At 65.8% G+C, this 42,032-nt stretch carries 35 protein-coding genes (1 of these 35 cut by a window edge); 20 read left to right on the plus strand and 15 right to left on the minus strand.

Translation table 11 applies throughout. From position 1 onward, the window contains the following. The 4 genes from F3N42_RS06080 to F3N42_RS06095 all read right to left on the minus strand — a co-directional run. A protein-coding gene (locus F3N42_RS06080) for a hypothetical protein (protein WP_150863497.1) crosses the window boundary here: on the minus strand, positions 1-528 show its 5' portion. 57 nt of this gene lie to the left of the window's left edge; the window shows 528 of its 585 coding nt (coding positions 1-528); its start codon is at positions 526-528; its stop codon lies off the left edge, out of view. Positions 529-606: 78 nt separating this feature from the next. Further along, the gene (nagE, locus tag F3N42_RS06085; RefSeq protein WP_150863498.1) at positions 607-2,376 is read right to left on the minus strand and encodes an N-acetylglucosamine-specific PTS transporter subunit IIBC; all 1,770 of its coding nucleotides are present in this window, start codon (positions 2,374-2,376) and stop codon (positions 607-609) included. A 13-nt stretch (positions 2,377-2,389) separates the two neighbouring features. Then, entirely contained in the window at positions 2,390-4,951 is a 2,562-nt protein-coding gene (gene ptsP, locus F3N42_RS06090; RefSeq protein ID WP_191621259.1) for a phosphoenolpyruvate--protein phosphotransferase, read from the minus strand. 141 nt (positions 4,952-5,092) lie between these two features. Continuing rightward, positions 5,093-7,861: a TonB-dependent receptor gene (locus F3N42_RS06095; protein ID WP_150863500.1), complete on the minus strand. Its 2,769-nt coding sequence runs from the start codon at positions 7,859-7,861 to the stop codon at positions 5,093-5,095. A 235-nt stretch (positions 7,862-8,096) separates the two neighbouring features. Between F3N42_RS06095 and F3N42_RS06100 the strand changes: the two genes are divergently transcribed. The 13 genes from F3N42_RS06100 to F3N42_RS15895 all read left to right on the plus strand — a co-directional run bounded on the left by F3N42_RS06100 (position 8,097) and on the right by F3N42_RS15895 (position 20,011). Further along, complete coding sequence (locus F3N42_RS06100) at positions 8,097-8,867, plus strand: GntR family transcriptional regulator (RefSeq protein WP_150863501.1); 771 nt, start codon at positions 8,097-8,099, stop codon at positions 8,865-8,867. Positions 8,868-8,869: 2 nt separating this feature from the next. After that, on the plus strand, positions 8,870-9,925 hold the full coding sequence (locus F3N42_RS06105; RefSeq protein ID WP_224784765.1) for an SIS domain-containing protein: 1,056 nt from the start codon (positions 8,870-8,872) through the stop codon (positions 9,923-9,925). Between the two features lie 2 nt (positions 9,926-9,927). Next, positions 9,928-11,106: an N-acetylglucosamine-6-phosphate deacetylase gene (gene nagA, locus F3N42_RS06110; RefSeq protein ID WP_150863503.1), complete on the plus strand. Its 1,179-nt coding sequence runs from the start codon at positions 9,928-9,930 to the stop codon at positions 11,104-11,106. 6 nt (positions 11,107-11,112) lie between these two features. Then, the gene (locus F3N42_RS06115; protein ID WP_150863504.1) at positions 11,113-11,574 is read left to right on the plus strand and encodes a DUF2721 domain-containing protein; all 462 of its coding nucleotides are present in this window, start codon (positions 11,113-11,115) and stop codon (positions 11,572-11,574) included. Between the two features lie 81 nt (positions 11,575-11,655). Beyond that, a complete protein-coding gene (locus F3N42_RS06120) occupies positions 11,656-12,495 on the plus strand; it encodes a MurR/RpiR family transcriptional regulator (RefSeq protein ID WP_150863505.1) in 840 nt (279 codons plus the stop codon). A gap of 25 nt (positions 12,496-12,520) precedes the next feature. After that, positions 12,521-14,152: a serine hydrolase gene (locus F3N42_RS06125; protein WP_191621260.1), complete on the plus strand. Its 1,632-nt coding sequence runs from the start codon at positions 12,521-12,523 to the stop codon at positions 14,150-14,152. Next, a complete protein-coding gene (gene mpaA / locus F3N42_RS06130; protein ID WP_150863507.1) occupies positions 14,149-14,871 on the plus strand; it encodes a murein tripeptide amidase MpaA in 723 nt (240 codons plus the stop codon). The genes F3N42_RS06125 and mpaA overlap by 4 nt, the downstream gene beginning before the upstream one ends. Continuing rightward, entirely contained in the window at positions 14,872-15,783 is a 912-nt protein-coding gene (locus F3N42_RS06135; protein WP_150863508.1) for an aspartate/glutamate racemase family protein, read from the plus strand. Beyond that, positions 15,780-17,210 (plus strand): APC family permease, encoded by a 1,431-nt coding sequence (locus tag F3N42_RS06140; RefSeq protein WP_150863509.1) that lies wholly within the window; start codon positions 15,780-15,782, stop codon positions 17,208-17,210. The genes F3N42_RS06135 and F3N42_RS06140 overlap by 4 nt, the downstream gene beginning before the upstream one ends. Positions 17,211-17,220: 10 nt before the next feature. Next, positions 17,221-18,300, plus strand: coding sequence for an alanine racemase (gene alr, locus F3N42_RS06145; RefSeq protein WP_150863510.1), 1,080 nt, complete (start codon positions 17,221-17,223; stop codon positions 18,298-18,300). Then, positions 18,297-19,373, plus strand: a complete 1,077-nt coding sequence (locus F3N42_RS06150) for an alanine racemase (RefSeq protein WP_150863511.1) — start codon at positions 18,297-18,299, stop codon at positions 19,371-19,373. Before alr ends, F3N42_RS06150 begins: the two co-directional genes overlap by 4 nt. Positions 19,374-19,465: 92 nt before the next feature. Beyond that, complete coding sequence (locus tag F3N42_RS06155; protein WP_150863512.1) at positions 19,466-19,705, plus strand: addiction module protein; 240 nt, start codon at positions 19,466-19,468, stop codon at positions 19,703-19,705. A gap of 51 nt (positions 19,706-19,756) precedes the next feature. Beyond that, entirely contained in the window at positions 19,757-20,011 is a 255-nt protein-coding gene (locus F3N42_RS15895) for a type II toxin-antitoxin system RelE/ParE family toxin (RefSeq protein ID WP_406600458.1), read from the plus strand. Positions 20,012-20,014: 3 nt separating this feature from the next. Here F3N42_RS15895 and F3N42_RS06165 read toward each other — a convergent pair whose 3' ends face one another. The 6 genes from F3N42_RS06165 to F3N42_RS06190 all read right to left on the minus strand — a co-directional run bounded on the left by F3N42_RS06165 (position 20,015) and on the right by F3N42_RS06190 (position 25,685). Further along, entirely contained in the window at positions 20,015-20,563 is a 549-nt protein-coding gene (locus tag F3N42_RS06165; protein ID WP_150863514.1) for a spore maturation protein, read from the minus strand. Beyond that, entirely contained in the window at positions 20,560-21,210 is a 651-nt protein-coding gene (locus F3N42_RS06170) for a nucleoside recognition domain-containing protein (RefSeq protein ID WP_150863515.1), read from the minus strand. The genes F3N42_RS06165 and F3N42_RS06170 overlap by 4 nt, the downstream gene beginning before the upstream one ends. Positions 21,211-21,237: 27 nt before the next feature. Then, complete coding sequence (locus F3N42_RS06175; RefSeq protein WP_150863516.1) at positions 21,238-22,173, minus strand: S66 peptidase family protein; 936 nt, start codon at positions 22,171-22,173, stop codon at positions 21,238-21,240. An 18-nt stretch (positions 22,174-22,191) separates the two neighbouring features. Next, positions 22,192-23,313 carry a dipeptide epimerase gene (locus F3N42_RS06180; RefSeq protein ID WP_150863517.1) on the minus strand — a complete coding sequence of 374 codons (1,122 nt, stop codon included), beginning with the start codon at positions 23,311-23,313 and terminating at the stop codon, positions 22,192-22,194. Further along, positions 23,310-24,581 carry an SH3 domain-containing protein gene (locus F3N42_RS06185; protein WP_191621261.1) on the minus strand — a complete coding sequence of 424 codons (1,272 nt, stop codon included), beginning with the start codon at positions 24,579-24,581 and terminating at the stop codon, positions 23,310-23,312. The genes F3N42_RS06180 and F3N42_RS06185 overlap by 4 nt, the downstream gene beginning before the upstream one ends. Before the next feature lie 114 nt (positions 24,582-24,695). After that, positions 24,696-25,685 (minus strand): N-acetylmuramoyl-L-alanine amidase, encoded by a 990-nt coding sequence (locus F3N42_RS06190; protein WP_150863519.1) that lies wholly within the window; start codon positions 25,683-25,685, stop codon positions 24,696-24,698. A gap of 174 nt (positions 25,686-25,859) precedes the next feature. Between F3N42_RS06190 and F3N42_RS06195 the strand changes: the two genes are divergently transcribed. The 3 genes from F3N42_RS06195 (at position 25,860) to nagA (F3N42_RS06205) (ending at position 31,552) form a co-directional block, all read left to right on the plus strand. Further along, on the plus strand, positions 25,860-28,832 hold the full coding sequence (locus tag F3N42_RS06195; RefSeq protein ID WP_191621262.1) for a TonB-dependent receptor: 2,973 nt from the start codon (positions 25,860-25,862) through the stop codon (positions 28,830-28,832). Between the two features lie 105 nt (positions 28,833-28,937). Further along, positions 28,938-30,395 carry a sodium:solute symporter gene (locus F3N42_RS06200; RefSeq protein ID WP_150863521.1) on the plus strand — a complete coding sequence of 486 codons (1,458 nt, stop codon included), beginning with the start codon at positions 28,938-28,940 and terminating at the stop codon, positions 30,393-30,395. Further along, positions 30,392-31,552, plus strand: a complete 1,161-nt coding sequence (gene nagA / locus F3N42_RS06205; protein ID WP_150863522.1) for an N-acetylglucosamine-6-phosphate deacetylase — start codon at positions 30,392-30,394, stop codon at positions 31,550-31,552. Before F3N42_RS06200 ends, nagA (F3N42_RS06205) begins: the two co-directional genes overlap by 4 nt. A 4-nt stretch (positions 31,553-31,556) precedes the next feature. On the opposite strand, the gene F3N42_RS06210 is transcribed toward nagA (F3N42_RS06205), so the two are convergent. Further along, positions 31,557-32,771 (minus strand): exo-beta-N-acetylmuramidase NamZ family protein, encoded by a 1,215-nt coding sequence (locus tag F3N42_RS06210; protein ID WP_150863523.1) that lies wholly within the window; start codon positions 32,769-32,771, stop codon positions 31,557-31,559. Between the two features lie 54 nt (positions 32,772-32,825). Between F3N42_RS06210 and murQ the strand changes: the two genes are divergently transcribed. The 3 genes from murQ to F3N42_RS06225 are packed head-to-tail and all read left to right on the plus strand — an operon-like array spanning position 32,826 to position 35,788. Further along, positions 32,826-33,761 carry an N-acetylmuramic acid 6-phosphate etherase gene (gene murQ, locus F3N42_RS06215; RefSeq protein WP_150863524.1) on the plus strand — a complete coding sequence of 312 codons (936 nt, stop codon included), beginning with the start codon at positions 32,826-32,828 and terminating at the stop codon, positions 33,759-33,761. Between the two features lie 10 nt (positions 33,762-33,771). Continuing rightward, the gene (locus tag F3N42_RS06220; RefSeq protein ID WP_191621263.1) at positions 33,772-34,740 is read left to right on the plus strand and encodes an N-acetylglucosamine kinase; all 969 of its coding nucleotides are present in this window, start codon (positions 33,772-33,774) and stop codon (positions 34,738-34,740) included. Continuing rightward, positions 34,733-35,788 carry a S66 peptidase family protein gene (locus F3N42_RS06225; protein WP_150863526.1) on the plus strand — a complete coding sequence of 352 codons (1,056 nt, stop codon included), beginning with the start codon at positions 34,733-34,735 and terminating at the stop codon, positions 35,786-35,788. Before F3N42_RS06220 ends, F3N42_RS06225 begins: the two co-directional genes overlap by 8 nt. A gap of 79 nt (positions 35,789-35,867) precedes the next feature. Here F3N42_RS06225 and F3N42_RS06230 read toward each other — a convergent pair whose 3' ends face one another. From F3N42_RS06230 to murA, 4 genes are read right to left on the minus strand one after another with little or no spacing between them, the layout of a single operon-like run. Then, positions 35,868-37,106: an exo-beta-N-acetylmuramidase NamZ family protein gene (locus F3N42_RS06230; RefSeq protein ID WP_191621264.1), complete on the minus strand. Its 1,239-nt coding sequence runs from the start codon at positions 37,104-37,106 to the stop codon at positions 35,868-35,870. Then, positions 37,106-38,005, minus strand: coding sequence for a GNAT family N-acetyltransferase (locus tag F3N42_RS06235; RefSeq protein ID WP_150863528.1), 900 nt, complete (start codon positions 38,003-38,005; stop codon positions 37,106-37,108). The genes F3N42_RS06230 and F3N42_RS06235 overlap by 1 nt, the downstream gene beginning before the upstream one ends. Beyond that, a complete protein-coding gene (locus F3N42_RS06240; protein WP_224784766.1) occupies positions 38,002-39,333 on the minus strand; it encodes an AmpG family muropeptide MFS transporter in 1,332 nt (443 codons plus the stop codon). The genes F3N42_RS06235 and F3N42_RS06240 overlap by 4 nt, the downstream gene beginning before the upstream one ends. A gap of 6 nt (positions 39,334-39,339) precedes the next feature. Next, positions 39,340-40,596 carry a UDP-N-acetylglucosamine 1-carboxyvinyltransferase gene (murA, locus tag F3N42_RS06245; RefSeq protein WP_150863529.1) on the minus strand — a complete coding sequence of 419 codons (1,257 nt, stop codon included), beginning with the start codon at positions 40,594-40,596 and terminating at the stop codon, positions 39,340-39,342. Between the two features lie 109 nt (positions 40,597-40,705). Here murA and F3N42_RS06250 point away from each other — a divergent pair, with 109 nt between their 5' ends. Further along, positions 40,706-41,992 carry a hypothetical protein gene (locus F3N42_RS06250; protein ID WP_150863530.1) on the plus strand — a complete coding sequence of 429 codons (1,287 nt, stop codon included), beginning with the start codon at positions 40,706-40,708 and terminating at the stop codon, positions 41,990-41,992. The last annotated feature ends 40 nt before the right edge of the window (positions 41,993-42,032 follow it).

The raw sequence follows: 42,032 nt of genomic DNA on the forward strand, positions 1-42,032 counted from the left end.
GACCAGGTCACCGACCTCGGCACGCTCAAGGTTGGCCGGGTCGGCCGCCTCGAAAGTGCCGACGTTGCCCTCGGGGCCACGCAGTGAATAGGTGCCGGCTTCCAGATCGATATCCTCGACCACGGCGGTAATCACGGTGGTACCAACGGACATACCGCCGGGTGCCTCGCCCTCCTCGGCGCGGCCCTCCACCGTCATGTCACCGTATCCCGGCTCCAGGCCATCGGGGTTGGGGAACACCTCGATGGAGATTTCTTCGTACATCTGGGCCACCACCACGTCGCCGACGTGCACCTGGTCCAGGTTCCGGACATCATCACTGGCGACAAAGCTGAAGCTTTCGCCGGCCTCACCCGTCAGCGTGACCTCACGGGTGTCGTGATCAATGGCCGCGACCTCGGCCTCCAGCGTCACGGTGCGCGAGCCGCTCATCGACGGCCGGTCCATTTTCTCCGCCGGGTCGCCGGCCAGGACAGTGAGAGGCAGTGCCAGCGTCAGCGCGGCGGCGGCATTCAGGAATCGGTTCACTTTGAACTCCCCATGGTTGGTTGAGCCCAAAGTGTAGTCTCTGCACAGCGTGCCGTCAGCATTCGGACGGCGATCGATTCAATCCGCCCGTGCGTCGATCCATTGCGCCGCGTCTCCTTCGCACAGCACGTGCGCGAGCCCGCCCGGCAAGGTGGCCAGGCCGCGGAAGCCGGCGGACTGAACGCTGGCGGCATCAGCCCGTGCCGGATCCGCCAGGCGCACCGCCAGGCGGGTGCCCAGTGCCTCGGCCTGGTCCACGTTACCGGCGCCGCCCAGGGCGGCGAGCAAGGCCTCGTGATTGAGCTGACCGGAAACCGCTGCAACCGCAGGGGCCGGTAAGCGCGCGGTGGTGGCGGTCTGCCCGGGGCCGGCACTCGCCGCACAGCGCAGGTTATCCGCGATCTCGTCCGCGCGCAGGCCCATGATCACCTGCAGGGTGTCGGCCGTCGGCCGCAACACGCCGGCGGCGCCCAGCCGTTTCAGGCCGGCTTCGTTGACGGCGCCCTGGTCCGCCACGCGCAGCCGCAGCCGCGTGGTGCAGGCATCGATATCGGCCAGGTTGCCGGCGCCACCCAATGCCGCCAGGATCGCGGCGGTCTCCTCATTTGTATCCAGTGGCGCGGCGGCCTCATCACCGGCGACGGCGTCGGTGACCGGCCCGCGCCCGGGCGTCGGGATGTTGAAGCGCAGGATCGCCCAGCGAAAGGTGACGTAGTACATGGCAAACCAGACGGCACCGATCACCGGGACCATCCACGGTCGGGTCGCCAGGCCGAAGTTCAGGACATAGTCGAACAGGCCGGCCGAGAAACCGAAGCCATGGCGGACACCGAGCAGGTCCATCAGCGTCATGCTGATGCCCGTCAGCACCGCGTGCACGGCGTACAGCACCGGCGCGACGAACATGAAGGTGAACTCGATGGGCTCGGTGATCCCGGTCAGGAAAGAGGTCAGGCCCATGGACAGCAGCAGGCCGCCGACGGCCTTGCGGCGCGCCGGCTCGGCGCAGTGGTACATGGCCAGGCAGGCTGCCGGCAGGCCAAACATCATGACCGGGAAGAAACCGGCCATGAAGGCCCCGGCGGACGGGTCGCCGGCGAAGAAGCGGCGCAGGTCACCGGTCACACCTTCGAAATCACCGACGATGAACCAGGCGATGTTGTTCAGGATGTGATGCAGGCCGGTGATGATCAGCAGGCGATTGAGCAGACCAAAGATGAACAGCCCCACCCCGCCCGCGCCGACCACGGCCTCGCTGAGCGCGTTCATGCCCGTTTCCACCGCCGGCCAGCCGAAGCCGAACAGCAAGGCCAGCCCCAGGCCGGCGACACCGGAAACGATCGGTACGAAACGGCGCCCGGCAAAGAACGCCAGGTAATCCGGCAGGCGGATTTCGGCATAGCGGTTGTACAGCCAACCGGCGACGATGCCGCAGATCAGGCCCACCGGCACGCTCATCTTGCCAATCGCGCCATCAAGAAAATCAGCCTTCAGCAGCGCCTCGTACTCTGACGCGTTGAGCGCCGTGGCGGCGGCGAAGGCCTCCGGCGGCACCGGGATCAGGGTGCGCGCGCCTTCGGTGGTGACGAAATAGGCCACGGCCGCCGCCAGGCCGGCCGCACCGTTATTGCCACGCGCCAGTCCGACGGCCACGCCGATGGCAAACAGCAGGCCCAGGTGCGAGAACACGGCATCGCCAGCGGCGGCCATGAATGGCAGGTTCAGCAGGTCGTCCTGGCCCAGGCGCAGCAGCAGGCCGGCCACTGGCAGCACCGCGATCGGCAGCATCAGCGAGCGGCCGAGTTTCTGGGCGGCGGGGAACAGCGTTCCGGTAACGAATGATTTCATGTCAATTCCTTGTTCAGCGGTTGCCGCCGGTGGAAGCCTGCCAGGCACGAACCTGCCCGCGAACCGCCGCGGCCGATTCGCAGGCCAGTGCCGCCGTCGCCAGCTGCTCACAATCCGGGATCGAAACACCGCGCAAGGCCGCCTTGACCCGCGCGACCCTGGCCTGTGGCACCGATAGCTTGCGCACGCCCAGGCCCACCAGCACCGGCACCGCCTGCAGGTCGGCCGCGGCGGCGCCGCAGACGCTGACCTCAATGCCGGCATCACGGCCGGCCTGCGCCGTCATAGCCACCATGGCCAGCACCGCCGGGTGCAGCGCGTCGAGTTGCTTCGCCAGCCCCGGGGACAGGCGGTCCATGCACAGGGTGTACTGGGCCAGGTCGTTGGTGCCGATGGAGAAGAAGTCCACGTGCCGGGCGAGCCGCTGCGCGGTCACCGCCGCGGCCGGGGTCTCGACCATGATGCCCAGGCGCAGCTCGGCCGCCAGGCCCAGCCGCTCACGCAGGGCCACCACGCGCTCGCGCACCGCCGCCACTTCGTCCGCACCGGTCACCATGGGCAGCATCACGCGCAACGGCTGTGGGCTCTCGACCCGCAGCAGGGCTTCGAGCTGCGCGTCCAGCAGCGCCGGCCGTGCCAGTTGCAGGCGAATACCGCGCTCGCCCAGCGCCGGGTTGTCTTCGGCGGCCTGGTCCAGGTAGTCGATGGGCTTATCGGCGCCCGCATCCAGGGTGCGCACCACCAGCGGCCGGTCGCCAAGGGCATCGACAATAGCCTGCAGTTCGTGACGCTGCTGTTCCACCGAGGGTGCGGTGCCACGAGACATAAACAGGAACTCCGTTCGCAACAGGCCGCAGCCTTCTGCGCCGGCCTCAACCGCGGCAGCAGCCTCGCCGACACCGGCCAGGTTGGCCTGTACCGCCACGGCCACACCGTCCGCCGTCATGCCGGGCAAGTGCGCCTGCGCCAGGGCGTCCCGCGCCACGCGCTGTTCCGAACGGACATGCCCGGCGAAGGCCGCGAGCGCGTCTTCGGGCGGCGCCACCAGGATCTCGCCGTTCTCGGCGTCAACACAAAGCGGCGTGCCGTCCGCGATCGCCAACAGCCGCGGACCGGCGCCGACCAGCATGGGCAGGCCGCGCGCCGAGGCCAGCAGCGCCACGTGCGAGGTCACCCCGCCTTCGGCCAGGCAGATGGCGACCGGGGCAGCAGGTTCGATGGCCATCAGCTGCGAAGGCAGCAGGTTGTCGGCCAGCACCACCGCCCCCTCGGGCAGCGACAGCGCGGCGCCGGGCGCCTTGCCGGCGAGGATGTCGACGGCCTGCAGGCCGATATCGCGAAGGTCATCGACGCGCTCGCGCAGGCGGGCGTCGTCGAGCGCCGCCAAGCGTGCGGCGGCGTCCTGCGTGGCCTGCCACCAGGCCTCGGCCGCAGAATGACCGGCCTCGATGGCGGACCGTGCGTCGGCCAGCAGGCCGGGATCGCGGACCAGCGCGTGGTGGGCGCCCGCCACCTCGGCGGCCTCACCTTCGGCCGTGGTGGATTGCCTTTGCAGATGCTCCGCCAGCGCGGCGATGGCCGTGTCCAGCGCCGCACGCTCCTGCTCCGGCGTGCCTTCCGGCCCTGCCAGTGCGGGCTCACCACCGAAGTCCAGTACCGCGGCCACACCCGTGGCCAGGCCGGCGCTCGCCACCAGGGCGGGCAGGCGCGACCCGGGTTCCGGCGCGTGCAGTTCCGGCTCCGGCGTCAATTCAAAGTCTGCCTGCGAATGCGATTCATCCGATGACGCATCCAGCGGCTCCAGGAACGCGGCAACAGCCTCGATCGCCGCAGCGGCATCGGCGCCGCTGGCCTCGATGCGCACGACATCACCGCGGCGAATGCCCAGGCCCATCAGGGCCACCGGGCTGGTGACATCGGCTCCCCGCCCCGCTGCCGAAACCAGGCGAACGCGGGCATCCATCGCGTCCAGGGTGCCGCCCAGCAGGCCCGCCGGGCGGGCATGGATGCCGTGCTCGAGCCCGGTGCGCAGTTCCAGGACTTCGTCTGGCTCAACCGCAGAGCCATTGGCCTGGCTCACCGCCGGATCGATGACAGCGTCTTCACCCATGACCACTTCGAACAGCGCATCGCCCTCGCTCACCGGGCCGGGATCGCGCACCGCCCTGAGCCCCACGCCCGGCGCATTCAGCACGAGCACCGGCGTACGCAGGCTGGGGGCGGAACGCGCCAGCAGGTCCGGATCAAACGTCAGCAACACCTGGCCCGTCGTCACGCGGTCACCGGCCACAACCAGCGCCTCGAAACCGCGCCCGGCCAGGCTCACCGTATCGATACCGACATGCACCAGGCACTCGACACCGTTGTCGGCGCGCAGGCTGACCGCGTGGCGGCTGTCCGGCACGGCGACCACCTGGCCGTCGAACGGCGCCACCACGCGCCCGCCGGTGGGGTCAATCGAGACGCCCTGGCCCAGCGTGCCGCCGCTGAACACGGGATCGGGGTTGTCGTCCAGCCCGGCACACCAGCCGGACAGGGGGGATTTGAAGGTGATGACATTCATGATGGGGGACATGCTAACTCCATTCCCGGGAAAGGGGTTTCCCGGCAAGGACATGGGCCAATAAAAAGGCCCGGTGAACCGGGCCCGACATACGCTTGTCGTGACCCCCGCCGCCTTGCCGGCGGCGGGGACTCACGGACCAGGGGGACCCGCTCAGAAGTTGAACCGCAGGTTCAGGTAGTACTGGCGGCCGTTCTCGTAGATGGAACGCGGACGCTCCTTGCTCTCGGCGTAGTACTTGTAGGCCTCGTCGGTCAGGTTACGACCATCCAGTGACACGGTGAAGTTGTCGCTGATGATGTAGCCGATGGAGCCGTCGACGCTCTGGATGTCATCCTGGTAGAACGCGGATGCACGGTCCAGGCCGCTGTAGAACGCGGAGCGGAAGTTGTACGACAGGCGCACGGACCAGTTGTCGGTTTCGAAGTAGCCACCCAGGTTGTAGGTGTTCTTCGAGGTGCCCAGCATCGGCTGGTCATCCGCCGTGTCGGCGTCGGCGTACGAGTAGTTGGCCATGATGCCGAAGTAGTCGCCAATCGGCTGCTGCAGCGCCAGCTCGAAGCCCTTGACCTTGGCCGAGGAGTTCACCGGCACGGTCAGCAGGTAGTCGACGTAGCGGCCCTGCGGGTTCTGCGCGTCAATCGTGAAGATCGAGCGGGTCTCCTGGCCCAGGGCGATGTAGTTGTCGATGTCCATGTAGAACAGGCTCGCGGCCAGCAGCGCACGGTCGGCGAAGTACCATTCCCAGGCCACGTCGAAGTTGGTCGACAGGATCGGCTCCAAGTCCGGGTTGCCGCCGGAACCGCTACCCACCTCGCCTTCAACCGCCGGCGGCACCAGGCTCACGGAGCCGGCCAGGGCAGAGTAGTCGGCGCGGGACAGCGTCTGGGTCAGCGCCACGCGCAGGTCCATGTCCTCGGCCAGTTCGTAGCGGAAGTTGGCCGTCGGCAGCCAGTCGTTGTAGGTGTGGCTGGTGTTGACCTGCTTGTACGGGCCGAAGGCCGACGTGGTGATCGCGTCCGGGTCGGAGGCATCGGCGTTCACGTAGGTGTCGATGTCTTCCTTGGTCTGCACGTAGCGCAGGCCCAGGTTGCCGGACCAGCGGGCACCGTTGAAGTTGAACTGCACGTAACCGGCGGTAGAGGTTTCCTCCAGGTCGTAGGTACCCTGGAAGTAGAAGCGTGACAGCGGGTCGCGGTCGGTGAAGCGGTTGTATTCGGCCAACTGCTCCGGCGAGAAGTACCAGATGTCGCGCGGAATGTTGCCACCCAGGTTGCCACCCCAGTCACCCGGGTAGTTCTCGTAGCCGGACGGGAAGTTGGCCGGGTCGAACGGCGACTCGGAACCCACCGGGCAGAAGAACTCCTGTGACCAGTCAAACGGCACGGTGTTGCCACCGGAATCAATACAACCCGGCCCCTGCGCGGTGACCTGGCCCAGGCTGCGGCCGTGCTCGGCGCGGCGGGCGCCGAAGTCGATGGAGCTCAGCACACCGGACTCGATGTCCCAGGTGGTGTCGAGCTGCAGCCAGTCTTCCTCGTCCACCACGTCGATGTCCTGGTAACCGAAGATCCAGTCCAGCTTGTAGTCGGTCAGCGGGTCGCCGGGCTGCGAGGTGTCGGTGCTGCCCAGGTGCCAGTCGGCCGTGCCGACACCGTTCAGCTGCCAGCCGGCGCCGGTGCCAAGGCCCAGGTCCCATTCGGCGACGTCCTGGGTCGGCGTCTTGCCGCGGCCCTCGGAGGTGCCGGCCTGTGCGAACACGGTCCAGCTGTCGTTCAGCGACCACTCCATCTCGGCGCTGATGTAGTCCGAGCTGGACTCGTCGCCCGGGCGGGAGATCTGGTCGTAAATGCCATATTGCTGCGTGGCGACCGGGCTGAACTCGGCCGCGACCAGGGTGTTGTCGCGCACGGTGAAGCCAGAATCCGGCACCGCGCCGCCCTGGATGATGCGGGCGCCCCAGAGCATGTAGTTACGGTTGTAGTTGCTGGCTTCCAGGTTCGAGCTGAAGGCGTCGACGACAAAACTCAGGTCGTCGGTGGGCGCGAACTCGACGGTCACCTGGCCACCGGTGCGCTTGCGCTCCTGCTCGAACAGCGCGGAGCCGACCAGCGTCGGGTACAGCACGCCTTCCAGTTCCGGATAGGCCTGGGCGGCGGCATCGCCGGCGCCGATGACGTTGTAGCCCAGGATCTCCTGGCCGTCACGGCGCAGGTGGCGCTCCTGGCTGAAGCCCTGGACCATGATGCCGAAGGTGCCGTCGGCGTTCTTCCAGTTCAGCAGCGCGGACAGCTGCGGGTCCATCTCGTCCGGCAGGTCGGCGTAGACCATGCCGACGTTACCGTGCACGGTCACACCATCGTCGAAATTCAGCGGGCTGTGGGTCTTGATGTCGATGCTGCCGGTCAGGCCGCCTTCCACCAGCTTGGCCTCGTAGGTCTTGCGCACCACGATCTGCTCGACCAGCTCGGACGGCAGCAGCGAGTAGCTGACGCTGCGGCCGACGGTGCCAGTCTGGTTAAGTACGAACCAGTCACCGGTGCCGATGTTGTGGCCGTTGATCAGCGTCTGCGTGTACGACGGGCTGGTGCCGCGCATGCTGACGCGGTCGTTCTCGTCGAAGGCGCCTTCGTTGGCGCTGGCGGCGCTGATGGTAATACCGGGCACGCGCTGCAGCGAGTCGGCGATGTTGCGGTCGGGCATCTTGCCGATGTCCTCGGCGCTGATCACTTCAACGTGTGAATCAGAGCTGCGCTTCACGTCCAGTGAACGCTGCAGGCTGCCGCGGATACCGGTGACCACGACCTCTTCCATCACGGGGTCGACGGCGTCATCGCTGTCCTGGGCATGTGCGGGGTTGATGTTGGCATACAGCGCCAGGGCAATGGCGGCGCTCAATACGGCGGTGTTTTTCTGGGTCATGGCATGTTCACCTTCGTGTGCGTTCTGTACTGAATGACGGGGACCTATCCGACTTATTGGTTAGTACCAATTTGATAAAAGCATATTACCAATGAATACCAATTTCCAGCCCAATTTACGAAAAAGCAACATAAAATCGCTATGTCACTGTTTTTATATTGGATAAATCACCCGTGCAAAATTAATCACAATAATCTCTTGGCATTATTGGTCTTATATTGGTTATATTATTGGCATGAGCGAACCAGCCCCCAAATCCCTGTCCGCCGACCTGGCCGAGCGTTTTGCGCAGGTCGAGCAGAATGAACACCTGCCGTTGTACCGCCAGGTGCAGAACCTGTTGCGTGACGCGATCAATGAGCGAAGCCTGAAGCCCGACGACGTCCTGCCGCCTGAAAGGGAACTGGCGCAGCTGTTTGGCGTGTCCCGAATCACCATCCGCAAGGCCATCGAGGGGCTGGTGAACGAGGATGTCCTGGGCACCCGGCAGGGTTCCGGCACCTTCGTGCGCCCGAAGGTGGAGAAGAACTTCGCCCAACTCAATTCCTTCTCCGAGGAAATGGCCGCCCGCGGTATGACCCCGGACAGCGTCTGGCTGAGCCGCGCCGAGGGCACGGTCTCCCCGGACGAATCAATGACGCTGCGAGCCAGCCCGGGCACGCGGGTTTTCCGCTTCAACCGTATTCGCCTGGCGGACGGCAACCCGATGTCGATCGAAAAAGCCGTGGTGTTGGCGGACTGCCTGCCGTCCATTACTGCGGTCGACCACTCGCTCTACGCGGCGCTGAAGAAGACCGGCAACCGTCCGGTGCGGGCGCTGCAGCGGCTGAAAGCGCTGCTGCTGAACGCCGAGCAAGCCAAGCTGCTGGGCGCACGCGAAGGCGATGCCGGCCTGCTGGCCGAGCGCATCGGCTTTAACGCCAAGGGGGCCGCCATCGAGTTCTCGCAAAGCTGGTACCGTGGCGACACCTATGACTTCGTGGCCGAACTGAGCCTGGGAGAATGACCATGACCACGAGCCCCGCGGCGCCCGCGCGCGCGCCCGAATCCACCGCCATGTTCCGCGAAGCCGCCGAGGCGGCCCGCGTGGTCAGCGACCAGATCGAGCACAACCGGGACATCGCCCGCGACATCGGCCGCCTGCTGCGCGAGCGCGACCCCGCGTTCATGCTGACGGTCGCGCGCGGCAGCTCTGACCATGCCGCCACCTATGGCAAGTACCTGGTCGAGACCCGTAGTGGCCTGTTTACCGCTTCCGCCGCACCATCGGTCAACTCCATTTACAAGGCGCCGATGCAATTTGAGCGTGGCGCCTGCATCGTCATTTCCCAATCCGGCGCCAGCCCCGACCTGCTGGCCGTAGCCGAAGCGGCGCGCCGTGGCGGTGCGCCGGTCATTGCCCTGGTCAATGTTGAATCGTCACCGCTGGCCGAGATGGCCGACGCCGTGCTGCCCCTGCGGGCCGGCCCGGAGAACAGCGTGGCCGCCACCAAGTCCTTTATCGGCTCGCTGTCCGCGCTGGTGCAGCTGACCGCCGAATGGCAGGACGACCAGGACCTGCGTGACGCGCTCGCCACTGCCCCGGAACACCTTGCCGCGGCCTGGGACTGCGACTGGAGCGCCGCGCTGGAACCGATCATGGCGACCCGCAGCCTGTTCACGCTGGGCCGCGGTATCGGCCTGGGCATCGCCCAGGAAGCCGCGCTCAAGTTCAAGGAAGTCTGCGGCCTGCACGCGGAAGCCTATTCCTCGGCGGAGGTCCTGCACGGACCGGTCACCATCGCGCGCGACGCGTTCCCGATGCTGGTCATGGCGCAGGACGACGCCACCGCGCCCGGTGTGCGCGACCTGGTCGCCGAGCTCAGCGGCCGCGACCTGACGCTGATGACGGCCGGCGTGACCGCCCCCGGCGCGATTGAACTGCCAACGCCATCCGCGCACCCGGTGATCGAGCCGCTACTGCGCATCCAGAGCTTTTACCGCCTGGCCAACCAGCTGTCACTGGCGCTGGGGCAGGACCCGGACAACCCGCCGTTCCTGCGCAAGGTCACCGCGACCGTCTGACCATGATCCACAACGCCTCCACGCTGACGGCCATCACCGATGCCCGGGTGGTGACCCCGGACGGCATCCGTGACGACCTCGCGGTGATGGTGCGCGGTGGCCGCATCGTCGACCTGGTCCCGGCCACTGCGGTGGGCGACGCGAAGGTCATCGACCTGCTGGGCAGCTACCTGTTGCCCGGTTTTGTCGACACCCAGGTCAATGGTGGCGGCGGTGTGCTGTTCAACGACGACCCGTCGCCGGGCACGGTGCGGACCATCGCCCGCGCCCACGCGCGCTACGGCACCACCGGGCTGCTGGCCACGCTGGTCAGCGACCACCTGGACGTGGTCGAGCGCGGGCGCAAGGCGGTCGACGCCGTCATCCGCGACGGCGAGCAGACCGTCATCGGCCTGCACATCGAGGGGCCTTTCATCAACACGGAGCGGCGCGGCGTGCACGACGCCGAGCGCATCCGGCCGCTGACCCGTGCGACCGCCGAACGGCTGGCGCCGCTGGAACTGGGCCCCACCCTGATCACCGTGGCGCCGGAAATGGCCGAACCCGGCGCCATCCGTGCGCTGGTCAAACGCGGTTTCATCGTCGCCGCCGGCCACAGCGCGGCCAGCCACGAGCAGGTTGCCGCCGCCATCGACGAGGGACTGACCGGCTTCACTCACCTCTACAACGCCATGTCGCAACTCACCGTGCGCGAGCCCGGCGTAGTGGGCGCGGCGCTGGACAGTGACAACACCTATGCCGGCTTCATCGCCGACGGTGTGCACGTGGCCGCCGCCTGCGCGCGCATCGCGTTGCGCTGCAAGGGCCCGGAAAGGCTGATGCTGGTGACGGATGCCATGCCGGCGGTGGGCACGTCACAGACCACCTTTGAGTTACTTGGCGAAACCATCACTGTTGAAGACGGCGTCTACCGCGACCGCCACGGCGCCCTGGCCGGCAGCAGCCTGGACATGGCGACCGCGGTGCGTGGCATGATGCGGCTCACCGGTTGCGACCTGGTCACGGCGGCGACGATGGCCGCCACCACCCCGGCCCACTTCCTGGGCCTGCAGCGTGAGCGCGGCGCCATCGCCCCGGGCCTGGCCGCCGACTTCGCTATCCTCGACCACGAGCTGCGCCCCGTCGCCACCATCACCGGCGGCCTGACGGCATGGTCAAAAAACGAGGAACCGCTACACTAGCGGACCATGATCCTGCTCGAAGACGCCACCGACATCGCCCACGTCATCGAACTGGCGGTGGCGCCGGTGTTCCTGCTGGCCGGTATCGGCGCCTTCATCAACGCCTTCGCCGCCCGCCTGGGGCGCGTGTTTGACCGTGGCCGACTGCTCGAGGACATGCTCGACCATGCCGGCTCCGAAGAAGCGGCACTGATCCGCGTGGAGCTGGCTATCCTGTGGCGCCGCGCACGCCTGGCCAATATCGGTATTGCGCTGGATATCCTCTCGGCGCTAATCGTCTGCATCCTCATCGCGGTGGCCTTTGCCGGTTTCTTTTTCGATTTCGAGATCCGCGCGGCCGTGGCCAGCCTGTTCATCCTGGCCATGCTGGCACTGATCGGCGGCCTGGTGGCGTTCCTGTGGGAGGTCTACATCGCGGTGCGGCGGTTTTCCTTCGGCATTCGCTCTTCCGGTGTCAAGCGCGACTGAAGACCGCGCCACGGCAACGTATGGCCGCAACATGGAATATGCTATGTTTGCGTCGCACCCATTTGGGGAATTGTTTATTCCATGTCCTGCCTGGCCAAAATCCGTGCGTTCCAGGATGAACTGTCTCCGAACGAGAAGAAGATCGCTCGCTTCATCCTGGACAACCCGGCACTGATCCGAGACTACTCGTCGCAGAGCCTGGCCCACGCCGTGGGCGTCAGCCAGTCCAGCATCGTCAAGTTCAGCCAGAAACTGGGCTTCCGCGGTTTCACCGACCTGAAGCTCGCCATTCACGAGGCCTTCCTGACCGGCGACGGTCACGACAACGGTGACGGTAACGGCAACGGCGGCGTCGACGACGATGCCTCGGTGGCCGAACTGCTGTACCAGACCAAGCAGCAGGCACTGCTGAACACCATGCAGCTGAACGAGGAAAAGCAACTGGAGGCAGCGGTCGATATCCTGGAAAAAGCCCAGCGTACGCAGATTATCGCCATGGGCTGGAGCGCGCTGGCGGCGCGGCATTTCGCCTCCATGCTCAGCCAGATCGGGCGCGCCGTGATCGCCGAGACCGATGCCTATTTCCAGCTCTCCAGCGTCGCCACGCTGGGTAAGGGCGACGCCATTTTCCTGGTCTCGCTCACCGGCCAGGCGCCGCGTACGCTGGAGGCCGTCAAGAAGGCGCGCCGCGCCGGCGTCAAGGTGGTCACGCTGACCACCTACAGCGCCAACCCGTTCCGCTCGCTGGCCGACGTGCAGCTGTACTCGGTCAGCACGGCGGGCAAATACGAACTGCCGCAGATTGTCTCCATGACCTCGCAGCAGTACATGATCGACCTGCTGTTCAAGCTGATTATTCGCCGCAACCGCAAGGCGAAAGAGTTACTGGCGCTGAACCGCCAGGATGTCGAAAGCTTCTAGACCGGGGACCACCCTCCCCGCACCCATGAACAGGACCGCCATGACCCACAGAATTCTCCTGCCCGGCCTGCTATTGATGCTGGCCGGCTGCGCCACCGCGCAGGCGCCGGCAACCGTGCCAGCCGCTGAATCAGCACCCGCTGCGCCTGCCACGGCAAACATCGACATCGACCTGCTGGCTCGCTACGCCATGGAGACCTTCGATGTCCCCGGCATGGCCGTGGGCGTCATCAAGGATGGCGAAGTGGTGTATGCCGCTGGCCACGGCCTCCGCGAGGCCGGGCAGCCGGGTGGGGTCAATACCGACACCCTGTTCCGCCTGGCCTCGGTAACCAAGGCCTTCACCGCCGCCGCGGCAGCGGTAATGGTCGACGATGGCAAGCTCAGCTGGGACGGCCCGGTCAACCAGGTGCTGCCGGCGCTGCGCATGAACGACCCCTGGGTCACGGCCAATATTTCCATGGTCGACCTGCTGGCCCACCGCAGCGGACTGCCCGCCCATGCCGGCGACCTGCTGCTATGGCCGGTGCCCAACGCGTTCACCGAGGACGATATCGTCGCCGCGCTGCAGTACTTCCCGCTGGATGCCGGTTTCCGCAACGGCTACACCTACGACAACGTGCTCTACATCGTTGCCGCGCAGGCCATCGAGCAGGCCGGCGGCACGAGCTGGGGTGAAACGGTCGACACGCGGCTGATGGCCCCACTGGGCCTGGACCGTTGCTTCGCCGGCGTGATCCCGGAAGAGCAGATGCGCAACCTGGCGGCTCCGCACGGCGGCCGCGGCAGCGACTGGAGCGTGATCGAGCGCAACCGCATTCCCCGCCAGCCCGACAAGTTCTCCCCTGCCGGCGGCATCGCCTGCAGCCTGGATGACATGCTCACCTGGGTGGGCACACAGCTGGCCGGCGGCGTGGGCCCGGACGGCACCGCGGTGTTCAGCCCGGCGGCGGCCCGGACCATGTGGCGGCCGCACAACCCGCTGGGCGTCAGCGGCGCCGAGAAGCAACTGCACGGCACCAACTTCAAGGCCTACGGCCTGGGCTGGCGGCTGCGCGATGTGCATGGCGTCATGGAGGTCTCGCACACCGGCTCGCTGGACGGCTGGCGCGCCCACGTGGTGATGGCGCCGGACCTGGGCCTGGGCATCGTCACGCTGCTGAACAGTTCCAGCAGCGCCGCCCGCAGCGCCGTCTCGACCCAGATTCTCTACAGCTACCTGGACGCACCCCCCATCGACTGGGTGGGCTGGTACCGTGACCAGCAATCATCCGGCGGTGGTTCAGCCGAACAGGACGCCGAACCGGACCGCGGCCCGGTCCAGCCCGCGCGGCCGCTGGCACGCTACACCGGCCAGTATGCCGACCCATGGTTCGGCGACGTCGCCATCACGCTGGACGAGGGCACGCTGCGGTTCAGCGCCGACAAGGCGCCCAAGTTCACCGGGCCGCTGCTGCACCATGACGGCGACCTGTTCCTGGCGCAATGGGACGATCGCGAGGTCGGCATGGACGCCTGGGTGCGCTTCGTGTTCGACCCAGCGGGCCGGGTGACCGGCGTGCGCATGAACCGGCAGATGAACAGCCCTTCAGACCTGGACCACTTCCGCTTCTTGGACCTGGTCCCCGTCGATAACGCCAAGGAAGCCAACCGATGAGCAACCTGGTGCAGGTACCGCGTTCTGAGAAGGGGTTGCTGCGGCACCCCGCGCATCGCTACGGCACGTCTGAACGCGGCGTGGCGCTGGAATTCTTTGGCCCCGACGCGGGCCCCGTGGACCTGCTGGTCATGGCATCGATGCACGGCGACGAGTGCGACTCCACCGTGGCCCTGTCCGAAGCCCTGCGAGTGGTGCCCAACGGCGCGCTGGCCAACCCGGTGATCCTGTCGGTGAACCCCGACGGCATCCTGCGCGGCACCCGTTGCAACGCCAATGGCGTGGACCTGAACCGCAACTGGCCGGCCAGCAACTGGTCACCGGAGCCGGTGCGCTATAAGGACCACGGCAAGACCGTTCAGGACATCGAGCTGAGCACCGGTGCCTCCGCCGGGTCGGAGGCGGAAACCCAACACCTGCTGGCACTGGTGGAACGACTGCGCCCACGCGCCATCGTCAGCCTGCACGCACCGCTGGGCTGCATCGACGACCCCGACGACTCCGCGCTGGGCCGCTGGATTGCCGCGGAAACAGACCTGCCCCTGGTGCCCGACGTCGGCTACGCCACGCCCGGCTCCTTCGGCAGCTGGTGCGCCGAGAAAGGCATTCCCATCATCACCTGGGAACTACCTGCCGACCCGCTGCCGGCGGTCATCGACTCGCACGCGCCGGTGCTGTTCAAGCTGATCACCGGCACGTATATCGACGAGGTCGGCTGAGTGCGCATCGCCATCACCGATTCCGGCGTGGGCGGCCTGTCGGTGTGCGCGGCGCTGGAAGCCGAGCTGGCGCGGCGCGGGCTGGGCGCCAACCTTGAACTGCTGTACCTGAACGCCGCGCTGGAAGACGACTACGCCTACAACTCCATGCCGACCCGGCGCGAGCAGGTGGAAACCTTCGACGGTTTCCTCGACGCCGCTTTCAGCGATTACGCGCCCGACCTGCTGTTTATCGCCTGCAACACCCTGAGCGTGATGTTCGACGACCCGTATTTCGACCACCAGACGCGCGACCGCGTGGCCGGCATTGTCGACACCGGTGTGGCCGAAATCCTGGCGGCGCTGGAGGACTGGCCGGATGCCGGCGTGGCCGTGTTCGCGACGCCGATCACGGTCGCCGGCAACACCTACCGCCGACGACTGGAGTCGGCTGGGGTGGCGCCATCGCGCATCGTCCAGCAGGCCTGTCCCGAGCTGCCGGATGCCATTTCCAACGACGTGACCGGCGAGCAGGCGGCACGCCTGCTGGAACAGTTCGTGCCGGACGCACTGGGACAGTTCGAACCGTCACCAACCCGGGTGCTCGCCGCGCTGGGCTGCACACATTTCGGCTACCAGGCCGAGCGGTTCGCGCGGGAACTGGAACACCATGTGAACGCGGCCCGGGTGATTGACCCGAACGCGGCATCCGCAGGCGTGATCATCGATCGCGCGCTGGCCAAGGCGCCCGCCACCGCATCCCCCGGCGCGCCGCGGGTCACGGTCGTCAGCCGCTACACCATTCCCGACCGCCCGATGACCTCGCTGGCGAAGTACCTGGGGGACGCCGCACCGCTTACACTGGCGGCCCTGGTCAACCATGAAACCCGGCCGGACTTTTTCGCCCGCAAACCACAGGACCTCTCCGCTTGAGCGACACGAAAACAACAAGAACGCCCGCCGACCCGATGCGGTCGTTCAGCGAAGACACTGACATGAAGCGCGACCTGGGCCTGCTCGAAGCGGTGTCCATCGTCGTCAACCGCATCATCGGCTCGGGCATCTTCCGCACGCCGGCGCCCATCATGGCGGCCGTGGCCAGCACCTCGCTGTTCGGCCTGGTGTGGGCGCTGGGCGGCATCGTTACCATCTTCGGCGCGGTGATTTACGCCGAGCTGGCGGCGATGATGCCGCGCTCCGGCGGGCCGTATGAATACCTGAAGATGTCCTACGGGCCGTTCTGGGCCTTTTTGCGCGGCTGGGCGATGTTTTTCGTGTCGGAAACCGCGTCGATTACCGCGGTGGCGCTGATCTTCGCCGAGTACCTGAGTGCCGCCTGGTTCCTGGTCAATGGCGTACACCTGGACAAGATGGTGATCTTCGGCGTCGCCTTCGGCACCATCTGGCTGCTGACGGCAATCAATATGTGGGGCGTGCAGTTCTCCGGCTGGGTGCAGAACATATTCAGCTTCGTCAAGATCGCCGCGGTGGGCAGCATTATCGGTATCGCCTTCACCAGCTGGAGCACCGGCAACTGGGCCAACTTCATCACGCCGCTGTTCCCGGAATCATTCGGCGGCACGACCATCCTGGCCGTCGGCGCGGCGCTGCGCTACGCGTTCTTCGCCTTCAGCGGCTGGGAGGGCGCAACCTATATCGCCGAGGAAGTGAAAAACCCGCGCCGCAACCTGCCGCTGTCGCTGTTCATCGGCATTGGCGGCGTCATGCTGTTGTACCTGGGCGCCAACGCCGCCTACCTGTTCCAGCTGCCGCCCGAGCGCATTGCCGAGGCGCCGTGGGTGGCCACCGAGGTGATGACGGTCGCCATGGGCGCCACCGGCGGCATCCTGATCTCCGTCGCCGTGATGATCAACACCTTCGGCAACGTCAACACACAGATCCTGTGCAAGGCGCGCACCTGGCAGGCCATGGCCCGCGACGGCGTGTTCTTCGACTGGTTCGCGAAACTGCACCCGACCTACCGCACGCCCAACAACGCGCTGATCGGACAGGCCGGCTGGGCCACGGTGCTGCTGGTATTCGCGGTGCTGGCCGATAACTCTTACGAGACCATGATCGACTTCTTCTCGGCCACCTCGACCATCTTCAACATCCTGGTTTTCACATCAATCTGGGTCCTGCGCCGGAAATACCCGGACGCGCACCGGCCGTACCGCGCCTGGCTGTACCCGTGGAGCCTGGTCGGCATCCTGGCCATCTACTTCGCCTTCCTGGTCATCACGCTGATCACCGCCTTCGTGCCGTCGATCATCGGCCTGGGCCTGACGGCCACCGGCGCGGTGTACTACTTCTTCAAGGTAGGTTTCGGGCGCCGCGCGGCCGGGGCATCGGCGGACTGAGGCCTGGGGTATGAGACCGACGCGCGCGATCGTCCGGCTCGACAACATCGTCCATAACCTGGGCGTGGCCGCGCGGCTGGCGCCGGGCTCGAAGAACGTGCCGGTGATCAAGGCAAACGCCTACGGCCACGGCGCCGTGGAAGTGGCCCGCGCGCTGGCGCCGCATGCACCGGCACTGGCCGTGGCCTTCATGGACGAGGCCGTCGCGCTGCGCGAGGCCGGCATCGATCACCCGCTGCTGGTGTTGCAGGGGCCTTCGGCGCGCAGCGACGTCGAACTGGCGGCCGCCGAAGGTTTCTGGCTGATGCTGCACCGACCCGGCCAGGTGGACTGGCTGGCCAACGTGCGACTGGCGCGGCCCGTAACGACATGGCTGAAGGTCGACACCGGCATGCACCGCCTGGGCCTAGCCGCCGACGAGATCCCACCCGCGCTGGCACGACTCGAATCACGGGGCAATGTGCACGGGGATGTAGTGCTCAGCACCCACCTGTCACGCGCCGATGAAACCGACCAGGCCTTCACCCGCGAGCAACTGGCGCTGTTCCAGTCACTGACGCTGCCGCACGAACGTCCACGCAGCATCGCCAACTCCGCGGGCATCCTGTTCTGGCCGGAGGCCCATGCCGAGTGGAACCGCCCCGGCTACATGCTCTATGGCCAGTGCCCCAGCAACACGGCGTCGCCTTCCGGCCCGACCGCCGAACTGCGCGCGGCCATGACCATGCAATCGGCCATCATTTCCGTTCGCGACCTGGCGCCCGGCGAAGGCGTCGGTTACGGCCAGCGTTGGCGCGCCGAGCGACCATCACGCATTGGCACCGTCGCCATCGGTTACGGCGATGGCTACCCGCGCCATGCACCATCGGGAACGCCGGTGTGGGTGCGTGGGTGTCGCGCACCGCTGGTCGGTACGGTGTCCATGGACATGATCACGGTGGACCTGACCGACGTGGCGGGCGCCGATGTGGGCGATGAGGTGGAACTCTGGGGCGAGCATGTGCCGGTCAACGAAGTGGCCGCCCTTTCTGGCACAATCGGCTACGAACTCCTGGCCGGACTGACCGGGCGCGTGCCCCTGACGACATGATCGATTCCCCGACCCTGCTGCTGGACCGCGATCGCGCGCTGCGCAACCTGCACCGTATGCAGGACCGCGCGCAGGCCGCGGGCGTAGGCTTCCGGCCGCACTTCAAGACCCACCAGTCGCGCGCGGTGGGCGAGTGGTACCGCGAGGCCGGCATCGACCGGATCACCGTGTCGTCCATCGCCATGGCAGAGTACTTTGCCGACGCCGGCTGGGACGACATCCTGGTCGCGTTCCCGCTGAACCCGCTGGCCCTGCCCCGTTACCAGGCGCTGGGGTCACGCGTCCGCCTGGCCACGCTGGTGGACAACCCGGCCGCGCTGGCGGTCATCGCCGACGGGCCGGAACCGACCATGGACCTGTATGTCGACATCGACGCGGGCTATGGCCGCACCGGTGTTCCGGCCGATCAGGCTGACCGTGTCGGGGCATTGATCGACACCATCGACGCCATGTCCGGGCTGACGTTCCGCGGTTTCTACTGTCACCCCGGCGACACCTATCACCACGCCGATGCGGACGAGCGCGGCGCGATCCACACCCGCGCGACCGACGGCCTGCAGGCGCTGAAACAGCGCTTCGCTGCCCATACCCCGCGGGTGCTGATGGGCGATACCCCGGGCTGCAGCACCGCGGATGGCTTTCCCGGCGTCGACGAGATCACGCCCGGCAACTTCATCTTCTACGACCTGGTCCAGGCCAGCCTGGGCGCCTGCGACGAGGATGACATCGCCATCGCCATGGCCTGCCCGGTGGTTGGTCATTACCCGGACCGGGGCGAGATCGTCATCCACGGCGGTGGTGTTCATTTCGCCAAAGATGTACTCGAGGTCGACGGTCGCCACGTGTTCGGCAAGCTGGCCGAGCGCGATGGCGATGGTTGGCGGATCAGCCGCCAGGCGCTGTACCTGGACTCAATCTCGCAGGAGCACGGCATTATCCGTGTGCCGGCAGAGCGCTTGAACGAGTTTCGCGTGGGTGACGTGGTGATCGTGCTGCCCGTGCATAGCTGCATGACCGCGGACGCGATGGGCGGCTATGTCGATCTGAATGGCGTCGCAATCGATCATTTTTGATCTCATCCAAAAGGGTATTAGGCTTTCTGGATGACATTACGGGTCGGACTTTTCCTACAGATTGCGCTCAGTCCGAAAGCTATAATCAGGTTATGACCGATGCAAACACCATCGACGCCATAGAAAAGGCCGCGCTGGAGCTGAAGCCCGACGCCCGGGCAAAACTGGCGCAACGCCTGGTTGAAAGCCTTGCTGCTCTACCTGAATCTGAACTGGCCGAACTCTGGCTTAGGGAAGCCGAACGGCGTGACCAGGAACTTGACAGTGGAAATACGGCTGCGTTGCCCGGAATAAGCGTAATCGCTGACATCAGGTCCCGCTACGACAAGTAATGCTTTCGTACACGTTTCACCCTCTGGCCGCTATAGAACTGAACGCCGTTGTTGAATACTACGAAAACATCGCTCCCGGAAAAGGGTCTGGAGTTTTTGGCCGCCGTCGAATCCGGAATCGACCAGCTTTGCCAGTATCCTGAATCTGGTCCGGTCAAACGCGGCATGATTCGGTCACTGGTATTACCGCCTTCGGGTCGCTGGCCGTACTCACTTCATTACAGCATTAAGCCTGCCGAAATCCGCGTTCTGGCAGTCGCGCATCATCGTCGCCAACCCTTTTACTGGCTGGGAAAAAGGGTCTGAACCTTAACCCAGCAGCCACTGGCACAGGTAAACGGCGCTGATGGCGCCGACGGCGTCGGCGAACAGGCCTGCCGGCACCGCGTGGCGGCTGCGCAGCACGCCCACCGAGCCGAAGTACACGGCCAGAACGTAAAACGTCGTTTCCGAGGAGCCGAACATCGTCGCGCCGATCTTGGCCTGCATGGAGTCGGCGCCGTATTCGTTGACGAGATCGGTCAGCAGGCCGAGTGAGCCGCTGCCGGACAGCGGGCGCATCAGCGCCAGCGGCAGGTTCTCGGGCGGGAAGCCAATGAAGTTCAGGAACGGCGCCAGCAGGTTCAGCAGCACATCCAGCGCGCCGGAGGCGCGAAACATGCCGACGGCCACCAGGATGGCCACCAGGTAAGGAATGATGCGTACGGCGATGGTGAAACCGTCCTTGGCACCCTCGACGAAGACCTCGTAGACCTTCACGCGGCGCGCGGCCATGGCGTACAGCGGGATGCCGACGATCAGCGCCGGGATGATGTAGCGGGCCAGCTCGTTCAGGCCGTCGGTGAAGGTCTCGATCATCGTTCGTCCCCTTCACCTTGCTCAACCGGCGCGCTTGCTTCGTCACCAGCTCCATCCTCGGGCGCCGGTGTCAGCCGGAACCACTTCGTGTTCTCCAGCACCTTGACGATAACGATCGCGGCGATGGTCGAGCAAAGCGTCGCCAGGATGGTGGTGATGAAGATATCGGCGGAAACCACGCCCATCAGCGCCACCACGGTGGCCGGCAGGATCAGTTGCACGCTGGAAGTGTTGATCGCCAGGAACATGACCATGGCGTTGCTGGCCGTTTTCTTGTCCGGGTTCAGCTCCTGTAGCTCCTCCATCGCCTTCAGGCCCAGCGGCGTGGCGGCGTTGCCCAGGCCCAGCATGTTCGCGGACATGTTCAGCACGATGGAACCGATGGCCGGGTGGTCGTCGGGCACGTCGGGGAACAGGCGGATGGTGATCGGCCGCAGCAGTTTGGCGATGATGCGGATCAGGCCGGAGGCCTCGGCGATCTTCATGATGCCCAGCCACAGCGCCATGATGCCGACCAGGCCGATGGCGATCTCCACCGACAGCTTGGCCATATCGATGGCCGCCTGGGTGACCTGGTCGATTCGACCGGTGAAGGTCCCGACCACGACGGAGATCAGGATCATGCCCATCCAGATGTAGTTCAGCATGCGCTTACCTTGACAGTCCGCGCGAGATTAACTGACTGGTGACTGCGGGATCCGGATGCGCGGGTCGTCCGGGTCCGCATGCAACTCTACCGTGTGCGCGACCGGAAGTGTGGCCTGGCAGTCGCCATGGCCGCAGGGGAAGTGACTGATAATGGGAATGCCCAGGTCGCCGAACACGTCCATGATGATCGCGTCCGTGTCCTTGCCAAACGACACGTCGCCGCCATCGTGCATCTCCAGCATCTCGCCCACCACCAGGCCGCGGATGCCATCCAGGCAGCCGGCAGAGCGCAGTTGCAGCAGCATCCGGTCGAAAGCGTGCAGCTTCTCGTCGATATCTTCGATGAACAGGATCGCGCCGTCGGTGCAGACCTGCCCTGGCGTGGCCAGGCGTTCGATCAGCAGTGAAAGGTTGCCGCCCCACAGCGGGCCGCTGGCCTCACCGGGTGCCAGGACACGGGCCTGGCACCCGGCGGTCGAACGAATCTCGACATTGTCTTCACCGGACAGCACGGCCAGCAGCGTGTCGATGTTGTAGGGCACGGTCTCGCGGCCGAACGTGGTGAGCATCGGCCCATGAAAGGTGACGAATTCACATTGCTGCGACACCGTGGTCAGCAGGCCGGTGATGTCGCTGAAGCCCACCAGGATCTTGGGGTTGACCGCGATCATGTCGTAATCCAGCAGCGGCAGCACCCGGTTGACGCCGTAGCCGCCGCGCGCGCAGATGATGGCGTCGATCGAAGGATCGGTGAACATCGCCATCAGGTCGGCCGCGCGCGCTTCCGGCGGACCGGCGTACTTGTCCTCGCGCAGGCCCACGTTATCGCCAAGAACGACATCGAAGCCGCGGTCGCGGAACTCGCCCACGGCACGCGCCAGCCGGTCCGGCAGTGGCCAGTAGGCCGGGCTGACGATACCGATTCGGGCGCCGTCGCGCAGTCGCGCCGGGCGGAAAGCCATCAGGGCAACACCTTCATATCAGCAGTGTCGCCCCGCGCCGTTGGCCACGTCCAGCGGTTCCAGGCCGTCGATGTTCTCGATGCCCAGGCCCGGCGCATCGGTGATACGGATTTCCGGCCCCTCGAAGCGCACACCGCTGGTCACCGGGTCGTATTTGCCCAGTGACGGCGTGTCCAGGTCGATCTTGGTGATGACCGACGACTTGGCCGCCGCCACGTGCGCGGCCGCGGCCACGCCGATGCTGGATTCCAGCATGCAGCCGATCATGCACTCGATGCCATGGATGCCGGCGATATCGGCAATCTTCACGGCGTTGGTGATGCCGCCCGTCTTCATCAGCTTGATATTGATGATGTCCGCGGCGCGATTACGAATCAGCTCGATCGCCTCGCGCGGCCCAAACGAGCTTTCATCCGCCATCACCGGCGTATGCACGCGCTCGGTGACGTACTTCATGCCCTCGATGTCCTCGCCCAGCACCGGCTGCTCAACCAGCTCCAGCTGCACGCCGGATTCCTCCAGTGCGCGGAGCACGGACACCGCCTGCTTGGGCGACCAGCCCTGGTTGGCGTCCAGCCGGATCAGCGCCTTGTCGGCGGTGGCGGTGTAGATGGCCTTGATGCGCTCGATGTCCATCTCCGGGTCCTTGCCCACCTTCACTTTCAGGGTCTCGAAGCCGGCATCACAGGCGGCGACGGCGTCGTCCACCATCTTGTCGATGTAGTCCACGCTGATGGTGATATCGGTGACGATCACCGACTCGCCGCCGCCCAGCAGCTTATAGATCGGCGCGCCATACAGCTGCCCGAACAGGTCGTAGACGGCAATTTCCATGGCCGCCTTGGCGCTGTAGTTCTTGATGATCGACTTTTGGATGTGATCGGTGATCGCATTCAGGTTACCGACCTCCATGCCGATGATGTTGGGCGCAATGACCTTATGAATGGCCTCGATAATCGAGCCATGCGTGTCGCCGGTGATCACCGCGGTGGCCGGCGCGCTGCCGTAACCGGTGCGGCCGTCGTCGGTATCGACCATGACCACGACATCGGCGATTTCATCCACCGTCCTCAGGGACGTCTTGAACGGCGTGGCCAGCGGCACCCGCAGCATCCCGAAACGGACTCTTTCTATTTTCATGACTCTCCAACCCCAGCTCTGATCGATTTGATCGCGTACATCTCGTCCAGGTAAGTGACGTCGCGCGACATATGCAGCGAAACCAGCGGCGTGACCGACACGCCACTGAACTCGCGTTCGTGATACTGCCCCTCGTCATCCATCCAGCCGGCGCCGGCCAGGTCGTGGATCACCCAGGGTTCGTTATCCACCAGGCCCAGGAACATCATGACATGGCCGGTGGAGTACAGCAGGTCGCCGACATCGGCGCCGCGGATATGTTCGAGTTTCTCGGCGACGGTGGCGTCTTCGGCGAAGCGCGTGTTGATGCCGATGGGGCTGTGGCCCTGCTGCGCCGAGTTGCGCGGCAACACGAAGCCCATGGCCCGGTAGACCTCGGACACCAGCCCTGTGCAGTCGCGGGCATTGCGTGAATGGCCCCAGCCATAGGGCTCACCCAGGAACCGAAACGCCAGCTCGACCAGGTGCCGCCGCGTGTACGGCAGCCAACCGCGGCGCACACCCTCGGTCGCAGGCAGGAAGGCATCGGCGAAAGCCAGCCCGCCCGCGGAGTCAGCCACCGGCAGGCGGACCGGCCATCGGCCTGCCCCTTCTTCGCCCCCCTGGCAAATTGGCAGGCTGGCGCCCATTTCCAGCGCCAGGGCGCCACGATCGTGTTCGGGCTCGTTGAATTGCGCATCGACAAAGGCCGCGGTCACCACCACCCGCTCCGGCGCGTCACGCCAGGCGAGCATGTCAGCCCGGTCGCCGGTCGCCAGCGAGCCGACAAGCACCCACGCGGCATAATTATGTGACTGCACAAACAGCCACTGGCCATCCTGGCTTCGATGCAACACGGCGACCACGTCGCCGGGGAAAAGCGTGTTCTCCTGGAATCGGTCCAGGTGGCGGGTTTCCTCGTCGCGGAAAACAACATCGGCACTCGGCCAGGTGCGCATGTCGGCGCGAAGGTGGGCCATCGCGAACACCACGTCCACGGTGTCGTCCACGCCGCCAGGGTTGCATGCGGCTTGGTAGCCCTGCCAGTCCGCCTCGGTCACCTCGCTGCCGTCGGCGTGGCGCAGGGCCATAGCTGGCCGGCGACTGGTCGCCTCGATGCGTGCCTGCACGTCGGCCGCGGACAGTTGCCTGGAAAAGTGCGCCAGGTCGACCAGGCTGGGGTCACGGGCGTAAGCGTCGCGATTGAAGGCCTCAATCGCCTCGGGCGGCATCAGCACCGTGTCCGGCGCGCGGCATCGGTCGATCCAGAATTCCGGCGTCTGGCGCATGTGCAGGGGTCCGTTGCGATGAAAGATTCGACCCGCCTTTGGCGCGCCTGAATAATTTATTCTATGAAGGGCGTCAGGCATCTGCAACAAGGCTCATCGCGGTACCAGGGGCGCTCAGCCGGCGTCGGCCGGCGTAACGGGAACCGTGACCGGAACGACAGCAGGTTCCGGCACCAGCACAGGTTCAGGCTCGGGCGCCAACAGCGGTGCCAGGTCGTTCTCGTAATACTTCTCGATCAGCGCGTAGAGCACGGCCGCGGTAGCCGGGCTGTTCTGGCCAGTCACTTCCCAGGGCAGGAAATGCATCTGGAAGGCGCTGATGACGTTACGGGTCTGCTCGTCATACTCGCCGGTCAGTTCGATTTCGTAGCCATAGGTCTCCAGCGCTTCCTGCATGCGGCCGATGCCGGGCAGGTCCAAGCGGAAACGATCCCAGTAGCGGGCGACCGTGTCATCGTCATACCAGGCGCCGTAGCCCTGGGTATACAGCCACTGCCAGGGGAATCGCGGGCCGGGGTCGATCTTGCGCTGCGGCGCCAGGTCCGAGTGGCCAATCACGTGAGTGGGTGGCACGTCCGGATGGCGTGACAGGATGCCCTCCAGCGTTTCCGCCACCAGCGCCATCTGCTCCTCGGCAAAGTCCGGGTAGAAGCAGATGCGCTCCGCGGCCCAGTCCGCCACGGTGGGCTCGGCCGGCTCAGTGTCATCCTGCGCCTCGTGGCAATGTGCCTGGTTGACGATCTCGATGCCCACGGACATGTTGTTCAGTTTCTTCATGCCCCGCCACGAGCCCACACCGGCATGCCAGGCCCGACGGTTCTCGTCCACCAGCTGGTAGACCTGCAGCTTCTCGCCCTCGTAGCTGTCGTCACCGGGCTCGGGAATCAGGTAGTGCGAGCTGACCGGGCGGCTGGTGCGCTTGGTCAGCACGTGCATGGAGTCGGCAAAATCGCTGACGGTGAAGTGAAGCACCACCACCGCCACCCGGCTGTCCTGGTTTTCCGACTCGACCTGCACCGGGCCCGACGTCGACGCGCAACCGGCCAGCGCCAGCGCGGGAACCGCCAGTAACAGCAGGCGTCGGGGAGAAATCGTGTTGAACATATTAAGGCCCGTTTCAGCTACGCGTGAATCGTAGGTTCGATACGCATGTGAAATCAAGAATAAATAATTCTTTACATGAATTCACAATATGATATTTTATTTTGACGAAAATATAACGAATTTCGTATCGGTTGTTTAACCACCATCACTCGGGGACGGACCATGAGGAGTAACATGCACACTTCGTTAGCACGCAGAATCATGCCCTATGCCAGTTTGCTGATGCTCGCCATTGCGGCGCTGCTCATCAGCATGCCGGCCATGGCGCAACAATCCGGCGACATTGCCGGCACGGTCGTCGACGCCGACGGCGTTGGCATTGAAGGCGTCACGGTTGATGCGACCAGCCCGGTACTGCCCGGCAAGCGCACCGCGACCACCAACGAAAACGGCCAGTACCGCCTGCCGCTGCTGCCCCCGGGCAACTACACGCTCATGTACACGCTGCCGGACGGCACCGAGCGTTCCCGGGCCGCCGAGGTTCTGCTGCAGCAGCGTTCAACGGTCAACGTGGCGATTACGCCGGAAGTCGACGGTGCGACGCTCGAGGAAGTCCTCGTGGTGGGTACCAGCCCGTTGCTGGCCACCGAAGACGCCTCGCTGTCTGACGCCGTCAACTACGAGACCTTCGATTCCCTGCCCGTTGGCCAGGAATACCGCGACCTGATCAAGCTGATCCCCGGTGTCCAGTACACCCAGGACAGCATCCGCGGCCCAAGCGCTGGCGGTAACGGCCAGGACAACACCTACCAGTTTGACGGTGTGGACGTGTCCCTGCCGATGTTCGGTACGCTGTCTGCCGAGCCCTCCACCCATGACATCGACCAGGTGAGCATGGTGCGTGGTGGCGCTTCCGCGGTTGGCTTCAACCGTTCCGGCGGTTTCAAGATCAACACGATCTCCAAGCGCGGCACCGACGAGTTCCACGGTGAGGCCAGCTACCAGGTCGAGGATTCCGACTGGTCCGCCGACCCGGATACCGGTGTGGCATCGTCTGACCGCACGCGCGAATGGATCGTCGCCAACATCAGCGGCCCGATCCTGCAGGACAAACTGTACTTCTACGCGTCCTACTACAACCCGACCACGGAACTGGTCAACCGCGACAACGCCTACGGCCCGGTGCCGGACTACAAGTCCGACCGTAAGGAGTACTTCGGCAAACTGACCTGGGCACCGACCGATTCCATCCTGCTGGACGCCAGCTACCGTAACTCCGACAACGAAGGCCGCGGCCAGGGCGTTGGTTTTTACGAGACGGTCGATGGCTCCACCGGTTCGGATGCCACGCTGGAAATCACCATCCTGGAAGGTTCCTGGGTGATCAATGAGAACTCCAGCGCGTACTTCAAGTACACCGACTTCGCCAACGAAACCCGTGGCGGGCCTGACCTGTTGCTGTCGGCACAGCCGAGCGTCGGTGGTTCACTGGACCTGAACAACCTGGACCGTATGGGCCACTTCATCGTCCCGCAGGCGCGTGACGACGATCCGGCCTGGAACGCCTTCGCACAGCCGCTGATTGACCGCTACGGTTACGTCGGCGACGACGGCACCCTGCAGGGTGGCGGCCTGGTTGGCGCGGCCCAGACCATTAATGACCAGAACTTCTACCGTGAGTCGTTCGAAGTCGGCTACGACTACACGCTGGACTTTGGCAACGTGTCGCACGAGCTGCACATCGGTTACCACCAGGAAGAGATCCATGAAATCCTGATCCGCTCATCCAACGGCTGGGGCCTGATCGAGTCCGTCGGCGGCGAGGAAACCACGGCGGTTGGCGACATTCCGATCTACTACCGCGCCAACTTCTTCCAGACCAGCCTGGGCGACTATGGCATCCCGCCGATCAACTCGTACGCGGAATCCCGCAACATCGAGCTGAACGACATCATCACCTGGAATGACTTCGAGTTTAACGTCGGCGTCATGTTCTCCGAGGACACCCTGTACGGCCAGGGCCTGAAGGCCGTGTCCGGCAACCTCAGCGGTTTCGAGAACAGCCCGGGTACCAAGTACAAGATGAAGAAGGTCAGCTTTGACGAAATGATGCAGCCGCGCCTGGGCGTGACCTGGCATTTCGCCGACAACGCGTCATTGTTCGCCAACTACGCCCGGTACTACCCGTCCGCCAGTTCACTGGCCCGTGCGGCGTCCTGGGACCGTAACCTGCACACCGAGATTGAAGCCCTGTTCGATATCAACGGCAACATGATCGGCCTGGAAGAAGATGCGTCCTCCTCGGGCAAGCTGTTCCAGGAAGGCATCGACCCGCGTCACGTGGACGAGTTCCTGGTCGGCGCCAACTGGCAGCCGATGGACAACCTGACCACGCGCATTCACTACCGTCGTCGTGAAGCCCGCAGCTTCTGGGAAGACACCTACAACTGGGCACTGGAAGCTTACTCCTGCACCGCAGAACCGGACCGTTTCGGCTGCATGCCGGCCGGCTGGGCGCCTGAAGAGCCCTACATCCCGAACCTGAACGACTACCGTGCAGAAATCGGTGGTTCCACGTTCGTGATCGCCGAGGTACCGAACGGCTACACCGACTACGACGAAGTCAGCCTGGAAGCCGAATGGTCACAGGACAACTGGTACGTGCAGGCGTCTTACACCTGGAGCGACTACCGCGGTAACTTCGACCAGGACAACGCGACCTCCGAGAACGACTTCAACACGTTCATCGGCTCCTCGCTGCTGTCTGACGGCCGTGGCCGCATGCTGTGGAACATGAAGGACGGCCAGCTGCGTGGCGACCGTACCCACCTGTTCAAGGCTTACGGTTACTACCAGTTCAGCTGGAACGGCAGTGTCGGCGCCTACGCGCTGTACCAGTCCGGCCAGCCCTGGGAAACCTGGGACGGCTCACTGTACGGCTACTCCAGCGACACGATCCGTTTCGCCGAGCCGGCCGGTACCCACCGTTCCGACGCGCACTACCAGTTGGACCTGAACTACACCCAGAACTTCTACTTCGGGGCCAACGATCGTTACGGCGTGCAGCTGCGCGCAGACCTGTACAACGTGTTTGATAACCAGACCGGTTACAACATCCAGCCGAGCATCAACACCGCCGGCTACGGTGAACCGCGTTCGTACTACCTGCCGCGTCGCCTGCAGCTGATGGCCAAGTTCCTGTTCTGATCGGACGGAACCTGTGCCGCGGCGTTTAGCCGCAACCTACAAGGCCGGTCCGGAATTTCGGGCCGGCCTTTTTCTTGCCAGCGTGTTGGATAATCATCGGACGACATGGACCTGAATATTTCGCTCATCGACGCCCTGATCGTGATCGCCTACCTGGCCGGCGTCATGGTGTTTGGCCTGTGGATGGGCCGCGGGCAGCACACCCTGGCGGATTACTTCCTGGGCTCGCGCTCCCTGCCCTGGTGGGCGTTGCTGCTGTCCATCGTCGCCACCGAGACCAGCACGGTCACCTTCCTGAGCCTGCCGGGCATTGCCGCGGCACCAGGTGGCGACCTGACCTTCCTGCAGATCACGATCGGCTACATCGCCGGCCGCCTGCTGATCATCCGTTTCCTGCTGCCGCTGTATTTCCGCGGTCAGAATTTCACCGCCTACCAGGTGCTGGAGTCGCGCTTCGGTCGCCTGAGCCGGCGTGCCGCGTCGTCCCTGTTCCTGGTCACGCGCAATGTCAGTGATGCCTTGCGGTTGTTCCTGACCGCCCTGGTGCTGCAGATCGTGCTGGGGCTCGATTTGTCGGTTTCCGTGGTGCTGCTCGGGCTGATCACCATCGCCTACACGCTGATGGGCGGCGCCCGCTCAGTGATCTGGAACGACTGCCTGCAGTTTGTCGTATACATGGTCGGCGCGCTGGCGGCGTGGATGATCATCGTCGACCGGGTGCCGGGCGGCATGACGGCGGTGACCGAGTTCGCTCGCGAGTCGGGACGGCTACGGTTGTTCGATTTCGAATTTTCCCTGCTCAAGCCGACGATGACGTTCTGGGCGGGGCTGGTTGGCGGCGCCTTCCTGACCGCCGCCACCCATGGCACGGACCAGCTGATGGTCCAGCGCTACCTCTCCGGCCGCAACCAGCGCGATGCCGCAAAGGCGCTGGCGGCCAGCGGCTTTATCGTCGCCGGGCAGTTCGCCGTGTTCCTGCTCATTGGCGTGGCCCTGGCGGCGTTTTACGCGCTCTCCCCGGCGATGGCCGGCCTGGATGCGCCGGCCGGCGACCGGCTGTTTGCGACATTCATCGTCGATGAAATGCCGGCTGGCCTGGCGGGTATCACGCTGGCGTCGGTGTTCGCGGCGGCGATGAGCACGCTGTCCAGCTCCCTTAACTCTTCGGCCACCGCGCTGGTCAACGATGTCTGGCTGCCGTTACGGCGCGAGCCGCTGGACGCGGCCGGCCAGTTACGCGCGGGACGCCTGGCCACGGCGCTGTTCGGCGTGGTCCAGGTGGGCATCGCGCTGGCCTTCGGCGCGCTCGATTTCAGCGAAAGCGTGGTCGCCAACGTGCTGAAGGTGGCCGGCTTCGCCAGCGGCCCGGTGCTGGGTGTCTACCTGCTGGGTGTGTTCGCCCACGGTGTGCGTCAACCGGCCGCCATTGCCGGCTTCGTGGTCGGCGTACTCATTCTCTCGGTGCTGGCCTTCGGCACCGCCCTGTACTGGCCCTGGTATGCGGCCGCCGGCGCGCTCGTCACGCTGGCGGCGGGCATGGCCGCCCAAAAGGTGATGCGATGACACGGACTGCGCTGGTCAACGGCCGGGTTTTTGACGGCGACACAACGCTTGAAGACGCGACCGTTGTCGTTGATGACGGTGTAATCGCCGAGGTACGGGCCGCTTCCGACGGCGCGACGGCGGCTGACAAGACCATCGACCTGCACGGCCGCTGGCTGGCGCCCGGGTTGATCGACATCCAGGTGAACGGCGGTGGCGGCCGGTTGCTGAACGACGACCCCAGCGTGGACACGATCCGAACCATGGGCGCAGCGCACCGCCGCTTTGGCACCACCGGCTTTTTGCCCACCCTGATCAGCGACAGCGCGGACGTGATGTGCCGGGCCTTGACGGCCGTCCGCCAGGCCACGGCCGAAGGCGTGCCCGGCGTGCTCGGCATTCATGTCGAAGGGCCGTTCCTGGACCCGGGGCACCGAGGCATCCACGACGACCGGCATTTCCGTCCAATCTCGGACGAAGATATTGAACTGCTCACACCACGTGGTGACGAGGTGGTGCTGCTGACCATCGCACCGGAGCGCTACGGCCCGACCATGGTGCGGCGCATGGTCGACGCCGGCATCCGCGTCTATGGCGGGCACAGCGGCGCGACCTTCGAACAGGCGCGCGAGGCACTGGACGCAGGTCTCAGCGGCTTCACCCACCTGTTCAACGCCATGACGCCGTTCACCAGCCGCGCGCCCGGCATGGTGGGCGCGGCGCTGCAGGATCCGAACAGCTATGTCGGTCTGATCGCCGACGGCCATCACGTGCACCCGGCCAGCGTCGCCGTGGCCCATGCGGCCAAGGCCCGTGACCGCATGCTGCTGGTGACCGACGCCATGTCGACCATCGGCGCGGAAGGCGACAGCTTTGAATGGAACGGCGAGACCATCCACGTGGCCGATGGCGCACTGCGTCTCGCCGATGGCCGCCTGGCCGGCTCGCACCTGGACATGATCAGCGCCGTGCGCAACATGGCGCGATTCACCGGCATCGACCGCACGGCCGCTTTACGCATGGCCGCGACCGTGCCGGCCATGGCCCTGGGGCGCGATCATGAACTGGGGTATATCCGGCCCGGCTATCGCGCCAGCCTGGTGGAACTCGATGACGACTTCAGCGTGGTGGGCAGCTGGATTGACGGACAGCGCGAGGCGTACCGTGAGCCGGGCTGACGGTTCAGTCGTAGCGCAGGAACGCCGCGCGGCGTTCGCGGAACGTGTCGAGTTCGGCCTGGTAGGTGTCGACCAGCGCGTCGATGTCTTTGCCCTCCCGCAGCGCCTCCAGAACGGCCTTGTTGGCCAGCAGGCGCGTGTAGGGCTCGATGTCCCAGGTATCCGGGTAGTCATGCCGCAGCTGCAATGCGACCTGGAACCCGGTTCTGACCGGGTCAAAGGCGGCGCGATCAGTGATCAGGATGTTGATGCCGCCGCAGCGCTCACCCTCGAACTTGCTGGCATCTGGCGTGAATGTCACGGATATGAACGCAACACCGGGGATCCTGAGGCGATTCAGGTCGCGCGCCAGCGCATCGCCGTCCAGCCACGGCGCGCCGATGATCTCGAACGGCGTATCGGTGCCCCGCCCCACCGAGAGATTGGTGGTCTCGAGCAGGCCGATACCGGGGTACAGCAGCGCCTGGTTCAGGTTGCGCATATTCGGCGAGGGATTGACCCAGCGCTGGCCGGTGGCGTCGAAAAAGTCGGCGCGCGACCAGTGACGCAGTTCGACGACCTGCAGGTCCAGGTCCAGCTCGAGCTCGGCGCGGAACATCTTCGCCAGCTCGCCGACGGTCATGCCATGACGGGTCGGCAACGGATGCCAGGCCACGAACGACAGCAGGTCGGCATCGGCCACGGGGCCGCCCACGTCGATGCCGTTGATCGGGTTCGGCCGGTCGAGCACGACAAACCGCTTACCATGCTCCGCCGCAGACGTCATCGCCAGGCCCATGGTCGAGATGTAGGTGTAGAACCGCGCGCCGATATCCTGGATGTCGAACACCAGCGTGTCGATACCCTCCAGCATCCATGGCTCGGGGCTGCGGGTGTCGCCGTAAAGGCTATAGATGGGCAGGCCGGTGGTACCGTCTTCGCCATGATCGATTTCGGGGATGTCTAGCTTGCCCTCGATACCGTGCTCGGGGCTGAACAGCGCCACCAGCTCGACACCGGGCGCGTCAGCCAACAATTGCAGGGTGCTGTCGCCGTTGCGGTCGATGCCGGTGTGATTGGTGACCAGGCCGACGCGGCGGCCCGCCAGGGGCTCAAAATCCGCCTGGCGCAGCACATCGATGCCAGACAGGGTCTGCTGGGCGGAAGCGTCGTCGCTGGATTCGGCGGCCACCACCAGGCCAGGGGCGAGTAACAAAATGATCAACAGGAATTTGCGCATGGGTGGCATTCTTGCAGAGCCGTCCGTGCCAGCGCAATGCGAAGGAAACCGACGATGACCGAACGGGAATTACCCGATAATGCCAACCTGGCCGGCCTGACCACCGAGGCGCGCAACCCGCGCAGCCAGGACCTCGACGCACTGTCGACGCTGGAGTTCGTGCGCCTGCTGAACAGCGAGGACGCGGGCGTCGCCAATGCGGTGGCCGATGCCGCCGAGGATATCGCGCAGACGATCGACATTATCGCCGAGCGCATGCGCCGGGGCGGCCGCCTGGTCTACTCCGGCGCCGGCACCTCCGGCCGGCTGGGCGTGCTGGACGCCTCCGAGTGCCCTCCGACGTTCAACGCCGAACCCGGCCGCGTGGTCGGCCTGATCGCCGGAGGCGAGTACGCGCTGACGAACGCCGTTGAGGGTGCCGAGGACAGCCCGGAACAGGGCCGCGCCGACCTCGAGGCCATCGGTTTCGGCCCCGACGACGCCCTGGTCGGCATCGCCGCCAGTGGCCGCACGCCGTACGTGATCGGCGCGCTGGACCACGCCCGCGAGATCGGCGCGGCCGCCATCGCCTTCACCTGCAATGCCGGCTCGGAAATGACCCGTCATGCCGACCTGTCCATCACCACGGTGGTCGGCCCCGAAGTCCTGACCGGCTCGACCCGAATGAAGGCCGGCACGGCCACTAAGATGGTGCTGAACATGCTGAGTACCGGCGCCATGGTCAGGCTGGGCAAGACCTACGGCAACCTGATGGTCGACCTGCAGGCGAAGAACGTGAAGCTGGTGGAGCGCGCCATCGGCCTGGTCATAACCCTGACCGACTGCACCCGTGAACAGGCCAAAGCGCTGCTGGACGCCAGCAACGGTGAAGTCAAAACGGCGGTGCTGGTGCAGCTGGCTGGTGTTTCACCTGGCGAAGCGCGCGAGCGCCTGGCAGCCGTGAATGGCCAGCTGGGCAAGGCCCTGGCCGGCAGTGACGCAGCACCTTGAGGCCGAACCGTTGAACACCACGAAACATCTCCTGGGCATCGACGGCGGCGGCAGCCGAACACGCGCGGTGCTCGCCGAGATGACGCCCGACGGCCAGGTGACGGTACTCGGCCGTGGCGATGCAGGTTCCGGCAACCCGTTGCTGGCCGGCCACCGGCAGGTGCTCGCCAACCTGGATTCGGCCACCGCGCAGGCCTTCTCGGCGCTGCCCGACCCATCCATCATCGTGGATGCGGCGGTGCTCGCGCTGGCGGGCGCCGGGGCGGCCGAGGAAAGCGCCTTGATCGAACAATGGGTGACCGCCAATCCACGGCTGTCGGCCTACCGCCTTATCCCCGACTGGCAGCCCGTGCTGGTGGCCGGCACGCCTGACGGCCACGGTATCGGCCTGATCGCCGGCACCGGCTCGGTCGCGTTCGGCGCCACCGCTGACGGCCGCACCGTCAAACGCGGCGGCTGGGGCCACTGGTTCGGCGACCAGGGCAGCGGCTACGACCTGGGCCGGCAGGCCCTGACAGCCGCCGCCCACGCGGCCGATGGCCTGGCGGCCGCCACCCGGCTGGGCGCCGCCATTGCCACGCATTTCGATGGCGCAACCCCGGATGCCATTTCGACGCTGCTGGCCCGCCACGACAACCCACGCCGCGCCATCGCCGCGCTGGCGCCGGTGGTGCTTGACGCCGCCGCGGACGGTGACGATGTCGCGGTTAACATCACCGAGAACGGCGCCCGCCACCTGGCCGGCCTGGTCGCCTCCGTCGCCAACGCCCTGGCGCTGGACGACGGTTATCCGTTGGCGCTGGCCGGTTCCGTGGTCTGCGAAAACGCGGCGTACCGGCAGCGCGTCCTGGATACGCTGGGCCAGTCAGGGCCCGTGCCTGGCACCGTTACACGCGTCGAAGAACCCGTCATGGGCTGCATCACGCTGGCCCGTCATGAACTGTTGAACACGAACACCGCCTGGAGAGACCATGCATAGACGACTGCTTTTGAAGAATTCCGCCGCGCTGGCCGCGCTCGGCATGGGTGCACCCCTGCCTACCGCCCAGGCGGCGAGTGCCACCGGTGCCGCGAGGGACATCATCAAACCCCGACGGCTGGAACCCGGCATGACCCTGGGTCTGATCGCCCCGGCCAGCCCGCCCGACGAGAAGGAGAGCATCCGCTTCGCCGGCGACGTGATCCGCTCACTGGGCTACGCGGTCAAGGAAGGCGAGAACCTGTACGCCAAGACCCAGTACCTGGCCGGCACCGACCAGCAGCGCGCCGACGACGTCAACGCGATGTTCGCCGACCCCGACGTCGACGCCATTTTCTGCGTTACCGGCGGCTACGGCACCACGCGCATCCTGCCGCTGCTCGACTACGACACGATTGCCGCCAACCCCAAGGCCCTGATCGGCTACAGCGACATTACCGGCATTCTCAACGCCATCTACACGAAGACCGGGCTGGTGGGCTTCCACGGCCCGGTCGCACAGCGCAATTTCGGCGATTACGCGCTGGCGGAGTTCCAGAAGGTGCTGGTGAACCCGTCGGCCCCGGTCGCGTTGGCGGCGCCGCCGCCGTTCGAGACCAGCCCCGGCCAGGTCGAGCGCTACAACCGCATCACGCACATCAGCGGCGGCAAGGGCAGCGGCCGCCTGGTGGGCGGAAACCTGACGCTGATGGCGTCGATGACGGGCTCACCGTATTTCCCATCCACCGACGGCAACATCCTGTTCCTGGAAGACATCGACGAAGCACCCTACCGCGTCGACCGCATGCTCACCGAGCTGTGGCTTGCCGGGCACCTGGACAACCTGGCCGGCGTGGTGCTGGGCCGCTTCACCAAGGCGGACGCCAACGGCAACTCGTTCACGCTGGAGGAAGTGTTTGAAGACCGCTTCGGCGACGCCCCCTACCCCGTCATCCGCGGCCTGATGATTGGCCACATGAAAGATCTCAGCACCATCCCGGTCGGCGCGCGCGCCGAACTCGACGGCAATGCAGGCACGTTGACACTGCTTGAAACCGCGGTGCGGTAACGCCGGGGTCAGAGTCGAACCAGGTTGGGGTCAGAGTCGACTCTGACCCCAACCTGGTCCGACTCTGACCCCACCCCTCTCACTCGTAGAGCAGGTAGCCTTTACGCCGCTCGACATAGGCCTTATACGCCGCCTGCTCTTCCGCGGACGGCGCAGGTGGCTGGTTGGCGGCCAGCTGTTCAGCCATTTGGCGGCTGCCCAGCGCTTTCAGGAATCCGGTGGGTTTGCCTTCAGAAGTCAGGTATTCGGAAAAAATGGCCTGCTCCGGAGCTAGCTTCACCAGTTCGGTCATCAGCGCCAGGCCGACCGCGGCCGGGTCCACGGCGGAGAAGTCGGTCACGTGCAACTGCACACCCTGCACGGATTCGCCACTGAAGGTGGCGTAACGCGGCGAGTAGGTCAGCGGCCGGAACGCGATGCCTTCAAGCCCCCGCGCCGACATGGCCGCGGCGAAGGCCTGGCTATCCAGCCACGGCGCACCCATCAGCTCGAATGGCGTCGGCGTGCCGACCCCCTCGTTCAGGCGCCGCAGCTCGCCGATGATGCCGGTCATGGCGTAGAAATAGCTGCTTTCCCAGCGTGGGATGTGCTGCGACGGCGGCACCCATACCCAGTCGAGATCACCGTAGGTCATGCCGCGCTTCCAGCCGTCCATCGGGATCACCCGCAGGTCGATGTCCGGCACACGCTCGGCGCGGATCATTCGCGCCCATTCGCCCGGCGTCAGGCCGTAGACCTGCGGCACGGGGTGAATGCCGATAAACGACAGCAGGTCGTCGTCGATCATCGGGCCGCTGACCACGCGCCCGCCCATCGGCTCCGGCCGGTCCAGCACCCAGACGGCCACGCCGGCATCGGCGCAGGCCTCCATCAGGTAGGTCAGCGAGGATACGAAGGTGTAGCTGCGGCTGCCGATGTCCTGGATGTCGTAGAGGATGACATCCAGCCCTTCGAGCATCTCCGGCGTCGGCTTGCGGGTCGCGCCATACAGGCTGGCCACCGGGATACCCGAGACCGGGTCGATATCGCCGGCCACCTTGTCACCCGCGAAGTACTGCCCCCGCACGCCGTGCTCCGGGCCGAACAGGCGGGCCACGTTGACGTCCGGCAGCGCGCGAACGACGTCAATGGTCGACACCAGCTGGCGATCCACCCCGGTCGGGTTGGTCAGGATGCCGGCGCGCTTGCCGGCCAGTTCGGCCGCGTGATCGCGCACCAGTACTTCCACGCCGGGCAGCACCTCCGCGCGGGCCGCGCTCACCGCGCCCAGCGCCATCACCATCATCACCAAAACCAGGGCTCGAACCATTCCAACCATCATGCGCTCCGTTTATCGATCGTCTTTTTCATGCGAACCAGCCGCGCGCTGACTTCGGCGCCCACCTGGGCCTGGTAGAACGGCACCGGACCAACCCACGGGATCACGGCCGTCTGAAACCCCAGTTCACGCAGGTCGCGAAGACAGCGCTTCAACAACACGCCGCCGATGCCCAGCCCGCGCGCGGCGGGCAAGGTGCCCATGGGCCCGAACCAGCCGGCGGCGGTGTTATTCCCACCCCACGCGGAAAACCCGAGCAACTCCGAATCACGCCAGGCCAGGTGTACGCCGACTGGCATCTGGGCCATCGAGCGCCCGACCTCGTCGTGCCAGCTACCGCCAAAATGGTCCAGCAAAGCGCCCAGGGCCACCTGGTCGCCAGCTTCGGCCCGGCGAACCGCCACGCCCTGCCCGACCAGCCGTGACTCCGCGTCAGCAGTTTCCAGGTCGGCCGCCGTTAAGTCGGCCGTCATGTTCTCGGTCTCGCCGGTCACCTGGTAGCCGTGATGGCCCAGGAAAGCCAGCCCATCCGCGTAGCGGTCATCCACGCCCGGCGAAAGGTAGTTCGGTGCCGACCCAGCCACCGTGATTGAACCGGCGCCCTTCGAAAGCAAAGCGGACTCCACTGCGCCAAGCAAAGTGGATCCATAACCGGCACGCCGCGCCTCTGGCGCGACCGCCAGCATCTTCAGGTAACCCGCGCCGCTGGCGCGCATCACGCCCAGGCCGAAACCCTGTACGCCATCGCCATCATCAACCACGTACCGGCCGGCCACGCCCTCGTCGTCCCAGGCGTTCTCGATCAGCAGGTCGGCAGACAACGGGTCATGCGGCGCGGCGTGGTTCCACATCGCGACGATGCGGTCGATATCGCCACGCTCCGCGGCGCGCAGGCTCAAGAGGTGGCGCCGCCATCCGGCGCGGTGGCGTCCTTGCGTCCGAAACGGGGGTCCAGCGGGATCAGTTTGACCACCAGGAACGACGGAATGGTGGCGATCAGCACCCAGATGAAGAAGTTCTGGTAGCCCAGTTGCTCCTGCACCCAGCCGCTGGCCATGCCGGGCAGCATCATGCCCAGGGCCATGAAACCGGTGCAGATGGCGAAGTGCGCGGTCTGGTACTTGCCCTGCGACACGTACAGCAGGTAGAGCATGTAGGCGGTAAAGCCAAAACCATAGCCAAACTGCTCCACGCCCACCGCGGCGTTGACCACCCAGGCGCTCTCGGGCTGCGTCACCGACATGAAGATGTAGACGACATTCGGCAGGTTGATGGCCGCGACCATCCACCACAGCCAGTGCTTCAGGCCGTTCCGCGCCGCCAGCAGGCCACCGATGATCCCACCCGCCGTCAGCAGCAGCATACCCACCGTACCGTAGACAAAACCGACCTCGGCCGTGCTCATGCCCAGGCCGCCGACCGCGCGATCATCCAGCAGGAACGGCGCGGCGATCTTCACCAGCTGCGCCTCGGCAAAACGGAACAGCAGCATGAAGGCGAGAATGATGACGATGCCGCGCTTGCGGAAGAAGCTGGCGAACACCTCGCCAAAGCCGGAAAACACGCCGCGCAGCGACGGGTCCGGCCCCGGCCGGTCGGCCGCCGGGCGTGGCAGCATGAACTGGTGCCACGCGGCAAACACGATAAACAGGCCCGCCAGGCCGTAGAAGGTCACCGCCCAGGCGCGATGGACATCGCCCCACCGGGTTTCCAGGTAACCTGCCAACATCACCAGCAGCCCCTGGCCGGAGATCATCGCAACCCGGTAGAAGGTACTTCGGATGCCGACAAAAAACGCCTGCTGGTGGGGCGTGTTGCCCAGCATGTAGAAACCGTCGGCGGCAATGTCATGGGTGGCCGAACTGAAGGCCAGCAGCCACAGGAACGCCAGCGAGTAGCGGAAGAAATCATCCCCGGGAAGGGTCAGCGCCACGCCCGCCAGGCCGGCGCCGATCAGCAGCTGCATGGCCAGCACCCAGCCGCGCCGCGTGCCCAGCACATCCACCACGGGGCTCCACAGCGGCTTGATCACCCAGGGCAGGTAAAGCCAGCTGGTGTACAGCGCGATCTCCGCGTTGGAGATGTCCATGCGCTTGTACATGATGACCGATACGGTCATCACCAGCACGTACGGCAGGCCCTCGGCGAAATAGAGGCTGGGAATCCAGGTCCACGGGTTGCGGCGACCCGTTTCCCGGTCGTCACTCACCGCCTGGTGTTCAGACAAAACCGACTACCCCGAACGCCGTTCGATGTTCGCGCCCAGGCCGGCCAGCTTCTGCTCCAGCTTCTCGTAGCCGCGGTCCAGGTGATAAATGCGATTGACGATGGTCTCGTCCTCGGTGGCCAGGCCGGCCAGGATCAGGCTGGCGCTGGCGCGCAGGTCGGTGGCCATGACCGGCGCGCCGCTCAGGCCACCGGGTCGGCCGCGGACGATGGCGACCTGCGTCTTCGGCGTGATGTCCGCGCCCATGCGAACCAGCTCCTGCACGTGCATGAATCGGTTCTCGAAAATGCGCTCAGTAATGACCGAGGTGCCGTTGGCGACCGTCATCAGGGCCATGAACTGGGCCTGCAGGTCGGTGGGGAACCCCGGGTACGGCGAGGTCGCGATATCGACAGCCGTCCAGCGCTCGCAGGGCAACACCCGCATCCAGTCTTCGCCGGTCTCGATCTCGAAACCGCACTCGGTCATACGCCGGAGCAATGCATCCAGATGCCCGGGTACGCAGTCCTTCACGGTCACATCGCCACCGGTGATCGCACCGGCGATCAGCAGCGTGCCGGCCTCGATGCGATCCGGCACCACGCGGTGCGCGCAGGCGTGCAGCGACTCGACACCTTCAATAGTGATGACGCTGCTGCCGTCGCCCTCAATCTTCGCGCCCATGGCGCGCAGGCAGTCGGCCAGGTCGACGATCTCCGGCTCCTTGGCCGCGTTCTCCAGCACCGTTTTACCCTCGGCCAGCACGGCGGCCAGCATCAGGTTCTCGGTGCCGCCCACGGTGACGTTCTCGAACACGATGCAGGTGCCCTGCAACCGCTTCGCCGTGGCGTGGATGTAGCCATTCTCGATTTCGATCTCGGCGCCCATCTGCCGCAGCGCCTCAATATGGAAATTCACCGGCCGCGAACCGATGGCACAGCCGCCCGGCAGGCTCACTTCGGCCTGGCCGTAGCGGGCCACCAGCGGCCCCAGGCAGAGGATACTGGCGCGCATCTTGCGCACGATGTCATACGGCGCGACCTGCTCTTCGCAGGGCTTCGCGTGCACGATCATCGTGCCGCCATCGCGCTCGCAGCGGGCACCCAGGTGCTCCAGCAACAGGACGGTCGAGTCGATGTCGACCAGCCCGGGCACGTTGTCGAAACGGAACTCACCGTCGGCCAGGAGGGTTGCGAAAAGCAAAGGCAGGGCGGCGTTCTTGGAGCCCCCCGTCGTTACTTCGCCATGAAGGGCGTTGCCGCCATTGATAATGATGCTGTCCACGCGCCGTATGATACGGTATCGGCCGCGACGGGCGTAGGCCAAACGCCCGGGTTGGAACCGATTGCCACGGAAATGCCACCTTTGCACCTGAATCCGGAGTTGCCCAGACATGCCACGCCTTTTCCTGCTCGCGGGTTTGACCCTGCTGTCCGCTGCCGCCATGGCTGAAAAGGCCGACTGGCAACCCGCCAACCGTGTCTACGACCGCGATGTGCTGTCGGCCGCACCACTCCTGCCGGCCGACCTCGACGCGGCCACCCGGCGGTGCGAGCCGGGCACCGGTGGCCTGGAGGACGTCGAATACCGCTCAGCGGCAGAGGTGGACTACTCCCAACACGGCTGGGAACAGCGCGTGGCCGCCGACTGGGCCTTTTTCAACGTGTCGCCCTACCTGGGCAAGGTGCTGGTCATCGACAGCCGCCGCCAGGGCGACACGCTGGCGTTCCGCTACCTGGCCAACGGCACCCAGGGCGACCTCTACGAGCCGTGGAGTTCCTCCAAGGTCATGGCCTTTACCGCGGCGATGGCCGCCGCGCGCGAACAGGGCGTGGGCGCCGACGCCAGCGTCGGCGACTACCGCATCGCCGACCTGGTCACCAGCGTGCACAGCTACGCCCAACACGGCCTGGCCGATGGCAATTCCAATGCCATCGCCTCGTGGTTCCTGAACATCGCCGGCCGCGATGCGGCCACGGCGCTGTTCCACGACCGCTGGCTGAAGCTCTCCGACCCGCGCGTCCGCATCCGCGGCGCCTACGCCAACCTGGTCTTCGACCCAGGCACCACGACCTGGCGTTCGGACGACGGCTCGGCGACCGCCACGATCGACTCATTCAAGGCCAACACGGACGACCCGGGCTACCAGGCCTACCGCTGCGACGATTGTGACCTGACCGGCAACAAGCCGATGACCACGCTGGCCGAGGCCGAATGGCTGAAGCGCCTGGCCACCCACGACACCGTGCCCGAAACCCGTCACCCCGGGCTACAGTCCAGCGATATCGACGTGTTATTCGAGGGACTCGCCGATGGCCCAGACCGCCCGGTCGGCGGCATGCGTGCCGGCATCGGCCGCATGCTGCATCGCGCCCTCGCCGATGCCATCGTTCCCGAAGAGCCGTCGAAAGACGACGCGAAAGCCGTGCTCGACAACGCCACCGACGGCCGCTGGAGCGTCTGGCAGAAACTCGGCGCTGGCCCCAGCGAAACCCGCGGCGCCAGCGAACTGGTCATGCTCGCGCAGGTCTGCCTGCCCGGCTACCAGGGCGGCCGCACATTCACCGTCGCCGCCCAGGCCGGTGTACCCGGCGCCACCGAAGAAAACGTCTCCGTGGCCGCACAACGACTGGAGCAGGTCCTCGCCATCACCATGCGCCAGTTGCTGGGTGACGGGTGACGGGTGACTCGTGACGCGTGACGCGTGACGCGTGACGCGT

Source organism: Marinihelvus fidelis (genome assembly GCF_008725655.1).
Taxonomy (GTDB): domain Bacteria; phylum Pseudomonadota; class Gammaproteobacteria; order Xanthomonadales; family SZUA-36; genus Marinihelvus; species Marinihelvus fidelis.

Coding starts and splice junctions, on each gene's coding strand:
- nagE (WP_150863498.1), bottom strand. CDS start 2,376: ATGAAATCATTCGTTACCGGAACGCTGTTCCCCGCCGCCCAGAAACTC.
- ptsP (WP_191621259.1), bottom strand. CDS start 4,951: ATGTCCCCCATCATGAATGTCATCACCTTCAAATCCCCCCTGTCCGGC.
- F3N42_RS06095 (WP_150863500.1), bottom strand. CDS start 7,861: ATGACCCAGAAAAACACCGCCGTATTGAGCGCCGCCATTGCCCTGGCG.
- F3N42_RS06100 (WP_150863501.1), top strand. CDS start 8,097: ATGAGCGAACCAGCCCCCAAATCCCTGTCCGCCGACCTGGCCGAGCGT.
- F3N42_RS06105 (WP_224784765.1), top strand. CDS start 8,870: ATGACCACGAGCCCCGCGGCGCCCGCGCGCGCGCCCGAATCCACCGCC.
- nagA (WP_150863503.1), top strand. CDS start 9,928: ATGATCCACAACGCCTCCACGCTGACGGCCATCACCGATGCCCGGGTG.
- F3N42_RS06115 (WP_150863504.1), top strand. CDS start 11,113: ATGATCCTGCTCGAAGACGCCACCGACATCGCCCACGTCATCGAACTG.
- F3N42_RS06120 (WP_150863505.1), top strand. CDS start 11,656: ATGTCCTGCCTGGCCAAAATCCGTGCGTTCCAGGATGAACTGTCTCCG.
- F3N42_RS06125 (WP_191621260.1), top strand. CDS start 12,521: ATGAACAGGACCGCCATGACCCACAGAATTCTCCTGCCCGGCCTGCTA.
- mpaA (WP_150863507.1), top strand. CDS start 14,149: ATGAGCAACCTGGTGCAGGTACCGCGTTCTGAGAAGGGGTTGCTGCGG.
- alr (WP_150863510.1), top strand. CDS start 17,221: ATGAGACCGACGCGCGCGATCGTCCGGCTCGACAACATCGTCCATAAC.
- F3N42_RS06150 (WP_150863511.1), top strand. CDS start 18,297: ATGATCGATTCCCCGACCCTGCTGCTGGACCGCGATCGCGCGCTGCGC.
- F3N42_RS06155 (WP_150863512.1), top strand. CDS start 19,466: ATGACCGATGCAAACACCATCGACGCCATAGAAAAGGCCGCGCTGGAG.
- F3N42_RS06165 (WP_150863514.1), bottom strand. CDS start 20,563: ATGATCGAGACCTTCACCGACGGCCTGAACGAGCTGGCCCGCTACATC.
- F3N42_RS06170 (WP_150863515.1), bottom strand. CDS start 21,210: ATGCTGAACTACATCTGGATGGGCATGATCCTGATCTCCGTCGTGGTC.
- F3N42_RS06175 (WP_150863516.1), bottom strand. CDS start 22,173: ATGGCTTTCCGCCCGGCGCGACTGCGCGACGGCGCCCGAATCGGTATC.
- F3N42_RS06180 (WP_150863517.1), bottom strand. CDS start 23,313: ATGAAAATAGAAAGAGTCCGTTTCGGGATGCTGCGGGTGCCGCTGGCC.
- F3N42_RS06185 (WP_191621261.1), bottom strand. CDS start 24,581: ATGCGCCAGACGCCGGAATTCTGGATCGACCGATGCCGCGCGCCGGAC.
- F3N42_RS06190 (WP_150863519.1), bottom strand. CDS start 25,685: ATGTTCAACACGATTTCTCCCCGACGCCTGCTGTTACTGGCGGTTCCC.
- F3N42_RS06195 (WP_191621262.1), top strand. CDS start 25,860: ATGCACACTTCGTTAGCACGCAGAATCATGCCCTATGCCAGTTTGCTG.
- F3N42_RS06200 (WP_150863521.1), top strand. CDS start 28,938: ATGGACCTGAATATTTCGCTCATCGACGCCCTGATCGTGATCGCCTAC.
- nagA (WP_150863522.1), top strand. CDS start 30,392: ATGACACGGACTGCGCTGGTCAACGGCCGGGTTTTTGACGGCGACACA.
- F3N42_RS06210 (WP_150863523.1), bottom strand. CDS start 32,771: ATGCGCAAATTCCTGTTGATCATTTTGTTACTCGCCCCTGGCCTGGTG.
- murQ (WP_150863524.1), top strand. CDS start 32,826: ATGACCGAACGGGAATTACCCGATAATGCCAACCTGGCCGGCCTGACC.
- F3N42_RS06225 (WP_150863526.1), top strand. CDS start 34,733: ATGCATAGACGACTGCTTTTGAAGAATTCCGCCGCGCTGGCCGCGCTC.
- F3N42_RS06230 (WP_191621264.1), bottom strand. CDS start 37,106: ATGGTTGGAATGGTTCGAGCCCTGGTTTTGGTGATGATGGTGATGGCG.
- F3N42_RS06250 (WP_150863530.1), top strand. CDS start 40,706: ATGCCACGCCTTTTCCTGCTCGCGGGTTTGACCCTGCTGTCCGCTGCC.